The sequence below is a fragment of the Microcoleus sp. T3_A4 genome (genome assembly GCF_036700465.1).
Taxonomy (GTDB): Bacteria; Cyanobacteriota; Cyanobacteriia; order Cyanobacteriales; family Microcoleaceae; genus Microcoleus.
Window position 1 is genome coordinate 1 of record NZ_JAUBOY010000034.1, and the last position, 57,671, is coordinate 57,671.

A 57,671-nucleotide genomic window follows, 5' to 3' on the forward strand; every position below is an offset into this window, starting at 1 on the left:
AGTTAAACGGAAAAACTTTTTGACTCCAACTTTTCACAACTGATAAAAAAATTCCACACACATCTGCGGAATGTGGGTTGACAGCACGATTTGGGCCACAAATAGCCAATTGCTCCCTGCTGTTAGCCGCACAAAATTTAACAGCTATAGCTGAAACCGGGGCGGGGGGTCTCCCACCCAAAAGACTGCGAATCACTCTTTTGGGTGATGCTAGCAAATTACTCTAGCGGATATATTCTTTTAAGATGCTGTTCCGGTTGGGATGGCGCAACTTCCGCAGGGCTTTAGCCTCGATTTGGCGAATCCGCTCACGAGTGACGTTAAAGATTTGACCAATTTCCTCCAAGGTCTTCATCCGTCCGTCATCTAAGCCGTAACGCAGCCGCAGTACATCTCGTTCTCGGGGGCTGAGAGTATCCAAAACGCTTTCCAAGTCTTCCCTAAGCAAGTTTTTCGAGACTTGATCTTCTGGTGTTTCCCCGTCAGATTCAATAAAATCTCCCAGACGTGAGTCTTCCTCTTTGCCGATCGGAGTTTCTAAAGAGATAGGCAACTGTGCGGACTTAGCGATGAACCGCAACTTCTCGATCGTCATCTCCATGCGGGTAGCAATTTCTTCTTCCGTAGGCTTGCGACCCATTTCCTGAGACAGGAGTTTAGTAGTTTTCTTGATCCGCGAAATGGTTTCATAAAGGTGAACCGGCAGGCGGATAGTGCGCGATTGGTCGGCGATTGCCCGGGTGATGGCTTGACGTATCCACCAAGTTGCGTAGGTAGAAAACTTGTAACCTTTTTCGTGATCGAATTTTTCAGCAGCCCGGATCAGACCCAAAGAGCCTTCCTGAATCAAATCTTGGAAAGACAAACCGCGATTCATGTATTTTTTGGCGATCGACACCACCAAACGCAGGTTTGATTGCACCATTTTTTCCTTGGCCCGACGACCGACGTGGAGTCGGTGACGGAATGCAGGAAGTGCCATATCTACAGCATTCGCCCATTCGCTGTCTTTGGGTTCGCGGTTATACTCTTCGAGCAGTTGTTCTCGAACTCGCTCTAATTCCAGCAAATCTGCAATCTTGCGTGCTAGTTCAATCTCTTCGTCAGCTCGCAGCAGTCGAATCCGACCGATTTCTTGCAGGTAAAGACGAATAGAGTCTTCAGTATAATGCTTTTTCTTTGCCTGAGCCCGACGGCGGGCTTTGGCGCCTTTGCCAGATTTAGTGTCGTCCTCAGATTGAGAGTCTAAGAATTCTTCTCGATCGTCTTCTTCGTCGATAAAGAGTTCTAACTCGCTCTCAGGTAGAACGCTTTCGGCGCCCCGAAGCAACTCGATTGTTTCCATTTCCGGTGTAATTGTGGTTGCGAGTACGGTGTTAGCTGGGATCATGCCGTCTTCCTCATGCTCCTGAATTAAAGAATAAATAACAGTGGAATAGTGTCTGTTTGTAGTTTAGACAAGTTAGCCAGGATTGACATTCCCGCAGGAAGAAATAGTGGGATTTTTGGTCTGCTAGCTGAATTTGTTACCGAAACTGCACCTGTTTTATGAGTCACTGTTCGAGTTCTGGTTTGAAGCAGTCAGCGCATTCAATTGATCGCAGATTTTAACATCGCGACCTTAAATTGAGCTAGCGGCTTTTTCTTTCGGAGCGAGTTACCACATCATCTGCAATACCTTGCCCCCAGAAGCAAACCATGAAGTGCGATCGATCACACTTCCAAAAATACTGGCTTTTTTACTCGGTACTTCGAGCTTTTACCCGTACAAGTTTTCCCGCACGGAACCCTCTAACTTTTGTATTGGAGGTGTCGAACTTTTGATTCGCCTTGCTTTCACTCTGGTTGTCAGACATGACAGTTGCACGGCAAGTTTTCGCCACCTTGGATGCCGGTCTGCTGCCTCAAATGCAACAGCAGAGGGTTGAAGCACCAAACGGGGAGAATCGGATCTTGCAAAGACCTTCCCGATTGTAGCCTTTCTCACAAAAAATGGAAGTTGTTTTCCATTGTTGGTCAAGAACTAGGAAAACTCTGTCAGCTTAGCTTGACAATACTAACTCATGTCCGGCTCTGCTAAATCCTGAGAACGGCCCGCAAAAACTTTGGCACGATCAAACGGCCCTGTTTTCTGCGTATATCTGGGTGAACGGCTGCGGCGTAGTTGGCCAGACAGTTAGCAGACAATTTTTGAGTTGCCCAAATTGGAACCAATACAATCCGTGTAGATACACCCATCATTACCCTGTTTCCCTGAATTGAATCATACGCAATCTGCGATTGAATAAAGCTCGTAGCTTTAGTTTTAAGTCGGTAACTCTGGATTAGAGACCGACTCTGACCCCCAATGAAGCGTTGCGGGTTGAGTAATGCAACAGGGGCTTTCATTGTTAAGTTAGCTCAAATCTCAGAAATTGGGTTTAATTTTCACGTTAAATCACATTAAGTTCTTAACGTCACATTCTTATTTAAGCAGTTCGACACGAGTTTGTCGCGTCCATGGCAAAAACCACCAGGATAAATTCTACTGAGAGTTAACCCGCCGCGCAACTCTGGGCTGCGGACTTCTCTAAAATTTTTGGCTTTCGGTTCGCACTTGCGCGATCGCAGGGTCTCACAAACAATACAATTCGACATCTCCCGGAAGTATAACTTCACGATTCCTTTAAATACATTGTGACAGTGTGAAGATTCAATAAACTCCTTCCATCAATTGTAGGTAGGATTCCCGAATTGTCTTGATAATTTCAAGCAGACGGAAAAAAAGCCACAGCCGACGTTGCTGCAACTGCCTGCCGATGATAACTCCGCCAGGGAAGAAAAATTTATCCAGTTAGCGATGTGCTTGCTATGGTTAGAGAAGGCCTAAACTTCAGGATACTTAAAGCAATGGAACGGTAGGACGTTGGTGCGATGCTCAAAATTTTGTTATTATTTACAGCGTGTCCTCCGAAAGCACAGAGTCTCGCTTTATCCTCTACTCTGGTTTAAATTATGTGGCTTGACCGTTAGGGGATGAAGCTATCAAGAAAAATTTCCGCTCCCTGTCTATATTGACAACCCAACGAAGGTTTACTAGAAAGAATTAACCTTATTGAGAGAAAGATTTAGTAATTAATTAATCGGGCTGATCTTACCATCTCTTTATAGCGTGTGTTTGTAGTCAGGACTTCAGTTTTTGTTATATTGCTGAATAACCACTAAAGTCCTGACTGCGAACTTAATTTAACCCCAAGACAGATTACTGCTGATTCCGCAGGCGGGGGTTAACAAACTCGTTTAATCCTTCCCCCACCAAAGACAGTCCCACCACCATTAAAGTCATCGCCAAACCGGGAAACAAAGCCGTCCACCAAATGCCAGTAGGTAGCGCATCTAAAGCTAAACGCAAGTCGTGTCCCCATTCGGGAGTTGCTTCGGGAAGTCCTAATCCGAGAAATCCCAAACCTCCTAATGTTAAAATCGCATCGGCAGCGTTGAGCGCAAACAGCACAGGTACGCTCTGAATCACATTTAGAAACAGGTAGCGCGAAAGCACTGTCCAAGTGTCAGCACCCATTGCTCGCGCAGCTTCGACAAATAATTCGGTTTTGACGCTGACGGTGTGATTCCTGACGACGCGGTAGTATTGAGGGATGTAGGAAATGCTCAGGGCGATCGCAGCATTCAAAACTCCTTTTCCCACTACAAACGCTAGCGTCAAAGAAAGCAGCAGCCCCGGCAAAGTATAAATTGTATCCATTAAAAATAACAACACTCGATCGAGCTTACCGCCCAAATAACCGCTAACCAAACCCAGCGGCACACCGATAAACAAACTCAAAGATGTGGCTAAAATCACCACTTGCCAAGCCGCCCGAGAAGCAAACAGCGTGCGGGAAAACACATCGTAGCCGCTGCGGCTAGTACCAAACCAATAATTCGCCGACGGCGGTTCGTGGATGGGGTTAATCAAAGCCTCCGTAGGATTTTGCAGCCATCCCCAAGCTTGCATAGCTGGAGACAAGGTGGCTACCAATATAAACACGGCAGTGATTGTCAAACCTGCCCACATCATTTTCATTGACAGGCTTGACGGTGAGGCACTGTTGAGAAATCGCGGCAGTCGGAGGCGGCTTTGAGCCATAATTGATAATTCGTGCGTCAGATTTGTTTTCATCAGCATATCAATATTTACCGAAAACCATAGGAAGACTTTTTAACCGGAGATGAACGCAGATATCAGCGGTTAAAAAGTCTTCGCTAATTTGCCTTCCTACAAATTACTGGCAATTAACTCGCGGTACTGGCTTTTTGGCTTAACTCCTTTGAGTTCAGCTACCAAATCTTTGTCTTTGAAATACTGAATCGTCGGCGTACCAATCACGCCAGCATTTTCAGCAATTTCTGGATCTTCTTCGATGTCAATTTCCACGTAGTGGATTTTGCCCTCGAACTCATCTACTACTTTGTTCAAAATCGGCTTGAGGCTGTGGCAAGGCCCACAACTCGGAGAGGCATATTTGACCACAATGAGTCGATCGCTATCGTGGAACAACTTCCGCAAAGCATAACCTCCTTCGTGGCGCGTGTCTTGGATATCAAAGTTCGCGCTGGTTTTGCGTACTTTTTGAGCTTCCGGCGCTGCGGCGGGTTGCTCGGATTCCTCGGTTTGGTGGAATTCCTGAGCTAAACCATTGGACGACAGCCACCTTTCTGCCAACATCGCCCCCATACAACCGCTACCGGCGGCGGTGATGGCTTGGCGAAACTCGTGGTCTTGCACGTCGCCGACGGCGTAAACTCCCTCGACGCTGGTTTCTACCGAACCGTGTTTGGTAACGACATAACCTACTTCGTCGAGTTCTAACTGACCTTGGAACAGTTGAGTGTTGGGAGTGTGACCGATCGCATAAAACAATCCTTTCACCAGCAAATCGCTCTCGGCACCTGTCACGATATTTCTAAGTCTCACCCCGTCCATTTTGCCGCCCGCTTCGCCCAAGATATCCAGTGCTTCGGTGTTCCAGTGCACGGTAATTTTGGGATTGCTCAGCACTCTGTCTTGCATGGCTTTGCTGGCGCGCATTTGATCGCGCCGCACCAGCATATGTACGTGAGAGCCGTATTTTGTCAAATAAATAGATTCTTCCGCTGCGGTATCGCCCGCGCCGATTACAGCTAAATCTACTCCTTTAAAAATTGGGGTAGCGCCGTCGCAAATGGCACAGGCAGAAATGCCGTGACTCCAAAATACGTGTTCGCTAGGCAGCCCCAGCCTTTTCGCCGTCGCGCCTGTAGCTATTACTATCGTGTGGGTTTTGATTTCTCTGTCTTCCGATCGCACTGTAAACGGACGCTGGCTCAAATCCACCGAAATTACATCTTCTGTGTATAACTCCGCACCCCAGCGCGCTGCTTGAGCTTTCATCCGATCCATGAGTTCCGGCCCGGTGATGCCTTCGGGAAAGCCGGGGAAGTTTTCTACTTCTGTGGTGGTCATCAGTTGACCGCCGGGGACACCTCCGGCTTGGTAGCCTTCAAATACTACGGGTTTCAGGTTTGCCCTCCCGGCGTAGATGGCTGCTGTGTAGCCTGCGGGTCCGGAGCCGATAATTACTAGGTTTTCTACGGTTTCGTTGGTCATAGCTATTTACTTAAACTCATAACGACTTCGTTTTACTAATTCTAGCAGAGTTCGATCGAGTTTGGTGGGATGCCATTGGGCGATCGAGCATCTCTATCTATTTTTGAGGGTCGATCGGTCTTCGGGGCAATTCCAACTACTTTAATAAGCAAAAACAATCTAAAAGTCGATTTAGTTTTAAATGTTCGATCTATTTTGACTGCGGAAATCTTAAGAAAATCTAAAGATGAGCAAAATTATTGACTTCATTCTCAATTATTTTACCTATTTACTTGCTTTGAGGCTTGTGGTACGATTTTCAAAATCCAGGGGCATTATGACTAATTTTACTTTTTGAGGCTGTAAGCTTTTAAAATCGTAAAATTAACGAACTCACAGATGTAATAAGTACAATTGTTTATGCAAAATCCGCATTTTATGGTTTAAGAATTGTAACGGAGATTTGGGTGTATTTGACAAAATACATGATTTGTGGTATGCAAGGTGCCAGCGGGGAGAAATTAGAAGGAAATTTTTAACCGCTTTGGAAGCACAGGCGGGACGCCCGTGCCACGATAAACATAGAATTTTGTAATTGTGTCTGAATGGATAAAATCAAGATATTGTTTGTGTGCAGTCAGAATAAGTGGAGAAGTTTGACTGCGGAGAAAATATGCCAGAAGGTTAGTGGCTACAGTGTGCGATCGGCGGGAACGGAAAAAGGTGCAAGAATTAGAGTCACTGAGGGTCTTGTCGGTTGGGCGGATGTGATATTTGTGATGGAGAAGAAGCATGGCGATCGACTCCGCAGCAAATTTCCTGAAAGTCTCGAAGGCAAGAAAGTTATTTGCCTGCAAATCCCGGACAATTACGAATATATGGAACCGGAGTTAGTCGAGCTTTTGCAGGCGAAACTGAACCCCTATATGGAAATGCCCGATAACGAGATAAATTTTATGCAGCGAGTTTTGGAACCGGAAGTGATGGATTCCTTGGAAGAGGCGATCGAATACGATTCGATGGATTTTGCTGAGGTTAATGCTGCTTTTGCTCAGAGTGCTGCGGCGTTGGGGCCGGTTTTTGGAAACGTTTTGGATGCGGGGACGGGTACGGCGAGAATTCCGATCGCACTTTGTCAACTCCGGCCAGCATGGAAATTGACTTGCATTGATTTGTCGGCAAATATGCTAAAAGTCGGGGCACAAAATGTGGAAAAGGCAGGCGTGCGATCGCAAATTAGTCTCGAATTAATTGATGCTAAGACCATGCCTTACCCTGACAATTATTTTGACATGGTGATTTCTAACAGCATTATCCACCATTTGCCCGATCCGCTGCCGTTTTTGCGCGAAGTCAAGCGGGTGTTGAAGCCGCAGGGAGCAATTTTTTTGCGGGATTTGCTGCGGCCGGAAAAAGCGGAAATCAGGGATAATTTAGTCAATCTGTATGCGGGAGATTGCAACGCGCATCAGAAACAGTTATTCAGCGATTCGTTGCAAGCAGCATTTACGCTGGATGAAGTTGAGGAGATGATCCAAAATGCCGGGTTGGATGGGTTGAGGATTTATGAATCTTCAGACAGACACTGGACGGCAGAACGTGCTTGGTGCGAGTCTTTGTAGACTGGGGACGATCGCCCGATAATATTTCAAATGAGAATAGGAGCGATCGCGCCTTTCGAGCTATGCGCCTTACCGTTGGGCGATCTGTTTGTTGTTTAATTACTGTTGGCGGGTCGGAAAAATTAGTATGATTGAACCGCGAAGACGCAAAAAACGCGAAGGAAGAGTCAGGAAGAATCAGAAGTAGATAATCTTCTCCGAGGAAGGAAGTAAGGAATGAGAATTAAATAACTTCCACAAGTTTGTGGGATGGGCGTCCCGCCCGTCCAAAAAAGACGGGCGGGACGCCCATCCCACAATAACAATTAAAATTGTAAGTGATTTAATTCGCGATCCTAAGATGCTTAAGCATCTTATAGAAAAAATGTGCGATCGAAGTTATGCCGAAAAAGCCCGTTCCGCGACCAGAAGATGAAGAGTCGCATTTGAAGAAGCTCAGGGAAGAACTGGACATGAGTCAGGAAGATTTGGCGCGAGAGCTTGGCGTTTCGTCGCAAACAATCAGCCGTTGGGAGTTGGGGAAGAACGTACCCACGTTCACCGTCAAGCAGATGAAAGCTTTGGAGAAATTACTGGCTAGCATTGGCAGGTCGATCGGCGATTTGCCAGACAATCTGTGATCGAAACCATTAAACAAGCCCACGGATAAATCCGTGGATAACTTTTTCCAATCTAAAATCTAAAATCTAAAATCACTCGATCGCGACCTCGGTCTTTAGCTTGATAAAGCGAACGGTCTGCCGCTGCAAGCAGATTTTCCTGAGAAGTTTCGGGATGAGGAAACGTGCTTGCTACCCCCAAACTCAGCGTCACGAAAGAACACACCGCTGAATTAAGGTGTTCGATTTCTAGTTCTTTTACCCAAACTCGAATTTGCTCTGCAATCCAAACAGCTATTTCAGACGAAGTGCGGGGTAAAATTACCGCAAATTCTTCACCGCCGTAACGAGCCACCAGAGTCTCCCCGGAAACGGCGCCTGCGGAGTAATGTACAGCCTCAACAATAGTTTTGGCTACCTGCTGCAAGCAAGCATCTCCCGCCTGATGTCCGTAAGTATCGTTGTATCTCTTAAAAAAGTCAACATCGCATAAAATCAAAGATATTTCTGCAGCAGCTTCTCCCAATTCTTGCCATTTTTTCTCTAAGTATTCGTTAAAACAGTGGCGGTTAGCAATCTGAGTTAAGCCATCTAAGTTGGCAAGGCGATACAGTTCGGAATTAGCTGCTTTTAATTGAGAATTAGCTGCTTCTAGCTCGGATTGCGTAAGGGATAAATTGTAATAAAGTTCGCTCATAGACCAAGTAGCTTGTTGGTGAATTTGGGATAAAGCTACCCAGAGTTGGTGCACGTCTAAAAGTCGGTAAACTTGAGGTTCTAACTGCACAACAATCGGTTCGTAAAGTAGTTCCGGCGGTCGCTGCACGGAGCGCTGAGCTGCCATGACAATTAAGGCTACTCCTGGTAAAATCAAAATATCGGTTTGAGCTATTTGATACAAGGCTATAATCGGTCTGCAAGCAAATATATCTACTCCGTAAGGGCGGCTCATGCGTTCCATAAATCGCCGACGCGATATCATCCCTAAAAATTCCCCATTTACGTTTAAGATAACTCCCGGAAGCAGCGGGTTAGATTGAAACCACCGAGCTACTTCTTTGGCGAGATATGAGGAGTCAACCTGAAAATTGAAGAGAGCCAGATCCTTAAGAGTAGACTCTAAAGATAAATTTTTGGGTGAGTTTTCTGGCGAGTTGGACGGCTCAATAAATTCAACAGACACAGCGCAGATCCGAATAAATAAATAATAAAGAAGCAACAAAGCTAGTGTCAGATATTAACTTATACTAACATTTATTTATGAACAGTCACTGTATTCTTGACTACACTGTTTCTTTCAAGGGATAAGCTGCGGCGTTAGCTTATGCCTTGCCTGCATTGCATTACATTGATTTATCCTCACTCAATTAGAAAGCTATTGAATTATTATTCATTTTTTTTACGGTTGGCTTTTTGCGTCGTCAGAAGAAGATTTCAGAGCCAATCCTTAACTCATTCGCGGCGCTCACAAACTCAATAAACATGGTTTTTTTATTTAAACCGAGTCGAAGCTGTAATGAGGTTTTGCGTAAAAAAAAACGTGGTTTCTGTCGCTGTTCTCAACTCAAAACTCAAAACTCAAAACTCAACCTTCCCTCACCACCCCCACGTTCCTGACCCTCCCTTAAACGGGCCGACAATATCTTTGGTAATCCAGCCACCGTAAAAATCCCCTGGTTGAGATTGCACTAATTCCCCGTCCACATAACAGGCATCCATCTTGCTCGGATAAAAAGCCACATAATCTTTAATACCTGCAAAAACCTGATTAGGATTGGGATAAAACCAAGCAGCATTTACTACTTCTTTCGACTCTACCGTCACAGTGTAATAACCGGCTTGTCCCTTCCACTCGCACCAAGAACCCCGTAAAGTTTTGTGCAAATATTCCATTTTGATGTCATCGGGGCAGATATAGTAGGCAGGAGGGTGGCTTGTCTCCAATACCCGCTGAGGACGGCGCGTGTCGGCGATCGTCACTCCATTAAAAATTATCTGTACGTGTTTGGTCGATTCCTCAAGCCGAGGGGGACGTGGGTAATCCCAAACAGACTCTTGACCAGGGCCGGGCTCTATTCGATCGAAGTTCATTCGCACAATCTCCACTGCAAAAAAAACACTTAGCGACTTAGCATTACAATTTAATGTACCCTTAATCGAGTCGCTGCTTCAGAGCAAACCAGCTTTTCTCAACTCTTGGTAATATGAGTATTCGCGGTATAGATGTTTCCGACTACCAGCCCAATGTCAATTGGCCAGCCGTTGCGCGGGATGGTATTACCTTCAGTTTTGTCAAATCGACCGAAGGTGCAACGTTCGTTGCCCAAACTTTCGCTCGCAATTGGGCGGCGATGAAAGCGGCGGGGATTCAACGCGGTGCTTACCACTTTTTTCAACCTGCAAGCAGCATTCAAGGACAAATAGATTTGTTCTTGAAAACTGTAAAACTCGAACCGGGGGATTTGCCGCCAGTCTTGGATATGGAAACTACAGGGGGTTTGAGTGCGACTCAATTGTGCGATCGAGCCGCAATTTGGTTAGAAGCAGTCGAAAAAGCCACCTTGATGCGGCCGATTATCTACACTTACCCCGGTTTCTGGGACAACCTGGGGACAACACGGTTTGCCGATTACCCACTGTGGATTGCTCACTATACCAGTGCTGAGGAACCTTGGGTGCCCGGTGGCTGGAAAACTTGGACTTTTTGGCAATACAGCGACAGTGGCAGCGTGTCAGGCGTATCGGGCAATGTAGACACCAATATTTTTGAAAGCGTCCGAGAAGGCGCCGTAAGTTATAAAGTTGCAGACATCCAGAAGGAATTAAGAATTAAAGGTTTCTATCAAGGCGCGATGGACGGCAAATTTGGAGCTACCACCACAGCGGCGCTCATCTCGTTTCAGAAATTTCAAGGTCTCAATCCAGACGGTATTGCCAGCCTCAAAACCTGGGCCGCTTTGATGCGAAAATCTCCCAAAGTAATTGTTCCCCCTCCAGCCCCGACACCCACTCCGCAGCCGACTCCCACTCCGACTCCCCCTCCCATATCAGACGTGCGGCTGACTCAGGTATTCTCGTCTTATCAAGCTAAGGCTAGCCAAGATACTGCCTTAATTTGGCTGCAAAGTCAAGTTTCTACCTCTGTTTTAGGGGAATTTGCTCAAAAATGGCGGGCAACTACCTTACCTCAAGACAGTAATTTGCGATTGATAGATGTGGGCAAATTTTATCGCGGTTTAGCACAACAAGACCAAGCTTTAGATTGGCTGCAAAAACAACTTTCTCCGGCTATTATTAACGAGTTTGCACAAAAATGGCGATCTCAATCTATTGTCACTAATTCTCCGATTCGGCTGATAGATGCGTGCAAATTTTATCGGGCCGCACCCCAGCAAAACCAGGCTTTAGATTGGCTGGAGGGGCGAGTTTCACCGGCAATTCTATCGGAGTTTTTTAGCAGGTGGCAGAATGCCAGTCGATTATAAATTTTAGATGGGAGATTTTAGATGGGAGATTGACTCCACAGATAAATTTGGGGGTTTGATCGCTCTGTAATTGGAAAGCCGACAACTCTTGCTATTTGAGATTTGAGATTTGAGATTGACAAGCGAATTTCAAAAGTGGTACCCGCCACGTGATTTATCCGTGGAATCAATCCCAAATCGAAAATCTAAAATCCTCAAGCCTCCGAATTTATCCGTGGGGTCAATCCAAAATCTAAAATCTAAAATCGAATGACTCCCCATCAAAACTCGTCAAATCCTCTCCCTCTGTGCCCGCATCCCCGTCCAACTCTCTAACATAACAGACAATCTCTCGCTTAGCTACAGCTTACTCCCATCTTTGACGCCAAGAGAATTATCTGATAAAGTTATAGCGACTATCAAGTTTTTTTAATCTTATTGGGAAAAATCCAGGGACGTGCCGAGTTGGTAAGCTGCGCCGAAAATAGCGCCTGCACTCCAATTACCCGCGATCGAACATTTAAAACTAAGCGGGCAGCCTGTAACAATTATATCTATGGAAATCTCCTTTAACATCACCCTGTTGATGGTCATGACCGTCATCTGTGGCATCAGCGCTCAAGTTCTCGCCGCTTATTTGAAAGTTCCGGCGATCGTCTTTTTGCTGTTGTTTGGCATTTTAGCCGGCCCAGACTGCTTCGGAGTGCTGCACCCCAATCTGCTGGGCAGCGGTTTGGAAGTTATGGTATCCCTTTGCGTAGCTTTAATTCTGTTTGAAGGCGGCTTGAATTTGGAATTGCGAGATTTGGGAAAACTTTCCGGCAGCATCCGCAATTTAGTTACCGTAGGCACTTTAATTACCCTAATTGGCGGCGGAATGGCCGCACACTGGTTGGGGGAATTTCCCTGGCCGATCGCATTTTTGTATGCTTCTCTAGTAGTCGTCACCGGCCCGACAGTAATCGGCCCTTTGCTCAAACAAGTATCCGTTGACAAAAAAGTTGCCGCCTTGCTAGAAGCCGAAGGCGTTTTAATCGATCCAGTCGGAGCAATTCTGGCAGTATTGGTGCTGAATATTATTTTGAACGGCAATGCTGATTTGCTGGTTTTGTTCCGAGATTTAATCGTGCGACTATTAGTTGGCGCAGTCATCGGAGTTGCGGGAGGTTGGCTGCTGGGATTCATTCTCAAGCGATCGCAATTTCTCTCCGAAGACCTCAAAAACTTAGTAGTTTTAGCCGGTTTGTGGGGATTCTTCGGCTTAGCAGAAGAAATCCGCAGCGAATCGGGACTGATGGCAACAGTCCTATCCGGCATCGTCCTCAGAGCCGCTGCTGTGCCGGAAGAAAGGCTGCTGAGGAGGTTTAAAGGTCAACTGACAGTCCTTGCTATTTCCATGCTGTTCGTGCTGCTGGCGGCCGATTTATCCCTCGCTAGTGTGGTCGCCCTCGGTTGGGGAAGTTTGTTTACAGTTTTAGCTTTAATGTGGGTAGTGCGGCCGATCAACGTTTGGCTTTGTACTTGGAATAGCGGACTGAATTGGCGGCAGAAATTATTTGTTTGTTGGGTAGCGCCGAGGGGAATTGTCTCAGCGTCGATCGCATCTTTATTTGCAATTTTGCTCACCCAGCGGGGAATCAACGGTGGCGACTCGATTAAAGCCTTAGTTTTCCTAACAATTATTATGACAGTTTTCGTCCAGGGACTAACGGCCGGCCGGATCGCTCAACTGTTGGGCATCACCTCAAAATCGGCAACTGGTGCAGCAATTGTCGGATCAAATCCTTTGAGCAGATTAATTGCTCGCTTGTTTCAAGAACGCGGAGAATCTGTGGCAATTATCGACACAAATCCCGAAGCTTGCGAACAAGCCGAACGAGAGGGTTTGCGGGTGTTTTTGAGCAGTGCTCTAGACCACAGCGTGTTAGAAGAAGCCGGACTGGAATCGATGGGAACTTTTTTGGCAATGACTAACAATGGCGAGGTAAACTTAGTGTTAGCTCAGCGAGCAGCCGAAGAGTTTGCACCGCCGAGGGTTTTGGCAATATTCCCCAAAGAGCCGCAAGCAAATATGCCTGCAAATCCGACTAAAATCAATCAAGCTTTTGTCTCGGATTTGTCGCTGAAGGATTGGAACGAATATTTGAGCGACGGCGAAGTGAAATTGGGGGAAACTGAGTTAAAAACAGAGGGATTGCAGTTTCAGATTGCTCACTTACAAGCTTTGGTTAAAGCCGGGGAGTTGGTGCCACTGCTGCTGGAAAGGCAAGGATACTTGCAAGTAGTGTCGGCGACCCAGATTTGGCAAGCAGGCGATCGAATTATTTATTTGCTGTACGATCCGACACCGAAATTGTTGAAAAGATTGTCGGGTTCATCTCAGTCTCGCTTGACTTTGGAAAAGCATCAGGTAGTTGAAGAAGTGCCGATTCCTTCTCCGGTTTTAGAGGAGGTTTTGGAGTCAGCGGAAATAGCAAAGGATGCTAAAGTTTTGCAGCCGCCAGTTTCCCGATAGGGGCAGTATCCTCGATCGTACTCTGTAATCTGGTTGTGGCGATCGTCCTTACTCGGCCTCCCCAATCAGAGTAAATGCCGCCCAATTTCGCGGCTGGGGGTGAGTTTTCATCGTGGTTAACATTGCTTGCCGCAATGCCTGTGCTTTGTCGGGATTATTTTGCAAGTTTTGATAAAATGCCTGCATCAATTCCGATGTCGGCGCATCGGGAACCGCCCATAAAGAAACAATCACGCTGGGCACTCCTGCCGAAATCAAAGCGCGTGACAAGCCAATTACTCCATCCCCGGTAATTCTGCCTTCTCCAGTGTTACAAGCACTCAAAACGACTAAATTTGCTTGCAGTTTCATATCGAAAATCTCTTCTGCAGTCAATAAGCCGTCATCGCTACCAGAAGGAGCCAGGGCGATCGCACTTCCCAATCCGCGCACATCATCCAGCAATCCATGGGTTGCTAAGTGAATAATCGATGCTTGGGGCATTTGTTGAACGATCGCAGCTTTTGTCCCTTGTGTGCCTGTGATGGCTTGGGTTTTGAGCAGAGGGGCGATCGCTCTAGCTTCGGCTTCAGCCCCTGGTAGAGGAGACAATTGCTGTTTCGGTACTCCGGGAGAGAGAGACACGCTTGGCATGGTGGGATTGCCCAATACTAGAGCGTTACTGCTGTTGGCTGGCTTCTGTACCAACTTCTGTCGTTGTTGTCGAGTCAAATCCAATACTTGAATCGAGGGGGCGGTGAGAATCGTGTGTTTTTCGATTAAGTAAGTGCCACTGGCATCTTGCAGGGCGGGGAAAGGTACTTGGAACAGGGAAGCTTGGGGAATAAAAACGACATGGGCATTGGGGTCTTTTGGCAAAAGCGTTTCAATTGGGTCAATCAGCAGTTGATGCAGCGTCGGTAAGTTGGGTTGGGGTTGGGTGGAGCCAAGACTGCTGCGACTGCGGACGGCGAGGAATTCTTGATTGCCAATAATTAAGCTGGCTAGAGAGGCGTTGTGTTTTTGCCACAGGGGTTTGAGGTCTACTTGGCGAAACGCGATTTCGCCCGTCGGTTGAATCACCCAGATGTAGAGCGCGGATTCTCGCCCTACTTGTTTGCCCTCAATCTGAAAGTCGTCGTAGATGATCGAATACTGCACCAAAGTGGCATTCTGTCCTTTGGCGATTTGTCGGATTTGATCCTGGTTGGGAGCAGAGGCGATGACCGGATTGGCATCACCAGTTGATAAGCGCTCTGTCAGGAGATCGACAAAGGCACGAGCGCGTCCCCGTTCCGCAATTTCTAAAGCGGCGATCGGGTTATTTTGAGCCACCCGGACTCGTTGTAAAGTCCGATAGGTGCGAGCTTGTCTTTCAAAGATGGATACTTTATGCGCGTCGTTGGAGCCGAGCATTTGACGCATCGATTCCCAAACTTGAATGGCATTGACGAGCATTTTTTCAGATTCTGTTGGGTTGCCAGCTTTTAAGAACGCTTCTGCGAGCTTGTTGAGTGCCACACCTTCATCTTGGCGGTTGTTAATTTCGCGGAAGATGGTTAAACTCTGCTGTGCATACTCAATGGCTTTAGCATAGTTGCCCAGAGACAGGTAAGCACCTCCCAAATTCCCCAGTGCATTCCCTTCCCCAAGGCGGTCTTTAATTTCGCGGAAGATGGCTAAACTCTGCTGTGTGTACTCAAGGGTTTTGGTATAGTTGCCCAGAGACTGGTAAACACTTCCCAAATTCGCCAGTGCCCCACCTTCCTGTTTGCGGTCCTTAATTTCGCGGAAGATGGTTAAACTCTGCTGTGCATACTCAATGGCTTTAGCATCGTTGCCTAGCAAGCGGTAAACGATTCCCAAATTCCCCAATGCATTCCCTTCCCCTTCGCGGTTTTTAAGTTCGCGGGCGATGGCTAAACTCTGCTCTGTATACTCAATGACTTTGGCATAGTTGCCCAGAGACCGGTAAGGGTTTCCCAAATTCCCCAGTGCATTCCCTTCCCCTTCGCGGTCTTTAATTTCGCGGGCGATGGCTAAACTGAGCTCTGTATACTCAATGGCTTTGGCATAGTTGCCCAGAGAGTTGTAAGCGACTCCCAAATTCCCCAGTGCATTCCCTTCCCCTTCGCGGTCTTTAATTTCGCGGGCGATGACTAAATATTGCTGTGCATACTCAATGGCTTGAGCATAGTTGCCCAGAGAGTTGTAAGCGACTCCCAAACTCCCCAGTGCTGAACCTTCCCCTTTGCGGTCTTTAATTTCGCGGGCGATGACTAAATATTGCTGTAAATACTCAATTTCTTGAGCATAGTTGCCTAGAGACCGGTAAGCGACTCCCAAATTCCCCAGTGCGGCCTTTTCCCCTTCGCGGTTTTTAATTTCGCGGGCAATCGCTAAACTCTGCTGTGCATACTCAATGGCTTTAGTATGGTTGCCCAGAGAGTCGTAAGCGACTCCCAAATTCACCAGTGTACCCCCTTCCCCTTTGCGGTCCTGAATTTCGCGGGCGATGGCTAAACTGAGCTGTAAATACTCTATGGCTTTGGCATAGTTGCCTAGATCCCCGTAAGCGATTCCCAAACTGTTCAGTGCTGAACCTTCCTCTTGGCGGTTCTTAATTTCCCGGGCTATGGCTAACCTCTGCTGTAAATACTCTATGGCTTTAGTATGGTTGCCCAGAGAGTCGTAAGCACCTCCCAAAGTCCCCAGTGCATTCCCTTCCCCTTCGCGGTGTTTAATTTCGCGGGCAATGGCTAAACTGAGCTGTGCATACTCAATGGCTTTAGTATGATTGCCCAGAGAGTTGTAAGCGTTTCCCAAATTCGCCAGTGCTGAACCTTCCCCTTGGCGGTTCTTAAGTTCGCGGGCGATCCCTAAATATTGCTGTAAATACTCTATGGCTTTAGTATGGTTGCCCAGAGAGTCGTAAGCACCTCCCAAAGTCCCCAGTGCATTCCCTTCCCCTTCGCGATCCTTAATTTCGCGGGCGATGACTAAATATTGCTGTAAATACTCTATGGCTTTAATATGGTTGCCCAGAGAGTTGTAAGCGTTTCCCAAATTCGCCAGTGCTGAACCTTCCCCTTTGCGGTTCTGAATTTCGCGGGTGATGGCTAACCTCTGCTGTGCATACTCAATGGCTTGAGCATAGTTGCCCAGAGACAGGTAAGCGACTCCCAAAATGTCCAGTGCCCAACTCTCCCCAAAGCGGTGTTTAGTTTCGCGGGCGATGGCTAAGCTCTGCTGTGCATACTCAATGGCTTTAGTATGATTGCCCAGAGAGTTGTAAGCGACTCCCAAAATGCTCACTGCTGCCTCTTCCCCTTTTCGGTTTTTAATTTCGCGGGCGATGACTAAATATTGCTGTGCATATTCAATGGCTTTAGTATGGTTGCCCAGAGAGTTGTAAGCGAATCCCAAAATGCCCAGTGCTGCCTCTTCCCCTTTTCGGTTTTTAATTTCGCGGGCGATGACTAAATATTGCTGTAAATACTCTATGACTTTAGTAAGGTTGCCCAGAGAGCCGTAAATCTTGCCCAATTTGTCCAGTGCTGCACCCTCCATTCGGCGGTTTTTAATTTCGCGGGCGATGGCTAACCTCTGCTGTGCATACTCAATTGCTTTAGTATGGTTGCCCAGAGACTGGTAAGCGTCTCCCAAAAGGCCCAGTGCTGCACCTTCACTGAGGCGGTCTTTAAGTTCGCGGGCGATGGCTAACCTCTGCTGTGCATACTCAATTGCTTTAGTATGGTTGCCCAGAGACTGGTAAGCGAGTCCCAAAATGCCCAGTGCTGCCTCTTCCCATTCGCGGTTTTTAGTTTCGCGGGCGATGACTAAATATTGCTGTGCATACTCAATGGCTTTGGCGTTGTTGCCTAGAGCGGCGTAAATGGCTCCCAAATTGTTCAGTGCCCGACCCTCCTTAAGGCGGTTTTTGAGAGCACGATAAATTTCCAGTGCCTGTTGCCAGGAATTCAGCGCTGCTGGGAATTGCCTAGTCTGAAACTGTTGAATCCCCTGCTGAAACAGCCGATCGCCCTCTGCTTCACGAGCATCCGTAGTTTGAGCGATCGCTGGGAAGAGAGAGTCAGGAGTAGTTAATAGGGGGATAGTGGCAAGCACGAACAGGGAAATGGAAGCTAGGAAAACATGAGTGACCCTAGAGTGGGTTGATTTGAGTCGCTTAAATGGGGAATACAGCATAGGATTCTAGAGTTGGAATTTAGAGAATTAGCCCGATCGCTCTTTCTGCCGTCGTCGTGCGATCGCCTCACTCTGCCACCGGCGATCGACCTTCATAGAAGCTTACTCTGTCTCCCCAATCTCGCCGCAGGGATGGGGACTCTAATCTGAATTAGACGACTATTTTAGCGATCGCCCGATCGGTTTGAATCAAACCATTTCCCACTGGCGTAGTCAAGTCCAAAATCAAAACCTGGCGTGTTTAGATCGTCCATATCCAGAGCCGTCTGCTCTAATGCTCGATTAATATCCGCAGGACTTAAGTCGGGATTTGCAATGCTATCCTATCAACCCATTCCGATTAGAAGTTGTCGTCAAAATGTGCTCAACTTGAGCTGGAGTCAAAGTCGGATTAGCATTCAAAACTAAAGCCGCTACACCCGCTACTTGTGGCGTTGCCATAGATGTGCCAGTTAGGGTGTCATAGGTGCTATAGGGAGTTGTAGAATAGATGTCTACTCCCGGAGCAACTAAGTAATCTAAAGGTGTGGAACCCGCACGGTTCGAGGTGTCAGCCATCCTGCCGTTTATATCAATGCTGCCCACTGCAATTCCCAAGCGATCGGCATTACGAGCTGGGTAATCAGGTTGGCTAAAACCCGAATTTCCCGCTGCTATCACCACAACAGAGCCTTTGTTATTTGCATACTCAATTGCGTCATTCACCAGGTTGGAAGGGTAAAACTCATTTCCCAAACTGAGGTTAATTACATTTGCTCCATTATCAGCAGCATACCGGATTCCAGCAGCAACATTATTCAACTCGCCGTAACCAAAGGCGTCTAACACTCTGACAGGCATAATCTTAGCATTGGGCGCAACTCCTGTGATGCCAAAATCATTTCGTTCCGCCGCGATCGCACCTGCTATGTGAGTCCCGTGACCGTCGAAATCCAGATCCATTGGGTTGTTGTCGCTAGCCACAAAATCCCAACCCCGAATATCATCAATATATCCGTTGCGATCGTCATCGATGCCGTTTCCAGCAATTTCACCAGCGTTCCGCCAAATATTGTCATCCAAGTCAGGATGGGTGTAGTCAACACCACTATCCACGACAGCTACAACAATGCCATTTCCGGTAATGTTTTGATTCCAAACTTCCGGTGCGTTTATGACATCTAGCGCCCAATTATTCTCGCCCAAATCGGGAAGATCAGGGAAAGTAATTGAGCGGTTTAAGGTGTTGGAAACTGCTGCATTTGCATTCACCAAGCCGTAGCCGTAATTACTATTAAAAGTGCCGCTAGATGTGGGAATATTTAGTTCAGGAATAGAGGTGGCAGAAAGATTCAGGTTGTAATTGGTAGAGTTGTTTAAGAAGCTAGAGACTTGCACATAGTATGTTCCTGGAGCCAGATTGGGTACATTAATGACATCGGGGGCGATGCCACTCTCAAGAGAGTAGTCAATAGTTTCCCCAAAATCAACTACACCGTTGCGGTTTCTATCTTGAATTAGCTTTACGTCAGCATCTGCTCTCAAACCGTCTAGACGCAGGCTAAAATTGCTCTTAGTGTTGATATCGAATCGATAGAAATGGTTGGAAGCTCCAACTCCGACAAAATCAGTTAAGTTGATGCTACCATTTTCAACACCAACAATATTACGAGCTATCGAAAGAGAGTTACCTGGATCGGCGAAATTCAACTGGGAAGCAGATATCGTTCCTGTTAGCGGATCTGCGTTTATATTCGCCGATTGTGACTGCAGTTTGAGTTGAGAATCGGCGACATCGCCAGTAACTCGCTCGCTCGCAGAGTAACTGAAGCCAGCGCCTGCATTAGCTACAATAAAATCTGCTATCTGTTTCTGTGAGTCGAAGCTGGATGCTGTAGGATGAGTCAAGCTAGATTCAGCATTATAACCAGGAATATTCAATGGCTGGATCGCTCCATTGAGCAAGTCGCTGTTAGCCGGAAATGTGGATTGGGCGAGCTCGTTTGACTGTTGATTGAAATAAAGGCGATCGTTAGGATTAGTTGTGATGTCTAACATAATTTAAAACCTCAGATATTTAGATTCATTCTTGATTTAAATCTTACGTAGCACAGATCGAAAAATCATCCGTTCTACCCACAGACTTGATCAAGTACGGGGTGCAAAAGAGATTGCGGGAAAGTGCAATGTAGGTGAATATGTAGAGTAGATGGTTCACTTCCATCAGTGTTAAGATTATTGAGACGCGATCGCGAACAAAGATTCATTCCACAGTCCGCCAGGGAATTAATTCCCTGTCTCATAGCACAAGTCCTCTAAAAGAGGACTGAAGAATATAACTCAATAGTCCTCTTTCAGATATAAATGTCGCTTTTAGGCACTGAAGTTTTCAAGAGCCATTGATGAGGAATTTATTCCTCGCTACGAAGCTGTAAAAAGCGATCAAAATCCCGGAGCAGAGATAATACTACCTTGAAGATCTGCCACTCTTGCATTTTCCACAAAGCCTACTATCTCGCCGGAATTCCTAACTTTAATTAGAGTGCCTTGAGTCTGTACTGGTTGATCATCTAATGTACCGGGCGGGGTCAATAGGTTGAAAATTTCTGGTGCATCAAAGTCCAATAAAACTGTGATGTTTGTCACGTATTGCAAGTCTACATCAGTAGCATTCAAACCACCTGCCAATCCAATTCGATCGACGCCAACTCTGAAACCTAGAACAAAATCGGCATTATTGACATCTGTAACTCCGGGTTCTGCTTGGATGACGTACAAGTTACTGCCCCCGATTTTGATTGAATAATTATCATCCAAACCTGCTAAAATATCCTGACCCAAACCTCCCACCAGAGTGTCATTTCCGCTACCGCTGATTAACAAATCATTGCCTCTGCCGCCCAAGAGAATATCGTTTCCTGCATCACCTATTAGAAAATCTGCATCTTGACCGCCACTGAGAGAGTCATTTCCCTCTTCTCCAGTCAGGAAGTCTTTACCTTTGCCTCCGAATAAAGAATCGTTGCCCAAATCTCCGCTGATAAAATCTTCTCCTTCATTGCCATAAACCAAATCATTAGCTGTTGAGCCAGTGACTACATCGTCACCTGCAAGCATCCAAACTCCCAAAGGAAAATTAGTTGCATCTGCGATCGACAAAGTAACAACTTCGGATGTATTGTCGCCAATTAATCGTTGAAGTTCTGACGAATCGGGTTGTAAAGCCATAAAAAAAATCCTCTTAACACTTGAGTTAAATCTTAAGCAACCCCGATGGGAAAATCATTCGTTCTAGCCACAGACTTGATGAAGTAGGAGGTGCAAAATAGATTGCGGGAAAGTGCAATGTATGTGAATATGTAGAGTAAATGGTTCACTTCCATCAGTTTTGAGATTGAGATAACTCGGCGGTTGAAACCGCGTCTACACAAACAAAGTCTGCCTGCGCCGACTAAAAAATAAAGATTGTTCCCGATTGCATCGGAATTATTAGTCTCCGAAAAGGAGACGGCAGAGCCGTTTCCCTACAATGTTATTTTGGGTAGGGAAACCGCACTGCCGTCTGCTCTATTATTCAGGTTGTACCGGAATTGATATAATTTAGGAGAAAATTTAGGAGAAAAACATTGAGCCAATTCGCTATTAATAAAAACTTACTCTGCCTCCCCAATCAGAGTAAATGCCGCCCAATTTCGAGGCTGGGGATGAGTTTTCATCGTGGTTAACATTGCCTGCCGAAGTGCCTGTGCTTTGTCGGGATTATTTTGCAAGTTTTGATAAAATGCCTGCATCAATTCCGATGTCGGCGCATCGGGAACCGCCCATAAAGAAACAATCACACTCGGCACTCCTGCCGAAATCAAAGCCCGCGACAAACCAATTACTCCATCCCCGGTAATTCTGCCTTCTCCAGTGTTGCAAGCACTCAAAACAACTAAGCTTGCTTGCAGTTTCATGTCAAAAATCTCTTCTGCGGTCAATAAGCCGTCATCGCTACCAGAAGGAGCCAGGGCGATCGCACTTGCCAATCCGCGCACATTATCCAGCAATCCATGGGTTGCTAAGTGAATAATCGATGCCTGGGGCATTTTTTGGACGATCGCAGCCTTTGTCCCTTGTGCGCCTGTGATGGCTTTAGTGTTGAGTAGAGGGGCGATCGCGATCGCTTCAGCTTCGGCTCCAGGTAGAGGAGACAATTGCTGTTTAGGTTCTCCCAGAGAGAGAGACACGCTTGGCATAGTGGGATTGCCCAAGACTAGAGCGTTACTGCTGTTAGCTGGCTGATTGGCTAACTTTTGTCGTTGTTGTCGAGTCAAATCCAATACTTGAATCGAAGGGGCGGTGAGAATGGTGTGTTTTTCGATTAAGTAAGTGCCGCCAGAGTCTTGCAGGGCGGGGAAGGGCACCTGGAACAGGGAGTCTTGGGGAATGAAAATGACGCGGGCATTGGGATCTTTTGGTAAGAAGCTGGCAATGGGATCGATCAGCAGTTGATGCAGCGTCGGTAAGTTGGGTTGGGGTTGAGTGGAGCCAAAACTGCTGCGACTGCGAACAGCGAGGAATTCTTGGTTGCCAATAATTAAGCTTGTTAGGGAGGCGTTGTGTTTTTGCCACAGGGGTTTGAGATCGACTTCGCGGAAGGTGATTTCGCCTGTCGGTTGAATCACCCAAATGTAGAGGGCGGATTCTCGCCCTACTTGTTTGCCCTGAATCTCAAACTCCTCGTAGATGATGGAATACTGCACCAAACTCGCGTTCTGTGCTTTGGCGATTTGGCGGATTTGCTCGCCGTTGGGAGAAGTATTAATAACCGGATTAGCAGCATCAGATGATAAACGCTGTGTCAGGAGATCGACCAAGGCACGAGCGCGTCCCTGTTCGGAAATTTCTAAAGCGGCATTGGGGTTATTCTGAGCCACCCGGACTTGTTGTAGAAGGCGATAAGTACGAGCTTGTCTTTCAAAGATGGAGACTTTATTCGCGTCGTTGGAACCGAGCATTTGTCGCATCGATTCCCAAACTTGAATCGCATCGATCAGCATTTTCTCAGATTCTGTTGGGTTGCCAGCCTTTAAAAACGTCGCTCCAAGGTTGTGGAGCGCCATACCCTCCTGTTGGCGGTTTTTAATTTCGCGGGCGATGGCTAAACTCTGTTGTCCATACTCAATGGCTTTGGCATCGTTGCCCAAAAAGCGGTGGGCGAATCCCAAAACGCCCAGTGCCAAACCTTCCCCAGGGCGGTCTTTACTTTCGCGGGCGATGGCTAAACTTTGCTGTGCATACTCAATGGCTTTGGCATAGTTACCCAGATCTCTGTAAGCAAGTCCCAAAATGCCCAGTACCCAACCTTCACTTCGGCGGTGTTTAATTTCGCGGGCGATGGCTAACCTCTGCTGTGAATACTCAATGGCTTTGGCAAAGTTGCCCAGAGAGTTGTAAGCATTTCCCAAATTGCCCAGTGCATTCCCTTCCTGTTGGCGGTCTTTAATCTCGCGGGCGATGGCTAACTGTTGCTGTGAATACTCAATGGCTTTGGCCGAGTTGCCCACAGAGTCGTAAGCATTTCCCAAAATGCTCAGTGCCAAACCTTCACTTCGGCGGTCTTTAATTTCACGGGTGATGGCTAAACTGAGCTGTGCATACTCAATGGCTTTGGCATAGTTGCCCAGAGAGTTGTAAGTACCTCCCAAAATGCTCAGTGCCAAACCTTCACTTTGGCGGTTTTTAATTTCGCGGGCGATCGCTAAACTGAGCTGTGCATACTCAATGGCTTTGGTATAGTTGCCCAGAGAGTTGTAAGCATTTCCCAAATTGCCCAGTGCCAAACCTTCACTTTGGCGGTCTTTAATTTCACGAGCGATGGCTAACTGTTGCTGTGAATACTCAATGACTTTGGCATAGTTGCCCACAGAGTTGTAAGCATTTCCCAAATAGCTCAGTGCCCTAACTTCACTTCGGCGGTTTTTAATTTCACGGGCGATGGCTAACCTCTGCTGTGCATACTCAATGGCTTTGTCATAGTTGCCCAGAGAGGCGTAAGCAAGTCCTAAAAGGCTCACTGCCCTACCTTCCTCTTGGCGGTCTTTAATTTCACGGGCGATGGCTAAACTCTGCTGTGCATACTCAATTGCTTTGGCATAGTCGCCCAGAGAGTTGTAAGTACCTCCCAAAATGCCCAGTGCCCAACCTTCACTTCGGCGGTCTTTAATTTCACGAGCGATGGCTAAACTGAGCTGTGCATACTCAATCGCTGTGTCATAGTTGCCCAGAGATAGGTAAGCAGCTCCCAAAATGCCCAGTGCCAAACCTTCACTTCGGCGGTCTTTAATTTGACGGGCGATGGCTAAACTCTGCTGTGCATACTCAATTGCTTTAGCATTGTTGCCCAGATAGATGTAAGCAAGTCCCAAATTGCCCAGAGCCTCATATTCTACCCCGCGGTCTTTAATTTCACGAGCGATGGCTAAACTGAGCTGTGCATACTCAATGGCTTTGTCATAGTTGCCCAGAGAGGCGTAAGCAAGTCCCAAAATGCTCAGTGCCAAACCTTCACTTTGGCGGTCTTTAATTTCACGGGCGATGGCTAAACTGAGCTGTGCATACTCAATTGCTTTAGCATTGTTGCCTGCTGAGCGGTAAGCAACTCCCAAAATGCCTAGTGTTACACCTTCCTTTCGGCGGTTTTTGAGGGCGCGATAAATTTGCAGTGCCTGTTGCCAGGAATTCATCGCTCCTCTTAATTGGCCAGTCTCTTCCTGTTGTATCCCCTGCTGCAGTAGCCGATCGGCCTCTGCTTGACGGGCATCCGTAGTTTGAGCAACAACCGGGAGTTGAGAGTGCCGAGGAATATAAAAGGCAACAGACAAAAGGCAAAAAGCGAGGGGAAAGAGAAAACGCGATCGCACTTTGCAATTACTGGATTTAAGCAGTTTTAGCGAGAAAGATTTCATAGGATTTAGTCTTTGGATTGCGAAGGTTAGCGCTGTCCTTGTCGCTGTTGTTCGATCGCCCTAATTTGTCGCAATCGATCGCTCCAATCTTTCAAAGGTTCGGCTTCCGAACTAGCGAGAGAATCTAGCAATTCCAGCACAGCCGCTTGGTTTTGAGAAGTCTCAGAGGCCTTGCGCGCTTCGGCGATCGCGTCATACCACAGCCCCGCCTCCGCATACAAGTCGATCCGCTGTTGGGGAGTTTGGGCTGCTGCAAGTTGAGACTGCAACGACGCAGCAGGCTGGACTACTTGGATTTCTGCCGCCGCCACCACATTGCTCGCAGGATCATCCGGATCGCAGACCAACACCACTTGCCACTGATAGGATTGCCCGATCGACAGTTGGGGGAGATTTGAGGGCAAAGCAACCGACATTATTCCTGGCTGACTCTGCATCTCGGTTCTGTAGAGCAGTTGTCCCGTGCGAGTAAACAGCCTCAATTGCAGCGGACGAGGAGGGCTATCGGGTACAAACCAGGTAAAGGTCGGATGCCCAGAAATCGTCACTCCCACATGGCTAAACGGCACTAAGGCAGTCAATCTCGCCGATGAATTACCTTCACAACCGCCGCTGCGAGTGGTATTTGTCCCCGTTTCTTTCGGTTTAGAAGGGTTTTCAGGAGGAGTGTATTTTGCCAGCGCTACAGGAGCGACCCAGAACGAAACACTCAGCATTAAACTCGCAATGCCCGCAGAGTAAACGGTTCGACGCTTCCACTCGTGAGTCATCATCGCAATCCCCTGTGTAACTATTTCTACAGTAATCAACAATACAAAAACACAATAGAGGACTGCCCGCAAGCTTCGTTTGCGGGAAGGTGCAAAGATATTGGTGTCAGCTTAAGGGCAAACCCTCTGTCCGGCAGTCCGGCAGGGGTTTAAACCCCTGCCTCAAAGCGAAAGTCGTCTGAAGACGACTAATGAGTTCTTCAGTCCTCTTTGAGAGGACTTTCGCTATGAGACAGGGAATTCATTCCCTGGTGGACTGGCGGGTGGGCGGGAGGACTGGGTGGAGTGACAGCTTAAGTTGACACGCTTTGGGCCTTGCCGTATCCAGAGTTGCCGTGTTGTCGATCGTTATATCTGAGCTCTTGGACCATTCTCAAGAACCGGCAAGATGCCCGTTCCACAAAGAGTGAATTTCTTGTGGAACTGGCATCCTGCCCCTTCATAAACGCCTTATTGAAAAGGGTGCAATATCTCATCTCAATTAGCTCCGATATAACAAGCGTGAGCCACAGCGATCACCAGAACCACCGCCGTTTTGCTGGCCAGGTTAACTCGCACACCATCCCCTTCGGTTGATTCGGGTAGCGCCGAAATGCTCCGCCTAACTGTTTGGCTAAGTTCTTTGCAAGCTGGGTTCCTAATCCTGAAGGTTGAAGTTTAGGGTTTGGATCTTCGGTTATTTCCCTGTCTCGATCGATTGCAGCCAAGCTAAGCGTTTCTGACTGAGACTGTTTCCCCCTACCATTATCCGCCACCCGAATCACCTGCCGATCGCCCTCTTGAGTGCAAATTACGGTCAAGCGAGTGGCTTCGATCGCGTGTTTCCCCACATTGCAGAGCGCTTCTTCTAGAAAGCGGCAGAGTGCTCGCTTGTGTTCCAACCGCAGATGCGAGGTGTTCAAGGGATCGAACTGCACAATTTTGAATTTGATCGTTTTGAGGTAGGGCAATTCTTGTTCGAGCGTGTTGGAATAGACCTTGTAGAGCAATTCATGCAATGGAGCCTGCAGGGCCAATTCGATCGCACTTCCCATGCGGAGATGCGGTTCATCCGCGATCGCGTCTCGTTGCACAGAGCCGTAAACTGCCCGCAATTCTTGATTCAAGCGTTGCAACTCCGGTAGAAATGGCGACGGTGTGGCTTCTCCTTGAGCAGTTCTCAAAATTCCAACCAATGTTTGTAACGGGCCGCTATGAATTGCATTAAAGGTCTGCTCGATCGCAAACTGACGTTCTTCCAACCGCAGTCGGAGTTCCTGTTCGTGGCGATAAAATAACGCTGCCGTCAACCCAGCCCCATTCAACACGAGTACGAGCAACACAGGCACGATCGGCACCCACCATCCCAAAAGAATCAGCCAATAACAGAGCGCGATCGGGCTAATGCTGGCGACTAAGAGCCCGATCAAAATTTTCCAGGGCGATCGCAGAAATTGTCCCAAACTCATCCCCAACAGTCCCCAGACCGCAATCCAGAGCGTTTCCCAACCCTCCCCCCAAACCTGAAGCAACGGCCGCCGATCGAGCACCGCGCTAATCATCTGGCTGGTTTCGTGGGCTTGCATTTCGACTCCGTAAATCCGTCCGGGATTGATACCTGCGATCGCACCTGAACTTGCCAGATCCTTCGCGCTAAAAGACATCATCCCAATCAGCACAATTTTGCCTCGAATCCAGTTCGGATCTACTTGTCCCGCCTTGATTTGCTCCAGGGAAAGCACGCGAAATGGCATTGTCCCGCTGCGAACATTCAGTAAAATTTGGTTGCCGCCTGCATCCGCCCCCACATATCCGCCAGAGTTTGACTGCACTCTGGTAAATTCAATGCTGCCAAAGCGCATCGCCTCCCGATCGCGAATTCCATTACCTAGCTTAATTCCTCGGGTTGCTAAATAGCGCTCTGCCAGCCGGATTGCGAAGGAAAAACGGTATTCCTGCTGATGGCTACCAGCGCCCAATAAACTGCGGCGCTGGTAGCCATCAGCATCGAGAACGGCATCTGCAAAGCCAACCTGTTCGGGTGGTAGCGCGGGCGGAGGTTTGACGATAAAGCCACTGCGATCGGGCAAAGCAATCTCCACTCCGATCGCATTCTTGCTGCTGCGAAACACCGATGTTAGTTCAGCATGACCTGGTTCCACCGGAATATCGCGGACAATATCCAGCCCGATCGCGATCGGTCCATACGTTTGCAACCGTTTGAGTAAATCGGCAATATCGCGATCGGGAATCGGATAAGTTCTAGCGCGTTGAATATCTTCCTCAGTGATGCCGACAATTACAATCCGTTCATCCATTGGCTCAGGAGGACGCAAACGCAGAAATTGATCGAACGCAACCAACTCCCAAAACTGAAGCGCACCGCTCAATCTAGCCATCATCACAGCGACAATCACCATCACCCCTGGAAGCGCTCCTCGTCCCCAAGTCGTGACATCCGATTTCACTGCTTGCCATCGATCGGGCTTCACTAATCAATCAATCCTTCTTCCCTAGCTCGCACTTCCGTTTGAATCCGCAGATTCTTATCATCATCAGGATACACCTCTAGCACATCTCGAATCTTAGTCCAGTAATACTGCACAGTGCGTTCAGAAACATTCATCCGTTTGGCGATCGCAGTATCCTGTAAGCTCTCGTGAAAAGCAAATTGCAACACCTGCATCCAGGCGGGTTTGAGTTGCAGCCCATTGCGGATCTCTCGGGGTGTATAAATCCGCTCATGCAGCGCCCAATCAACCATTGCCAGCAAGTCTTTCATCGGCTGGCTCTTATCGACAACTGTGAAGCCGCCCATGTGATTGTCGATCGACGGTTTCAGCCAAACTAAAGTCCGAACATGGGCACTCTGCACCACAATATTCAGACTCGGATACTGCTCCATCAAGGTTTTGAGGAGTTGAAGCCCTGAATTCGCTTGAGCTGTTTCGCCGGTCGTCTCTGGCATCACCAAATCCACAATCACCAAATCCGGCGTCGTCTGCGCTATTTGCTGAAGGGCTGCCTGAGCCGTCGGAGCCGTCAGAATGTCTGCCTCTGGATATTCTTGCTTCAGAATGTTAAGCGTCCCACCTAACACCATCGCATGGTCATCCACAAGTAAAAATGTTCGTTTCTCCGGTTGAGGTAAAGTCTGGGGCATAATTTATTCGTTGCCACACAACATCGTCAGTTTAGGTAATCCGTCCACCCCTTTTAGATTTGGAATTTACGATTTTCGATTTGTGACCTAGTTGAAACTAGGGGCTTTAAACCGCTGAAATTCTCATTCAAAATCCCAAATCTAAAATCGTCTCGGTCATCTTCTTACAATAGAGGAATTACCTGGCTCCCGTCCTGCATCTGTCCGCCAACTGGGGTTGTGGATGTCCGCAACGAGAATTGCGCTAAAGCGCAGTTCTATTATAATCTAGGTGTCGCAGCAGGAAAAAGAATGATTTTATGGCAGCAGAAGGTTCGTATCAAGCCAGCACGTACAATCTGGAACTTGACGCAGAAATCCAGCGGTTAAAAAGTCAAGTTCTCCTCAGTTGGGAAAAGGAAGCGCGCACTTTAAAGTGGTTCGGTTTAGGCGACGGGATGAATGTTTTGGAAGCGGGTAGCGGGCCGGGATTTTTCAGTGAAAAACTGTTAGAATTGCTGCCAAACAGTTCGGTAACAGCAGTAGAAATCGACCCGGTACTGTACGAAAAAGCAGTAGCATATTTGCAGGACAAAGGAGGCGATCGAGTAAATCGCATTCAAGCATCGGTGGCGGATACTGGTTTGGAGGATAACACGTTTGACTTTGCGATCGCCCGTTTGCTGTTCGTTCACCTCCCAGAGCCCGTCGCCGCAGCTAGAGAAATATTCCGCATCTTGAAACCGGGCGGCAAACTGGTGATTATTGATAGCGACGCGGATTTGTTTTGGCTGACAAATCCACCTTTGTCAGTCGAGATTGTCAGGGAGAAATTCAAGCAGGTAATGGCATCGCGGGGCGGCAATTTATGCATCGGGCGAAATCTGTGCCGCATTCTCAAAGAAGCTGGGTTTTGTAGCGTTGATTTAGAAGCGGTTGTCAGCCACAGCGATTTAATGGGAATTGAAGCGTTTGAACCTTTGCTGGACTCCGGGCCCATTTTGCAGATGGTCAAACAAGGGCTGATTTCAGAGTCGGAAATAGCCAGCTATCTGGTTTCGCGGGATGAGTTTGTCGCTGCGGGCGATCGATCGATGATGAGTTTTTGGTTAATGGCTTGCGGGGAAAAAAGCAATAAAATTAAGACAGATATTTCACACAATATTGATGTCCCGTCGCAGCACAACCTCTAGCACTCTTGCTCAAATACCAGCTAACAAAGCAAACTTATCTAACAGTAAACCAGAAAAAATTCAGAATAAATTCTTCCCTCAACATTAGGTTCAATCTGCACGTATAGCTCTAGAATCATATCATATCCGCTAGCATCGTCGGTCGTAAAATCTAGTCAACAGCCAAAAATCACGGACGCTGCCACCGGAATTGATATAATTCATCTGCGTTTATCTGCGTTTATCTGCCCTCATCTGCGGTAAAAAAAAGAGAATGTATTAACCGCAGATGACAATGGATTGACGCAGATTAACGCCGAGGTCGAGAAAAGAGAGAGGAATAATTCCGATTCTAAAATATTTAATATAAAACCTATAAATTTTCATATTTCTGAGCTTAGTAACTTTACACCTACAAGTCTAATAAATCCTTGGAGCCGATCGCCCAAAGGTTGTTTGTGAGAGCCAATGGTTGTCTGTCACATTTTAGCTTAACCAATCAAGTCGTTAGCGAAGCCCTCGTAGGCGATCGCACTTTTGACAAACTCCTCAGCATTCAACCCACTTGGCGAACCCCCTTAAGAAACTCTGTCCTTGCCTCAATCCTTGAAGGCATTAACACGCAGCGTACCAACAATTCTAAATCCAATTCCGGCAAAAACTCACTTCTTGAAACTTGCTCGTAATCATCCTCGCGCAGCCGATAGACAGCAAGCCGATTATTTTCCCAAAACCAAACTTCAGCAATGCGAAGTCGCAGATATTTAGCTAGTTTATTGGTGCTACCGCTAGTAATCGTTACTTCCACGGCTAAATCGGGATGCTCTTTTATGGAACCTATATAATAAGACTCGTCTGGTTCAAATGATACATCTCTTGCCCGGTTTCTGCGAGTTGCACTCCCTACAGGAAAGAATTCAATTCCGAGTTCAAAAAAGTATGCTTCCAGTAATATAGCGATCGCTTTTTTAAAGCTTTCATGTGCTTCGCCCACTGTCATAAACTCGATCCACCCATCAAGATAAGTTATCCGTAAACCCGGAGAGTCGGCCATCAAAGATTCGATCGCCTCAAATTGCTCCCAAGTATAATAACCGGGGAGAATCAATCGCTGTTCCGCAAGCGTACCTATTTCTTCTAAAATTTTTGCTGTCATAGGTATCACAATCCTATTTTAAATATTACTAGCCCCTACCCAGCACAAACCAGGCAGGGGCATTCACTCACATTCTAACTTAATGAACTAGCTCGATCGCCCTTTTAGTCAACGCCTCAGCAGTCAACCCATTAAACGCCATCAACTGACCAGCACTAGCAGTAGTTTCCCCCCGCTTCCAAGCGAAAGTATCCCGCTTGCAATTGCTGCGGAGCATCACAGGTTCTAACATCCCAGAAGCACCGCCTGTCACGCCAATTAAGGCATCTCCGCCAAACAATTCGGCAAATTTCTCATCGCTCAAAAAGCCGCCGTCAGCTTCCGAACAAGTATCCCAAGCAACATCGCTAGCACGATACAAACGCCGAGGATTCACAACAGAAACAATCCGCACTCCAATCCCTTCTGTTTCCAAAAATGCCGCTGCTTCAAACACTGGCATTAAAGTCATGTCGCCGACAACTGCAAACACAACTTTCTTGCTCCCCCCTTGATTCTGGGAAGCTTGCGGGGAATCGACTTCGTGCAGCACTATTGCACCGTCTTGCAAACCCTGGCGACTCTGTTCAAAAGTAGTGCGAATTGGCAGCGGTGACTTGCTCGCAGTAATCACAACTCCCTTATTTTTAGCAGTCAAAGCCCACTCGTAACAAGCTTGAATGCTGTTAGCATCCGGTGGAAACAAAGGAAACACATTTCCGTTCCGCATCATCGCCGCAAAATAAGCCTCAATTTCCGGTCGCTGGTGCGTCCAACCGTTGCGGCCTTGTTCCAATGCACCCGCTGTAAATAAGGTGACAGTTGCCGGAGTTGGACGGCGCAATTCTGCCATTGCTTGGGTTACAGTTTGCCAAATTGGTAAACCGTTAATGGCAAAAGATTCGTAGGAACACCACAAACTCCGCGCTCCAAATAGCGATAAACCTACGGCTAAACCAGCGCAAGCATCTTCACTCAAAGGTTCATAAACTTGACCGTTTGGCGATTGATTGTACAGGTCATCTGTCGTCGGGTGAATAATCTTGAGAGCTTGGTTGATATTAGCAATTGCCGATGCTTCATTGCCGTCAGCATTAGTGACAAGAAAAGTACGATCGCGCTCGCCAACTTTCCCTACCAAACGTCCCATTGCTGTCGTCGAAATCTTCGGTTCTCCCCCAACGGCAAATTCTTCTAAAGGCAATTCGCCTAGATCGGGCAGCGGCAATGTAAACTCAGTAACAACTGTTTTCGCCGCCGGCCCGCCGCCCGCACGCTCGCAATTTTTCCGCACCAGATCCCAAGCGGCCGCAGTCAAAGCGCGCTCTTTTAAAGCACTGATAATGTGCGGTGCATCCAGCGTATCTTTCGGATAAAGGTTGTGAGATTTTGCTCCGCGCGCGTGGACGCCGGCACCTTTCAACTGTTTGATAATAAACGCAGTTAATTTGCCGCCGAGAGCAGATTTTGCCGCTTTGTCAACTCCTTGTAAAACAGCTTTGGTAAATGCCATCCGCTGTTCGAGCGAAAAAGCAGTGCTGTCAACATAATCTTCCGGTTGATTTTTATCATCAAATTCCTTAGCATCAACTAAGATAACTTCTTCAAAACCGTTGCCTTGCCAATAAGCAATCATTTCAGCATTAGTTTTAGTCGAAACCATGCTGTGATGTTCCTGAGAATATCCGTTCCAAACCAATACAGGCAAAAAGTTAGTAGCTTTGGGATAAGCAGTGTGGAAATGCGCCATGCTGCTCATCGGATAGGGTTCGCCCATGCCGCCGTCGCCCATTGTGAAAGCAAACAGTTTGTCGGGGTGCAAAAGCGCTCCAGCCATTGCGAAATGCTGCCCTTGTCCGAGGGGGCCTGCAGGCGCTAAAAGGCCGGGAATGAAACCGGAAAGATGTCCTAACAAACCGTCTTTTTCTCGGAATTTATCGCGCACTTGCTGCACGTTGAAAATTCCCATATCCTCCAAAGATCGATCGAGAAACATGGCACTGTAAAAGCCGGGGGCGTGATGGCCGACTTCGGTGACAATGTTCTTGTGTCCCAGCATCACCAAAGCGGCATAAGCCTCAGCTTGGCTAGCAAAACCCCCTGGATGTCCCGATGCCTTGCTGGCGGTGACTTGCAGTGTCAGGTAGCGCAGCGCGTCTGCTCCCAGCATCGTTTGAAAGACGGCGACGGGATCGGCAGGATCGGCGATCGACTTGCTCCCCTCGGCGATCGCAGGTGCTTTCCCATAAGTATCAAAACCAGGGACTGTTTCAGAAAAATATTGAATGCCTTCGCAAAAAGCGGGCGTTGTTGACGTTGCCTGCGGGGTAGTTGCTGTCATGCTTGATACCGGAAAAATTTGAATTGGATTAATGTAAGAGTAATTTTATAGCTTCTGTGTTCCAAAAAATCATTAGTTCTATTATGTGAATGATAAATAAGTAAAATATCTCAATTTTTAAGCTAATAAATAAGTAGTTGTTTGAGAACCCCGACTTATGCAAAAAGTCGCGGTTCTGTGTTTACCCATTACTAATCCATCACAAATATCAAATCCCCGATCTAAAATTGTTCCAGCCGTTCCCGGACATCGATATAAAGCACAGTACCGCTTTCAGAAAGAGAAGGCACAGCCTTTTGATTCCCCAGCCAAACAAAAAAACTGCTAAGTGCAGGAGTCGGATCTTGATCGCGGCGCAGCGTGTAGATCAAACCTTCGCAAGGCCCATTAACACGGCTAGTCGTGCAAATCGCTTTCTGGTTATTTACAATACCCACAGTCACATAATTTAGCTGTTTATTGCGGTTATAATTCTCAAGGCGCTGAGTCACTTGTTGGCAGCGAGTTAGAGGATCGTAGCCCGAACTAGAAAAGAAATTAGAATTCCAGCGAATCCAAGGCTCCCTAAACCCTTGTGGGTTTTGATACACAGTAACTGGTTCCCCGGTCGAGGTATCGCACACAAATCCTCCATAACCCCGATTCGGTTGGTTTTTATCGAAGGCGTTGCTGAGAGAAAGATTGCTGAGAATATCAAAGCTGTTTCGCTTATTTTGTGATAGCAACTCCCTAAAAGCATCGATCGGGATTGCTGCATTCAACCCCGTTTTAATCTCCTCAATCTGACCGTTCCACTGACTCCTAATTGTGCCAACAGTATCCCCCTGGCCGTGAATTCCTACCACCCTGCCATCCGCATCAAATACAGGCCCGCCGCTCATCCCGCGCCTGGTTACAGCTTGGTAGCGCAGACGATACCCTGATGAGGCGCGGCCCAAGCGAGAAGAGATGATACCAGCAGTAAACTCAAGTTTTCGTTCAAATCCCGAAATGGGCAGCGGATAGCCAGAAACGTAAATAGCAGAACCCACAACAGCACGTTCTGACTCGCCCATTGGTGCTACTGGATACTGTTCTCGGCTCTGAAACTGTATCAAAGCCAAGTCTATATCCGTGTCATTTTTCGGTAGGCGCTGTATTCTAATCGCAGCATAATCCTTTTCCAAATGAGTGCGAATGCTGTATTTTTGAGCGAGGCTTGCCACCACATGATTAGCTGTCAGAACAGTGTAAATATTACCCTGTTTGGCAATAATTACTCCCGATCCACTAGCAAAAAAACCCAGCGTATTGTTGACTTCCACAGTTGTCAACGTCGCTAGCTGGGCAATTTCTTCGGCTGTTTTGGCACAGGCAGCATATTGTTGGCTGACAACCGCCGTCACTGTTAATGCACCTGTCAAGATGATTGTCAGCGCGTCAAACCGCAAACTCCACACATTCATCGATAACTCCCTAGATGAAACGAGGCGAACTGCAAATATATACTAATCGGAATTCCCCAACTGGATTTAACCATTTTTTCCAATAATTCCGCTGTTGGTTCACTTCCATCTTCATTCTTCATAGACGCCAAAATTAGGATCTCGATACTTGCCCCTACCGTTAATCCCAATCAAGAAACCTTTGGCATTAAAAATCGGGTCGCGACTCATACCGATTTTAACCTCATTTGTATAGCCCAACCTATAACCTTGAGGCAAAGATTTGGGTAGCAGCACCGAAACGAAGCCGTGTCACCGCCAAACCCCCAACCTCAGCACCCGCAGGAAAGCCCACTGGCAGCATTGCCTCAGATATTGATCTTGCCTCTAGGCTTAATGGTGCTATTTTATACTCGATCGCGCTGCGAAACAAAACGATCGCCTGATCGATATCGCCCAGCAGCCTCAGAACTCCTAGCAGTGGGTAGAGGAGGCCGTCGTCGGTGACAAGTCCGATCGCCACAACCTGCCAGTTAGTCAGCACTCTATAGGTGTGGCCCTGCTGCCGGACGATCGTCCCGGAACCAGGAGATATTCCCGTCGGGATGCGTACCGCTGTTTGACGCGCCAAATTTTCCACCTCAATCCTTGGAATTGGTGATGGGATGGAAAATTTGCCAATCTTTAAGGCTGTCCGAACGGTGGGGAAAAGGGGGTAGTTGCGCCTCATCATCCATGTTTTCCCCTAGCTTTTCGCTGACATCAATGTAAGGAATTTTACTGGTTTCATCAAAAGACGGCATCCCGACATATCCTTGGCGCCAAGCCAACAAATTATACAAAGAGCCGATCGGGTCTTGGCCGGGTCTGAGGGTATAAATCAAATTTTGACACCGCCCATTGACTTGATTCGCCGTGCAGATGACGTTCTGGCCGTTCATTTGGCCCGCAGTAATGTACTTAAGCATTCGTTGGCGGCGATAGATTTCGAGGCGTTGACTCACTAATTGACACCGAGTTACCGGATCGTAGCCAGAACCGGAGAAATAATCGGAAGTCCACTCAATCCAAGGCTCTACAGCACCGTGAGCGTTTTGGTACACCGTCACCGGCGCACCAGTCGAGGTACTGCACCAAAATCCACTTTCCCCCGGTGCTCGCCGACCATAACTCGGTTGAGACGCAACCGTTATGCCGCTGAGGGCGCAAGCTGTTGCCACCAAAACTTTTTTCAATAATTGCTGTTTCATGATTTTTTCACTGTGTTTTATGAGATTCGGCACAAAAATCACCGAATGCTGCGATAACACCCTTGACACGCCTGTTCGTTACAGATCCGCTGACTGAGGAATTATGTGATTCGCGACTTGACCAGAAACCAGTTTTTTTTACGAAAACACTTCGTTGCAGCCGTTATGCCTGGTTAAAAAACCCGGTTTTTTTGCTCTTGATGCGTAAGTTTTGATATTGTTCGCGACTTGTACGTTCCCTCTAACCGCGATTTCGGCGCTGTTAAAAAAGTGCTCCGAAGCCGAGCTTAAAATGCGCGCACCAGTCTGAATTCTGTCCTCATTACTACTAATCAAACTCAGGCTTTTACCAACCGGAAAGAGGCTGTTCACCTCAGACCTTGGAAAGGATCGAGTTGCAACGGTACATCACACCACTGACAAGGTATTTGATATCACTTACGAGCTGGGTCGCGAGCTTGATCTGCTGAGACAGGTACACTGCTGGGTCATACCAGCGAGGGGTAAAACCCCTTTTACCTGATCTAACACTAAAATCCACGTATTAACAAGAACTCTTAACTTGTTTTCATCTCCGTACTGCGGGAAATACTTCTAAGTGAGTGTAATCAGGGTCTAAGTGCTTTCTACCACCAAAATTCACCCTCCATACACTGACGTTTAGTAGAGTATTAAAACTATGAACCGTATCTGCAAACAGTTAGGATATTTAGGCGTTTCGTTAATTTTGATAGGCGGTAGCAGTTGTTCTAGCTCAGATGCAGCTACCTCAACCGAAAACCAGAGGCAACTCTCAGCAAGCGCCCCTCAGTTCCAAAACCTACAGCTAACGCGAAATCAAATTGAGGCTCGTTCGAGTCAATTAACGCAGCCTTCTAACTCTGTTGCCTCAGTTTTAGGCAGTGCTGCCCTCTCAGAAAATACTGCCACCGTTACGGTTTATAAGGTAGATAATTTGTGTCAAACTCTGAAGCCGGAAACAGTTACAGGCCCAGAGAACCAGTTAATGTCATCGGCGGTTAATGAAGTGTTAAAGCAGCAGATTTTCGATAGTCTTGGTTTGGCTGGTTATCGCCTCAAGATCGATCGCGACCTCGGAATAGCTACCGTGGATCTGCGAGCCTCCGGAAATTCGCGGCAGAAATTGCAAAATCTGTCCAGTTGTCAAATGTTAGGTTTGTTCGGGGGCGTGCGCCAAACTTTAACCAGTTATGCTCCTTGGCAAATCAAAACTGTTCGTTTTACAGAGCTTGGAGAGGATATTTTGAGCACCGTTCGAGAATAAGCTATTAAAATTATTGGATATGGGACTTACGCAATTCTCCCCTTAAAAACAAGGGTTGGGAGCGATTGAATAAACCTTCAAACCCTTTGAGATTTGTTGATACTGCTAAGTCCTGTGACCCAAACCCCGGTAATTCCTATGACACTACCTAACGGCCCCACAGCTCCACCCTTTGTGCAGCTAATTCAATGGATCGGCGATCCCCTGACATTCATGGATAAATGTGCCAAACAATACGGCGACATTTTCACAGCTCAAGTGAACAACGGGAAACCATTGGTGATGATCCACCACCCGCAAGCTGTCCAGGAGATGCTCAACAGCAACGCGTTTCACGCTCCAGGCCGCCTGAACAGCATCCTAAAACCCTTGATGGGAGAACAATCCATGATTATGCTCTCGGGAGAAAGGCACAAACGCCAGCGCCAATTATTGATGCCACCATTTCACGGGGAACGGATGCGGAATTACGGCCAACTAATTTGCGATATCGCTCAAGATGTTGCCAGCAAATGGTCGGTCGATCGACCTTTTGTTGCCCGCAGCGCGATGCAGGAAGTCACCATGCGGGTAATCCTGCAAGCTGTCTTCGGCATGGATGACGGGCCGCGATTGGAAGAGATCAGGCCCCTACTTGCCTCAGTCCTCGATATGACGAGCTCTCCCTTGCGATCGAGCATACTGTTTTTCGGCTGGATGCAGCAAGATTGGGGCTCTTGGAGTCCTTGGGGACGCATGAAACAGCGGCAGCAGAAAATTGACGCACTCATCGACGCGGAAATTGAAGAACGCAGACTCCAACCAGACGCCAACCGCACCGACATTCTCAGCTTAATGATGGCCGCGCGCGACGAAAACGGCCAACCAATGACCGATGAAGAATTGCGCGACGAGTTGATGACGCTGCTGTTTGCCGGTCACGAAACCACAGCAACGGCCCTAGCTTGGGCGTTTTACTGGATTCACCACTTGCCCTCGGTGCGCCAGAAGTTGCTACAAGAATTGGACAGTTTGGGGGAAAATCCCGACCCGATGGAGATTTTCCGCTTACCTTACCTGAGTGCAGTTTGTCAGGAGACGCTGCGAATTTACCCCGTGGGAATGCTGACGTTTGCGCGAGAAGTGCTCACGCCCGTGGAACTGATGGGACATCAACTCGAACCGGGAACGGTTGTCATCGGGTCGATTTATTTGACCCACAGACGGGAGGATTTGTATCCAGAACCCCTGCAATTTAAACCGGAACGGTTTTTGGAGAGGCAATTCTCGCCTTATGAGTATTTGCCCTTTGGAGGCGGCAGCCGCCGCTGTATCGGCTTGGCGCTGGCGCAGTTGGAGATGAAACTCGTGCTGGCAACAATTTTGCGGGATTTCGACCTAGTATTGGCCGAGAAAAAGCCCGTACAGGCCAAACGCCGAGGGGTGACTTTAGGGCCGGCTGGCGGCGTGCGGATGGCACTGCTGGGGCGGCGGATGTCGCAGCAGAAGCGTGAACCTGTTGCTAGTGGGGTTTAAAGTCGCAGCTTTTGCAGCGGGCGATCGAACTTTCAGCTTTGAGTGCAAACAATTTAGCGAGAATGTGCGATCGTCCGCCAATACCACCATTTTTTGTAGCACCTGCTACAGATAAACAGCTAGAATCCTTAACCTGTAAGCCTCCCCCTCTCAATTTTCAAATTCTCAGTCTAAAATAATAGGAGCCTTGCAAACACAGCCTGAAAGCAAAAGTGGGTGATTGCAATAGTCCTCTTGATATCTCAAAAGCCTCCCTGCCATACTTTAAAAACATATGCATACCCTGTTATTCAGCAAGGTCGGAAGCGTGTTGGCATTGCCCGCAATCTTCCGGCCTCTTTATTTTTTGGGCTACTTCAGGCATTGGGTACAAGATGCAGAAGGCAAGGCAAAAATATAAATTCTCCCCCTGTCCCCATCTGCCCCTCTCCCCAATCTAGAGCTTCTGCCTCTAATTCCAATAGAATCCGACAGCAAGTTTAAGGAATCACTAAGGAATAATTAATAACTTGTTAAATCAGCTCCTTTTGCCCTTCTCTCAATCTTCAGTTTTCAGAAATTCCGATACCGAGACAGACTTCGGGAGACTCTCCAGATCTTGAATTTCGCTTTCGTGGGCAAAAAACTCGACTTCTTTGTCGTCAATCTGGATCTGATAGCTAGCGGTAGCTGTCACAACCCGTCGCTTTTTTTTATCTTCTATTAAAACCCAACACACGACAGGTCTTACCCATCTCTCAACGTGTTGGCTTTGCTTCGTACTCCCAAAGGCATACCAGCCTTTAGCTTCAATAATTTGAAGCACTTTAAAATCGTTACTTGCCATATATTTCTATCGCGTTAACTTCAGTATTCTTCTTAGATAGAACGGCTAGCTTGCTAGGCATGGCAAAGGTTTGACCATCCCCAGCCGCACTTGACAACCTGATTTTTGGTCAGGAAGCGGGTTGGTAGGGCCTTGTCTGCGTTGTTGCCTGCTAAATTTAGTGCGAGCTTTTTGTACTCTCCCACAATTACCGTAAAGTATCTATACAGCATCCTCAAAAATTATTCTCGCATTAGCCTCAACAGCAGCCAACTAGACCTTAGCTAGCTGCATCTAAGTGGATGCTAACTGCTTCTAACGCCTGGTTGGTGAGAGCGATCGGCATACAATCCTGTTAAGACTTTTTGCGGCAATCAACTATCATCTTTACCCGATGGGGTAAAACTTAACTAGAGGTTGCCGCTTTCAATTCTAAGCCTCGGCGCGCCTAATTCCTAATTAATTGTATGGTGTAGTTGATAATTGCCAAACCGTCGATCGCACTCAACAGCCGTGTCTAACTCTTCGATTACCATCACCGTTAAACTGTTCGCCGCCTTCGGTGAAGCCTACGGCGTTTCGGAACTTACATTAGAACTTCCTCCCGAAACCCCAGTGTCTCAAGTGCTCGAAAGCTCGATCGCCCAATATCCTCAATTAGAACAATGGCGCGATCGCACCCGCTTCGGCCTCAACCTGGAATTCGTCTCCCCCGACACCATCCTCCAAGACGGCGACGAAGTTGTACTCATTCCTCCCGTCAGCGGCGGGTAGGTTAAGTTGGTTAATCTGAAATGTTGCACCATTCTCAATAAGCTTTTTAGGAACAGGCAAGATGCCTGTTCCACAAGAAAATTCATCTCTTGTGGAACAGGCATCTTGCCTGTTCTTGAGAATGGTGCAACATCTCTGTTAATCAAAAATTCGAGGTTTTGTAGTTGTGTTCGATCGCACCACTGCCCAATTGCGAGCCCAAAAAAGATTTATTAAGTTTTGTAACAATTTCGTCGGCAAATTATCCTTGAACTCGATCGGGCTCGCGTGCGGGTCTGACAATCTGGAGGTCCAGCCATATCCTTAAAACAAGTCAAATCCTTGTGGAGTGGGCGTCCCGCTCGCCCAAATATCAAAGTTAAATACACCACTGTTTACCTCAAAAGTAACTAAAAAATCAATCCCGACTAAAAAAATCGGGTATGGTTGACGGGGTAAATTGACCGTGTTAATCTTGCACAAGACTAAGAAAACATCGCAAAACTAGAGAGTTGAGCTATGACCCAGGCCACCAGAACACAATCCACAGCAGCAACCTTCACAGCCCTCAAATGTAAAGAATGCGGCGAAGAGTACGAACTCCAAGCCAAGCACGTCTGCGATTGCTGTTTTGGCCCGCTTGAAGTCAAGTACGACTACGACGCCATCCGCCGCACCGTCACTCGCCAAACCATCGAAGCCGGCCCCAACTCGATCTGGCGCTACCGCGCATTTTTACCAGTCGCTACAGATAACGTCATCGATGTCGGCACTGGGATGACTCCTCTATTAAAATCCCACCGCTTGGCGCGCCGCCTCGGTCTAAAAAATCTTTATATTAAAAACGATGCCGTCAATATGCCCACTCTCAGCTTTAAAGACAGAGTGGTGTCAGTCGCCCTCAGCAGAGCGAGAGAATTGGGTTTCACAACGGTATCCTGTGCCAGCACCGGCAATTTAGCTAACTCTACGGCTGCGATCGCCGCCCACGCCGGACTCGACTGCGTAGTGTTCATCCCCTCCGACTTAGAAGCAGGCAAAGTCCTCGGCACTCTGATTTACAATCCAACTGTCATGGCAGTTCACGGCAACTACGACCAAGTTAACCGCCTGTGTTGCGAAGTCGCCAATACACATGGCTGGGGATTTGTCAATATCAACTTGCGTCCCTACTATTCCGAAGGCTCAAAAACCCTTGGTTACGAAGTTGCCGAACAGCTAGGCTGGCAATTGCCGGATCACATCGTCGCTCCCCTCGCCTCCGGCTCTTTGTTCACAAAGATTTACAAAGGCTTTAATGAATTCATCGAAGTCGGTTTAGTGGATGAAAAGAAAGTCAGATTCAGCGGTGCCCAAGCTGACGGCTGTTCCCCCATCGCCCAAGCATTCCGCGAAGGTCGCGATTTCGTCAAACCGGTGAAACCGAATACAATTGCTAAGTCGATCGCAATCGGCAATCCAGCCGACGGTATGTACGCCTTGGAAATCGCCCGCAAAACCAACGGCAACATTGAATCCGTCAGCGACACCGAAATCATCGAAGGCATGAAACTGCTAGCAGAAACCGAAGGCATCTTCACAGAAACTGCCGGTGGCACGACAATCGCAGTCTTGAAGAAACTTGTAGAAGCAGGTAAAATCAATCCCGATGAAACCACAGTCGCTTACATCACCGGTAACGGTTTGAAAACGCAAGAAGCAGTTCAAGGCTACATCGGCGAACCCATCACCCTCGAACCGAAACTAGAAGCGTTCGAACGCGCCCTAGAACGCGCCCGCACCCTCGAACGCTTAGAATGGCAACAAGTTTCGGTTTAATAAATAGTCATTAGTCATCAGTCATTAGTCATTAGTTATTAGTTATTAAGCTGTTGACTACTGACTGAGGACTAATGATTAATAGTCAGCAGTCATTAGTCATTAGTTATTAGTTATTAAGCTGCTGACTACTGACTAAGGACTACTGACTACTGACTAAGGACTACTGACTACTGACTAAGGACTACTGACTACTGACTACTGACTACTGACTACTGACTACTGACTAAGGACTAAAAAAATGACCGTCAAAGTTTTAATTCCCACTCCCCTGCAAAAATTTACCAACAATCAAGCCACCATCGAATGCGCCGGCGATAACATTTCCGAACTAATTGAATCGCTGGAAACAAATTGTCCCGGCATCAAAAAAAGCCTGTGCGACGAAAAGGGAGAACCCCGCCGATTTCTCAACTTCTACGTCAACAGCGAAGACATCCGCTTTTTGGATGGCTCAAACACAGCCCTCCAAGATGGCGATGAAGTTAGCATTGTTCCAGCAGTTGCTGGTGGCTGATTTTGCAACCGCAGATGGTGGCAGATAAACACAGATGAACGCAGATAGAATTAACTACTATCTGCGTTCATTTGCGTTTATCTGCGGTTAAAAACTATTCCCTCACTTAGGAATGAGAATTAAATAACTTCCACAAGTTTGTGGGATGGGCGTCCCGCCCGTCTTTTTTGGACGGGCGGGACGCCCATCCCACAATAACAATTAAAATTGTAAGTTATTTAATTCGCAATCCTAAGTGAGGAAATCATATTTATGAAATCAAATCTAGGCTTGTAGTTGCGCTTGGGCATCCAAGCGCAACTACAAACCTAAAACTCCTTTCTTGGTTCGCAGTGCGTCCGAGAATTATCGCCCTAAGAAGCTGCCCTTGCAGCAGTCCGGGGACGGCGCCGGCCCGTCACCTGATTGGCAGGAGATGGCAAGGAGGGGGATGATGGCGATGATTGCGATGCCGATGATGGCGAGGATAATAGCTTAGGTGCTTCCAGGGAACCGGGAGATACTGCTACCTTTTCCGATCGCACTGCTTCTTCAGGAATTTGCATCAGGAATACCAGCAGCGGATTGCTTTGCAGTTCCCGGCGCATTACCCGCTGAATTGCTTTTTCTATTTGGGTTTGCACTCCTACCCAGTCAATGTCAACTTGTGAGTCAGCAGTGGCGGGTTTGACAAATTCTGACCAGCGATCGCTCAAAACTGTTTCAATGGTTTGAGTGATTAATTTGATCACCTCCGCGCGATCGGCTGATGTCACTACACCTTTCAAGTGGACTTCTGGTTTAGCAACTAATTTGCCTTCCCAATTCAAAGCCGCCGCTACAGTTACAACGCCATCTCCGGCCAACTGCTGACGTTCCTTGAGGACGCTAGCTTTGACAACGCCCGATCGAGAAGCATCTACCAATTCAATTCCTGAAGGCACTTGACCAGCGACTCGCATTGAATTTTCAGTTAATTCTACGACATCGCCGTTATCAATAACCACCATATTGCTAGCGGGAATGCCCATGCTTTGAGCCGTCTTGGAGTGCTGGATCAGCATCCGGTGTTCCCCGTGTACTGGCAAGAAGAACTTGGGACGAGTCATGTTAATCATTAACTTTTGGTCTTCTTGACAACCGTGACCCGAAACGTGAATGCCTTTGTCGCGGCCGTAAACCACGTGTGCTCCCAGCATCATCAGTTTATCGATCGTGTTTACCACTGCGATCGTATTTCCGGGAATCGGATTAGCTGAGAAAATGACAGTATCGCCCTTTCTGATTTTCAGTTCGTGATGTTCGCCGTTAGCAATGCGAGTCATCGCCGCCATCGGTTCGCCTTGGGAACCGGTAGTTAAAATCAGTACCTTGTCTTCAGCCAAATTGCGGATTTCTTTCAGCGGTTTGAAAATACTATCTTCGCATTTGATGTAGCCGAGATTGCGGCAGTGAGCGATGACGTTAAGCATCGACCGGCCAACCACTCCGACATACCGATTGTTTTTCTTAGCCAAGTCCAAAACAATTTGCAATCGGTGTACCGACGAAGCAAAAGTCGTCAGCATCACTCGTCCCGGTGCTTGAGCGATAATTCTGTCTAAATTCGGCGCCACAGAACTTTCCGAGGCGGTAAAACCGGGAACTTCCGAGTTAGTAGAATCGCTGATCAAGCACAGGACGCCTTTCTCGCCGTACTCGGCCAGCTTTTGCAAATCAAAATGCTCGCCGTCTACAGGAGTGTGGTCAATTTTAAAGTCTCCGGTGTGGATCACAATTCCCACAGGAGTGTGAATTGCCACAGTAAAACTGTCGGCCATCGAGTGAGTGTTGCGGATGTATTCGACTAAGAAATTCTTGCCAATTCTGACAGTATCCCTGGGTCGAACCGTTCTCAATTCAGTGCGGTGAGACACTCCCGCTTCTTCGAGTTTTCCGGCTAGCAAAGCCATCGCCAAACGGGGGCCGTAGATGACCGGAATTTCAAATTGTTTGAGGTGGTAAGGAATACCGCCTATGTGGTCTTCGTGACCGTGAGTCACGATCATACCTTTAATTTTGTGGCTGTTTTCCCGCAGGTAAGTCATGTCGGGAAGGACAATATTTACCCCGTGCATTCCATCTGTCGGGAACGCTAAACCGGCATCTAAAAGAATGATTTCGTCGCCGTACTCGAACACACAAGTGTTTTTACCGATTTCGTGCAGCCCGCCGAGGGGAATAACTTTTAGAGCAGATGCAGTTGTATTTTTGATCATGCGTATCCTTTGTTAGTTATTTTTGTTATTGGTCTGTGGTCTGTGGTCTGTGGTCTTTCGTCTTTCGTCTACTGTTCGTTGGTAGGGCGATATTTTTCCAAATATTTATGGAAAAATCCCTGGCGGGTTTTACTATCCCGTACAGTCAGTTGTCTTGGGTCTTCATTCTTCTATCTTCAGTCTTTAATCCTTGACTGTTAGCTAGTTACTAACACTTAATTACTAATGACTGATGACTCAGAACTAATGACTGATAACAACCAATATTCAGTTGTCTGAAAACTCGTTCTCGCTCGTCTTGCTAGCTGATAATGCGGCTAGCTGATTCAGTACGTCCTTTAACTTTTGAGTTACCTCAACGGGCGGATCGCACAGGGGCGGACGGGTGGAGCCTACATCCCAGCCTTGAAGTTTGAGAGCTGTCTTGACGGGAATGGGATTTGTGGTGAGAAAAAGAGCTTTAAACAGGTCAAAAAGTTGCAAGTGAATCTGGGTAGCGACTTGAACTTGACCGGCCTCGAAAGCTTTGATCATCTGTTGCAGTTGCTCTCCTACCAGATGGCTGGCTACGCTAACTACACCAGATCCTCCTACCGCCAGCATTGGCAAAGTTAGGGAATCATCTCCAGAATAGATGGCAAATTCAGGGGATGTCAAGCACCGAATTTGACTTGCTTGATCCAAGTTGCCACTTGCTTCTTTTACGGCCACAATGTTGGGGATTTCTGCCAATCGAGCCACCGTCTCCGGCAACATATTCTGACCAGTGCGACCGGGGATGTTATATAACATTATAGGCAATTCGGGAGCAGATTGCGCGATCGCCCGAAAATGATTATATAAACCTTCTTGCGGGGGTTTGTTGTAATAAGGAACCACCTGCAAACAACCATCTAACCCTAGTTTAGCTGCTTTTTTCGTAGCTGCGACTGCTTCTGAAGTAGAATTAGAGCCGGCTCCTGCGATTACCAACGCCTTACCGGCCACCGCCTTTTGTACCACCTGAAATAATTCGTACTCTTCATCCCAGGTCATAGTGGGAGACTCGCCAGTAGTGCCGCACACTACCAAGCTATCTGTACCGCGATCGGCTAAATGAACTGCCAATTGTTCTGCTACCGCATAGTTAACGCTGCCGTCTTCCTTAAACGGCGTAATCATTGCAGTCAGAACCCGTCCAAACTTTACCACACTTTCTCCGATTTTAGACTGTTGATTTTTGATTTTAAATTTTTGATTTCAGATGAAAGGTTTATCTAAAATCCCCAATTTCAATTTCCAAATTGCCAGGGTTTCCCTAATTAGAAGCCGCCGCCACTTGGGTTCGCAACAAATTTTTTTCTACCAGCAACTCAGCTATCTGCACCGCATTTAAAGCCGCCCCTTTGCGAATTTGATCGCCCGACAGCCACATCTCCAACCCGCAGGGGTGAGAAATATCTTGGCGAATCCTGCCAACTAACACCTCATCCTTACCGCTGGCTTCTGCGGGCATCGGGAAATAATTAGCTTGCCAGTCTTCTACCAGCTTAACCCCGCTTGCCTGCTTTAAGATTTCCCTGGCCTCGCTCGCGCTAAACGGCTCTGCAAACTCTAGATTAATCGCTTCCGAATGAGCCCGCAGTACGGGAACCCGCACACAAGTTGCCGTAATTTTAATCTCGTCCGTACCAAATATCTTCCGAGTTTCGTTTACCATTTTCATCTCTTCTTCACAATACCCCAAATCGTTAATCGGGGTGTTGTGCGGAAACAAATTAAATGCTAAGGGGTAGGGAAATATATCTGTTTTGGGCGTTTCCCCCTGCAAAATTGCTCTTGCTTGAGCTTTCATTTCCTCCATTGCCCTTGCCCCCGCCCCGCTGGCAGACTGGTAAGTCGCTACAACGATGCGCTGTATCGGCCTAACTTTGTGAAGTGGCCAAACAGCAACTGCCATCAAAATAGTCGTGCAGTTGGGATTAGCAATTATACCTCGGTGAGCTGCTGCTGCTTGGGGATTGACTTCGGGAACCACTAGCGGTACCGTCGCATCCATGCGGAAAGCGCTAGAATTGTCAATTACCACTGCTCCGGCTGCTACCGCTTGCGGAGCCCATAATTTAGAAGTAGAGCCGCCGGCAGAGGCGAGCACCAGATCTACATTATCAAACGATCGCGCCGAAACTGCTTCGACCGGCAGCATCTCGCCGCCAAAAGGCAAAGTTGTGCCTGCTGAACGCTCCGAAGCCAGCAGCTTCAAGTTAGAAATTGGAAAACTCCGGCTGTGCAATAGTTCTAGCAACTCGGCACCGACTGCGCCGGTAGCTCCTAAAATGGCAACTCGATAGGATTGAGACAAATTAGTTTCCTCCACAAATTAAAGTCTAAACGATCGAAATCAAAAATTTAAATAACTGCAATTCTCAATATCAAACTTAATTAATGTTATGCGACATCAGGAGCATGAGAGGATGGCAATGGTGCAGTTAACCTAAAAGGGCGATCGAACTTCCCGATTGATCCGGGCGATCGTACCCAATGCCAGTTTAGCATCTTTTGCCGCTCGCCCACGCCCAATCCGCATCCGGTTAAGTTTTGCGATATATCTGCATTTTCGCAGGCGCATCCATTGACTTTGACTGGCCGCAGAGGCCGGCAAGATTGACATCACAGGGCGATATGTGCTATGGTGCATCGGCAATTAGTGGACTTAACCTCCACATTCCTAGCAGCAAAAGCTAGTATCCTCAAACCAAAACTATTTGGCAAGAGCCAAAAAAGTAGCCGGCAATGACTTACAGTCTCATCCGGTAAAGGTGTTGTAGTTGTCCCATTACGAGTCAAAGCGTAACAAAATTAAAATGCAGGCAAAGTCAGATTTGTATGTATTTTATCAAGGAAATTGGGTCTAAAACCCTGTCCTTCTAGGACGGCTTTAATTTCTTAAATCCCTTCCTAAAAGTCAGGAAATTTCTAGTATACTACAGTAGTCAAGGTTAAACTCCTGCGCCATAGTGCATAAAAACAGTTAACGACACACTTTAGCGCGTAAACCGGGGGACAAAGAGCGGCGAAAACTCTATAAACAGCTAGGGGCTTAACACAGTTCCTTTAACCAGAGAAACAAACTATTTAGTCTTGTTAAGTAGGGTAGGGCATACCCGAACTCTAGGTAAATATCCTAGTACGCTTTTGGAGATAGACCCTCTGGGATGACTGCGAATCAGGCTCGTTAATTGGTAGGATTTCTACGGTTAAAAAGTTTGAGGATTGCCGCAAGGACGCAACATTTTAAGGTCAGTCGCTGAATTAAGAATCCCTGTCCTTTAGGTCAGGGAGTGTCAATACACTATTGTTAAATATCAAAAAAGCCGATGAAAGTAACCCAGGAAAAACTTCCAGCTAGCCAAATTGGTCTGGAAATCGAAGTACCGTCAGAAAAGTCAAAACAAGCTTACGAGCAAGTAATTAAACAATTTGCTCGCGAGGTTAATATTCCTGGGTTCCGCAAAGGCAAAGTTCCCCGTCAAGTTTTGCTACAGCGCCTAGGCCAGACTCGCTTGAAGGCGACGGCTTTGGAAAATTTGATTAATGATTCCCTGCAAAAAGCCCTCGAACAAGAAAAAATTGCCGCAATTGGCAGTTTTGAACTTCGCACCGAGTTTGAAGAATTACTAGAGAAGTTCGATCCAGAACAGCCTCTGATTTTTTCGGCGAAGGTTGATGTACAACCAGAAGTGAAAATGGGTCAGTACACTGGTTTGCAGCTTCAAGCAGAAGAAGCTAAGTATGATGAGGCTCAGGTAGATGAGGTATTGGCAAAATATCGCTCGGACAAAGCTACTTTAATCCCCGTAGAAGGCCGGCCGGCTCAGTTGGGAGACGTGGCTTTGGTTGATTTCTCCGGTAAATTTGCGGAAGCAGCCGAAGGCGAAACTCCCGCAGAAATTCCTGGTGGCGAAGCAGAAGACTTCCAAGTAGAATTATCGGAAAATCAGTTTGTACCGGGCTTTATCCAAGGCATGATCGGGATGAATCCGGGAGAAACTAGAGAAGTTTCCGTGCAGTTCCCAGATGAGTATAGCAGTGAAGAATTAGCCGGAAAACCCGCAGTCTTTACGATTACCCTCAAAGAACTTAAGGAAAAAGAATTGCCGGAGTTGGACGACGACTTCGCCCAAGAAGTCAGTGAGTTTGAAACTTTAGCAGAACTGCGCGAATCGCTCGAAACTCGGTTTAAAGCAGACCAAGAAAACAAGACATCAGCTAATAAGGAAAAAGCTATATCAGCAGCCCTCGTGCAGCTAATAGACGTGGAAATTCCCGAAACAATGGTCGATCGCGAAATCGATTATTTGTTGAATCAACAAGCCGTCCAATTGAAAAATTACGGCATAGATATCAACCAACTGTTTACCGAAGAAAATATGGGCCCGATGCGGGAACGCTCGCGCCCGGAAGCAATCGAGCGCCTCAAGCAGAATTTAGCTCTGGCAGAAGTAGCCAAGCTGGAATCCTTATCTGTTGAACCAGCAGAAGTAGCAGCCGAAGTAGCAAAAATCAGAAAGCAGTTTCCCAAAGGAGATTTTGACCCCCAAAGGTTGCAGGAATTTGTAGCCGAAGACTTGCTCAAACAAAAAACCCTGAAATGGTTGGAAGAAAAAGGAACAATCGAACTCGTACCTGAAGGCTCTCTGACTCCCGCAGCAGAAGAATCAGAAGAATCGGACGCTGAAGATTCAGCAGAAGCAGCCACGAGCGTTGAAGTGGAAGTCGTAGGCGAAGAATAGAACTTAATTTGTTCAAATGTCCTAATTGGGGGCATGAAATCAACCGCGATTTTAACGGCGCACCCGATCCTTAACTACAAGCTCCGGGTGCGCCCGATCCTTACTAAAACCTCGGGGCGTCCACTAGAAGCAGCTATGATTGACAAGTGAGTGTTTTAACTCATTCACCCCGCGAACCTTGCGATTCACGCCCGCGTTGCGCCGAACACAGAAAGCAATCTCACAGACTCAAAACTCCGCATTCCCCCGATATCTGTTCAGAAGAGGCATAATAGTTAAAAGCTGGCGGCTTAATTTAAAGCTTTCATCAGCAGCAGCAAATTGTCTAGAATCCTTGACTGGTGTCTTATGGTTGTATCTCAATCTTCCAATTACCTAATTACAAGCTATAACGATTTTGATGTCAGTTCCAGCCCCAGCAATGTAGTGCCGATGGTACTAGAACAGTCGGGGATGGGCGAGCGGGCTTTTGACATTTACTCGCGCTTGCTGCGGGAGCGAATTGTGTTTTTAGGAACTCCCGTAACCGACGAAGTTGCTGACTCGATAGTGGCTCAGCTATTGTATCTAGATGCCGAAGACCCAGAAAAAGATGTCCAAATGTACATTAATTCCCCCGGCGGCTCGGTGACGGCCGGCATGGCAATTTATGACACAATGCAACAAATCCGCCCGGATGTGGTGACGATTTGTTACGGTTTGGCAGCGAGTATGGGCGCATTTCTGCTGACAGCAGGAGCCCACGGTAAGCGGATGTCTCTTCCGAGTTCCCGGATTATGATTCACCAGCCGCTTGGAGGCGCTCAAGGTCAAGCAGTTGATATTGAGATTCAAGCCAAAGAAATCCTTTATCATAAGCGTAAGCTGAATCAACTGCTAGCGCACCACACAGGTCAACCGATCGACAAATTAGAGGCTGATACAGAGCGCGACTTTTTTATGTCAGCCGAGGAAGCCAAAAATTACGGTTTGGTCGATCGAGTTATCGCTAAAGAAAACCTTCCGGCGGCGGGAGAGAATGTCACTGCACTGAATTAAGAGGCTGTTATGTCTAAGTACGACTCCCATCTAAAATGTTCGTTTTGTGGCAAGTCTCAAGAGCAAGTACGCAAGTTGATCGCAGGGCCCGGGGTGTATATCTGCGACGAATGCGTAGACTTGTGCAATGAAATTTTAGATGAGGAGTTGTTTGATTCGAGTGCAGTGCCTGCTGCGGCGGTGGCACCGAAGCAGGAAACGACGCCAAAGCGCCGCGCTTCCTCGGGCAAAAGTATGTCGATGAGCCAAATTCCCAAGCCCAGGGAAATTAAAAATTACCTCGACGAAAATGCGATCGGGCAAGATGAGGCGAAAAAGGTGCTCTCGGTGGCTGTTTACAACCACTACAAGCGCCTCAGCTTTATCCATGCCAAAAATAGCGGCAAGCACCCACCGGAAGAAGTAGAACTACAAAAATCGAATATTTTGTTAATCGGGCCGACGGGCTGCGGAAAAACGCTGCTGGCTCAGACGTTGGCGGATATGCTAGACGTGCCGTTTGCGGTGGCTGACGCGACGACGCTGACGGAAGCGGGCTATGTCGGGGAAGATGTGGAAAATATTTTGCTGCGGCTGCTGCAAGTGGCAGATATGGACGTGGAAGAGGCGCAGCGCGGAATTATTTATATTGATGAAATTGACAAAATAGCCCGCAAGAGCGAAAATCCTTCGATTACGCGGGATGTGTCGGGTGAAGGCGTGCAGCAGGCGCTGCTGAAAATGCTTGAGGGGACGATCGCGAATGTACCTCCCCAAGGTGGCCGCAAGCATCCCTACCAAGACTGCATCCAAATTGATACTAGCAATATCATGTTTATCTGCGGTGGTGCTTTTGTCGGTCTGGAAAAAGTCATAGAGCAGAGAACTGGCAAAAAGTCAATGGGTTTTATTCAGCCCGGAGAAGCTCAACCGAAGGAAAAGCGGGCTGCTGATGTACTCAAGCAACTGGAACCGGATGATTTGGTGAAGTTTGGGATGATTCCTGAGTTTATTGGGCGGGTGCCGGTGGCGGCGGTGTTGGAACCGCTGGATGAGGAAACGCTGATGGCGATTTTGACGGAACCGCGCAATGCTTTGGTTAAGCAGTATCAAAAGCTGCTGAAGATGGATAATGTGCAGTTGGACTTTAAGCCAGAGGCGATTCGGGCGATCGCCCAGGAAGCATACCGCCGCAAAACTGGAGCACGGGCGCTGCGGGGAATTGTCGAAGAATTGATGTTGGATGTGATGTACGAGTTGCCGTCGCGCAAGGATGTTGCCCGATGTACGATTACGAAGGAAATGGTCGAGAAGCGATCGACCGCCGAGTTGTTGGTACTTCCGTCTTCCCTGCCCAAGCCAGAGTCAGCTTAAAAGTAGATATTCACAATCACTAGGTGACTTTAATTAAACATAAAACTTTTAGGGTATTAAGAAACCTGGAAGGGCGGCCACTCTGTTAGCAGCGCCCTACTAAAAAAACCGAGAAACCCGGTTTTTTTAGTGATCTACATTACCAATCTATAAAATCATCCTCACCTAACTCAGAAGATAACTCGGAAAAATCCGGTTCAGATTCCAATCTAAAAGTTTCCGACTCCCAAATCTCCAAGTCATCGGACAAATCGACTACTTCCCCATCAAACATATCAGCCAATTTCCTAGCCGTATTCGCGACATATTGAGCGTCATCACGCACCGCTATAGCCTGAGCGTTAAAGTCATTTTGAGAGGCTGTAGAACGGTTTGTGGGCGATCGTGATTCGGAAATTAGGGGCACATTAACGGCGGTATTTTCAGGCGCTGGCGGGTGTTTTTGTTCTTCTCCCCTATTCCCCAAAAAATCATCTGTAATCTCCGAACTCGCCGAGTTCTGCACCTGTTGGCCGACATCATCCGCAGGATGAGAATTCCTGGGATTTTCGCCAACACGTCCGTTAGAACTTGGCAAATCCTTAGCGCGGGAATTATTAGTTTCAGCGGGATTTGTCAATCCCACTTTTACTGTTACTCGACGGTTAAAAATTTGCAAAAAAGCTTCTTCAATATTAGCTACTTTGTCTTTAACCATATTCAGCAACGGCTGGGAACTAATCTTAACATGAGCAGTATTATTGCTAAAAATTACTAGCTGTCCATGTTGGCGAAGCAGCGATTGAGTTCCATGCGGCCGCACGCGGTCAAGTACCTGTTCCCACACTCGATTTAAATCGATTTCATCGGCTGAATTAGTCGGTGAATAATTTGTTTGATTCGTTTCAGCAGTTGGTACAGGTGCGGGAATCGCTGCAGGAGGTGGGCTTTCTGTTCGATTAGCCACAGGCTGCGACTGAGGCGGAGGATTTTGCGAATTGGGAACTGAAGATTGTTCAATATTAGATATCTGACTCCCCCCCGATTGTAGGGGCGGTGCCCCCGTGCCCGCCCTGGGTTGGGGGGGGTGATTTTGTGGTGGTTGAGTAATATTTTTAGCTGGTTCCGCTGTTGGTTGCTGCTGAGTTCTAATTGCTGAGGGCAACAATCCCAATAGCGTTACTTCCAGCCACAAACGCGGCTGAGTAGTGTTTTTAATTTGCACTTCGTGGGTTTGCAAATGTTTCTGACCTGCCAAAATCAACTCCGCATCCCAATGGCGGCCAAAATCCCCCAGTTTTTCCCAAGTTGCCGATGTTAAAGCTACTAAATCTGACCGTTTTGGTGCAGCTTTAGCTATTAGCAAATCTCGGTAAAAGCTGGCGAAACTTTGCAGCACGATTAGCGGTTCCCGACCGCGATCCATGAGGTGGCGGGTCATGTCTATTAGTGCTGTAGGGTTATCTGTATCAATAGCTTGCAGCAAATCCATTAAGTCATTTTCGGGTACTGCACCGACTAAATCCCAAACCTTTTCGACTGTTACTTCACCCTGAAATAAGCTTAGTTGGTCGAGCAAACTTTCGGCATCTCGCAGACCACCTTGGGCGATTTGAGCAACCATTTGTACTGCATCGCTGGCAATATTGATATTTTCTAATTGGGCAATTTTGTGCAAGTGAGCAATCATTGCATCGAGGGGGATGCGGCGGAAGTCGAACTTTTGGCAACGAGAAATAATAGTTGGTAATACTCTTTGTGGGTCGGTTGTTGCGAGGACGAATACAACGCGATCGGGCGGCTCTTCTAATGTTTTTAATAAGGCATTAAATGCCTGGGTACTGAGCATATGAACTTCGTCGATTACATATACTTTATAGCGGCATTGTACGGGGGCAAATTGAGCTCGTTCGATCAAATCCCGAATGTTATCTACTCCGGTGTTGCTGGCTGCGTCAATTTCGATGACATCTAGTGTCGAACCTCGGGCAATTTCTTGGCAAACGTTGCATTTGCCACAGGGTGTCGGGGTAGGGGCAACCGTAGAAATACAGTTGAGAGATTTGGCGAAAATTCTGGCACTAGAGGTTTTACCGGTGCCTCTGGGGCCGGTGAATAGATATGCTGGTGCTATGCGCTCTTGTAGGATGGCGCTGGTGAGCGTTTGGGCGATCGCCTCTTGACCGACTAATTCGGCAAATGTCTGAGGGCGATATTTGTGATGCAGGGGTTCGTAGGTCACGATCGAATATTGGTGGTATTAGCTGTAATCTTAGCTAAGGAGACGTTGTTCGATCGCACCACAGCTCGACTTTCACAGCAAGCCGCCCGGTGGGCTTGCACGGCGGGAGTTAGCCAACAGTAGGAATTAGCACTCTCCCAACGTCCGCCCCTCGATCGTCCGGGCGATCGGCTGTTCTGCTTGATGTTTTCCGCTGCTGGCTCCCAGAGTTACTATTAATTTATGTGTATTTCTTTTTATTTTTCTAGAAAAGGAGACCCTCGAACAAACATTTTTTTTAGCTGTATTGGTATAATATATTACAGACAATTCACCATTTCAATTGGTCAGTACCAGCACGCGATTTTCCGATATTTCGGAAACTGGCTTGCAGTTAAAGATAAAGTATTAATTAGAGGGTGCGTGCTCCAGTTGCAGAAATCCAGTTGTACCAAGATGATGGTGGAATGATGTCAATGTGGGTTGATCCAGTTGCACTACCAGCTCTACTCTGGAGTCCTGTATAAATATAGCGTCAAATTTTACCCTTTAAAAGCCCATGTCAACCCAAATAATCCTTGTAGAACCAAGGTTGGCAGTAGCCTCTCCCAAACCTAAACAGGCTAAACCCGGAGATCCGTCCTCAGACCAACTCTTCATGGGAGCGTCGGGATTACTGTTGTTATTGCTTATCGGTTTAGCGGTGTTTACCAAGCTAAAACTCGACGATTTGAGTAAAAAGCTCAAATTTGAGGAGTTTAGAAATCGAGAACTCCAGAAAAAATACAAAATGGCTCTGGAAACCATGTTAAAGATGGAAAAGAATCCCGACCTTATCCACTCGCGAGACTTTAATTTAGACTACCTGAGAATGCGAATGGCGGAAGAAGTATTTCACTTTGCCATTGTGAACCAGATTAAGGTAAAAGTCAAAGAAAAAATTAGTATTGCTCTGCGTCCGACTCAGGGGGCAGTGGGAGATAAAAACGGGAATGCGGGCAGTGGCAGGCAAGTGGATTCGATGTTTGATATCGAATACGAAACTGGCGATCCGGCGGTAAAAATAGAAAAACGAGTGCTGTTTCGGATTCAAATTAAGCTGATGAAACTGCCGACTCAGGCAACATCAGCGACAATTAATCAAATTATTGACTGTTTGGAAACTTATCTGAGTCCTTCAGACGACCACGACAGTTGGCAGCCGACAATTCAAGGTCGCATCGTTCATATTGAGTGGGATCAAAAAGCCAAGCCGACGCCGATGTTGGTGTTGGAACAGTCGAATGAAGGGGTGAATGTTACCTTTAGGACTACGAGAACGCCTGCGGGCCGACCTACAAATGCCAATGATAGCCAATTGATAGGAGCTAAGGGTCAAAAAAGTGGCAAAAGTAGTTCTAAAACTCCAGCCAAAGGTGCAACGAAAAGTCCTGCCAAGGTAGGAGCAAAGCGTCCTGGTTCTCGGAAATAAGTTGAGGTGGGTTAATATTATTTTCCCGAAAGAACGCCTGTGGCAGCCGCTGTTGATGTATCTTGTGCGAGGTAGCCGTCTTCCATGTGAATAATGCGATCGGCTATGTCTAAAATGCGGTTGTCATGGGTGACAAGCAAAATAGTGCAGTGCTGTTCTTTGGCCAAACCTCGCATAATTTCTACCACATCTCGACCTGATTTACTGTCTAGGGCTGCTGTGGGTTCGTCTGCTAATACTAATTTCGGCTGGCTGACTAATGCGCGGGCGATCGCAACTCTTTGTTTCTGGCCACCAGAAAGACTGTCGGGGTAATAATCTATTCTTTCTCCCAAGCCTACAGCTTGCAGCATTCCCTCTATTTTATCATTAGTTTCTTGGGGAGAAAGATGGTTGTGCAGGTCGAGGGACATTTGCACATTTTGCCTAGCTGTCAAGCATTTAAGCAAATTATGAGCTTGGAAGATATAACCGATGTCGCGACGGACTTTAACTAATTTATTTTTCGCGGTTCCCCGCAATTCTTGGTCGAGAATTTTCAGACTACCTTCTTGGATCGATCGCAAAGCTCCAATCAAGGTTAACAATGTTGTTTTACCAGACCCTGAAGGCCCAGTCATCAGCACGATTTCGCCCGGATAAATTTCGAGGTTGATATCAAATAAGGTCTGTTTGCGAAGTTGTCCTTCACCGAAAGAATGATTGAGATTTTTAATTGAGACAACTGGTAAAGTGTTCATGGTGATCAGCTATTAGGTCTTAATTATGAATTATTAGTGGTTTTTTATTTCATAATTCCTCCTTATTCAATCCGTGTATCCGTATCAAAATCCGTGTCGTGCCTTCCTTAAAATATATCTGCCGGATCGGCAGACTGCAATTTCCTCACCGCGATCGCCCCCGACACAGAACACATGATCACTGTCATTACAAAAACAGTTATAACTTTTGTCAAAGTCATATACATCGGCAAACTCGTAGCACTTCTCCCTAAATTGTACAGCACCACAGAAACCCCCAACCCCGGCAAATAACCAAGAATTGCCAGAATCATAGCCTCTTGAAACACCACACCCAAAAAGTAAATGTCCTGATATCCCATCGCCTTCAGCGTAGCGTATTCCGGCAAGTGATCGGTAACATCAGTATAAAGAATTTGATAAACAATCACTATCCCGACGATAAATCCCATTGCCGCGCCGAGAGTGAAAACAAATCCGATCGCCCCATAATTAAACGGAAGTTCCCCGGCGCGCTCTTACAGCGGATTGCAAGTGAGTAGAGAAACATCCGCTGCGGCTACCCAACCGATAAAAAGCCATCTTTTACCGGGAATTGGGTAATATTAGCTGCGGCTACTTGGTGGGCAACATAGTCCATCACCACCGGCTGCATGAAGAAAAGTTCCGCCTTTTTTTCAATTAAAGAGCGCTCTTGGAGAGATTCCAACACCCCTAGCAGTTTTTGCGGTGATAGTGAGCGGAGGAGGTGCGATCGCATTTCTGCAAATGAAGCCGGTTTGCCATTAATCGCTAGCCATTCTATCGCTTCTTTTTCTTCCTCTGATAAACATTTAAGCTGCTGTTCAAAAACCTGGCTAATTTTGCCAAAAATTGCGATATTTTGATTCACAAATTCCAGAATGCCCCCATCAAATAAATTGCAAATGCTTGCAGAGACGAGATTTAATAACAATGGATTGCCACCGTAGTAATTAGTTAATCTGCTACATAGCGGTAGTGATTCACAGCGGCTGCACTCGACGGGTGATC

42 protein-coding genes and 1 pseudogene (1 of these 43 running past the window's edge) are annotated in these 57,671 nt (G+C 47.3%); 16 read left to right on the forward strand and 27 right to left on the reverse strand.

What is annotated here, in order from left to right:
- Positions 1-223: 223 nt before the first annotated feature.
- The 3 genes from rpoD to trxB form a co-directional block, all read right to left on the reverse strand.
- Positions 224-1,390: an RNA polymerase sigma factor RpoD gene (gene rpoD, locus QUA07_RS19555; RefSeq protein ID WP_333328093.1), complete on the reverse strand. Its 1,167-nt coding sequence runs from the start codon at positions 1,388-1,390 to the stop codon at positions 224-226.
- 1,851 nt (positions 1,391-3,241) lie between these two features.
- The gene (locus QUA07_RS19560) at positions 3,242-4,126 is read right to left on the reverse strand and encodes an ABC transporter permease (protein WP_006632901.1); all 885 of its coding nucleotides are present in this window, start codon (positions 4,124-4,126) and stop codon (positions 3,242-3,244) included.
- A gap of 129 nt (positions 4,127-4,255) precedes the next feature.
- Positions 4,256-5,626: a thioredoxin-disulfide reductase gene (trxB, locus tag QUA07_RS19565; RefSeq protein WP_333328096.1), complete on the reverse strand. Its 1,371-nt coding sequence runs from the start codon at positions 5,624-5,626 to the stop codon at positions 4,256-4,258.
- Positions 5,627-6,210: 584 nt separating this feature from the next.
- On the opposite strand from trxB, the gene QUA07_RS19570 reads away from it, so the two are divergent.
- Positions 6,211-7,227, forward strand: a complete 1,017-nt coding sequence (locus QUA07_RS19570; RefSeq protein WP_333328099.1) for a methyltransferase domain-containing protein — start codon at positions 6,211-6,213, stop codon at positions 7,225-7,227.
- Between the two features lie 380 nt (positions 7,228-7,607).
- Positions 7,608-7,847, forward strand: a complete 240-nt coding sequence (locus QUA07_RS19575) for a helix-turn-helix transcriptional regulator (protein ID WP_333328101.1) — start codon at positions 7,608-7,610, stop codon at positions 7,845-7,847.
- 52 nt (positions 7,848-7,899) lie between these two features.
- On the opposite strand, the gene QUA07_RS19580 is transcribed toward QUA07_RS19575, so the two are convergent.
- Positions 7,900-9,009 carry a diguanylate cyclase domain-containing protein gene (locus QUA07_RS19580; RefSeq protein WP_333328104.1) on the reverse strand — a complete coding sequence of 370 codons (1,110 nt, stop codon included), beginning with the start codon at positions 9,007-9,009 and terminating at the stop codon, positions 7,900-7,902.
- 413 nt (positions 9,010-9,422) lie between these two features.
- Positions 9,423-9,917, reverse strand: a complete 495-nt coding sequence (locus tag QUA07_RS19585) for a DUF427 domain-containing protein (protein ID WP_333328107.1) — start codon at positions 9,915-9,917, stop codon at positions 9,423-9,425.
- A 113-nt stretch (positions 9,918-10,030) separates the two neighbouring features.
- Here QUA07_RS19585 and QUA07_RS19590 point away from each other — a divergent pair, with 113 nt between their 5' ends.
- Together QUA07_RS19590 and QUA07_RS19595 are read left to right on the forward strand one after the other, a co-directional pair.
- A complete protein-coding gene (locus QUA07_RS19590; protein ID WP_333328110.1) occupies positions 10,031-11,311 on the forward strand; it encodes a GH25 family lysozyme in 1,281 nt (426 codons plus the stop codon).
- Between the two features lie 535 nt (positions 11,312-11,846).
- Entirely contained in the window at positions 11,847-13,805 is a 1,959-nt protein-coding gene (locus QUA07_RS19595; RefSeq protein WP_333328113.1) for a cation:proton antiporter domain-containing protein, read from the forward strand.
- Between the two features lie 48 nt (positions 13,806-13,853).
- On the opposite strand, the gene QUA07_RS19600 is transcribed toward QUA07_RS19595, so the two are convergent.
- On the reverse strand, positions 13,854-17,993 hold the full coding sequence (locus tag QUA07_RS19600; protein ID WP_333328117.1) for a tetratricopeptide repeat protein: 4,140 nt from the start codon (positions 17,991-17,993) through the stop codon (positions 13,854-13,856).
- Positions 17,994-18,005: 12 nt separating this feature from the next.
- Between QUA07_RS19600 and QUA07_RS19605 the strand changes: the two genes are divergently transcribed.
- On the forward strand, positions 18,006-18,143 hold the full coding sequence (locus QUA07_RS19605; RefSeq protein ID WP_333328120.1) for a hypothetical protein: 138 nt from the start codon (positions 18,006-18,008) through the stop codon (positions 18,141-18,143).
- A 168-nt stretch (positions 18,144-18,311) separates the two neighbouring features.
- On the opposite strand, the gene QUA07_RS19610 is transcribed toward QUA07_RS19605, so the two are convergent.
- The 6 genes from QUA07_RS19610 to QUA07_RS19635 all read right to left on the reverse strand — a co-directional run bounded on the left by QUA07_RS19610 (position 18,312) and on the right by QUA07_RS19635 (position 28,834).
- Positions 18,312-20,030 (reverse strand): S8 family serine peptidase, encoded by a 1,719-nt coding sequence (locus QUA07_RS19610; RefSeq protein ID WP_333328123.1) that lies wholly within the window; start codon positions 20,028-20,030, stop codon positions 18,312-18,314.
- Positions 20,031-20,414: 384 nt separating this feature from the next.
- Positions 20,415-21,200 (reverse strand): calcium-binding protein, encoded by a 786-nt coding sequence (locus QUA07_RS19615; RefSeq protein WP_333328127.1) that lies wholly within the window; start codon positions 21,198-21,200, stop codon positions 20,415-20,417.
- A gap of 425 nt (positions 21,201-21,625) precedes the next feature.
- Positions 21,626-24,922 (reverse strand): tetratricopeptide repeat protein, encoded by a 3,297-nt coding sequence (locus QUA07_RS19620; RefSeq protein WP_333328130.1) that lies wholly within the window; start codon positions 24,920-24,922, stop codon positions 21,626-21,628.
- Between the two features lie 26 nt (positions 24,923-24,948).
- Positions 24,949-25,695 carry a DUF928 domain-containing protein gene (locus QUA07_RS19625; protein ID WP_333328132.1) on the reverse strand — a complete coding sequence of 249 codons (747 nt, stop codon included), beginning with the start codon at positions 25,693-25,695 and terminating at the stop codon, positions 24,949-24,951.
- Positions 25,696-26,207: 512 nt separating this feature from the next.
- Complete coding sequence (locus QUA07_RS19630; protein WP_333328135.1) at positions 26,208-28,163, reverse strand: CHASE2 domain-containing protein; 1,956 nt, start codon at positions 28,161-28,163, stop codon at positions 26,208-26,210.
- Positions 28,163-28,834, reverse strand: coding sequence for a response regulator transcription factor (locus QUA07_RS19635; protein ID WP_333328139.1), 672 nt, complete (start codon positions 28,832-28,834; stop codon positions 28,163-28,165). Before QUA07_RS19635 ends, QUA07_RS19630 begins: the two co-directional genes overlap by 1 nt.
- 299 nt (positions 28,835-29,133) lie before the next feature.
- Here QUA07_RS19635 and QUA07_RS19640 point away from each other — a divergent pair, with 299 nt between their 5' ends.
- The gene (locus QUA07_RS19640; RefSeq protein ID WP_333328142.1) at positions 29,134-30,006 is read left to right on the forward strand and encodes a methyltransferase domain-containing protein; all 873 of its coding nucleotides are present in this window, start codon (positions 29,134-29,136) and stop codon (positions 30,004-30,006) included.
- 535 nt (positions 30,007-30,541) lie between these two features.
- Here QUA07_RS19640 and QUA07_RS19645 read toward each other — a convergent pair.
- The 5 genes from QUA07_RS19645 to QUA07_RS19665 form a co-directional block, all read right to left on the reverse strand.
- The gene (locus tag QUA07_RS19645) at positions 30,542-31,141 is read right to left on the reverse strand and encodes a Uma2 family endonuclease (protein ID WP_333328145.1); all 600 of its coding nucleotides are present in this window, start codon (positions 31,139-31,141) and stop codon (positions 30,542-30,544) included.
- A 79-nt stretch (positions 31,142-31,220) separates the two neighbouring features.
- A complete protein-coding gene (locus tag QUA07_RS19650) occupies positions 31,221-33,461 on the reverse strand; it encodes a phosphoketolase (protein ID WP_333328148.1) in 2,241 nt (746 codons plus the stop codon).
- 221 nt (positions 33,462-33,682) lie between these two features.
- Positions 33,683-34,906: a COP23 domain-containing protein gene (locus QUA07_RS19655; protein WP_333169396.1), complete on the reverse strand. Its 1,224-nt coding sequence runs from the start codon at positions 34,904-34,906 to the stop codon at positions 33,683-33,685.
- Positions 34,907-35,147: 241 nt separating this feature from the next.
- On the reverse strand, positions 35,148-35,516 hold the full coding sequence (locus QUA07_RS19660; protein ID WP_333328151.1) for a hypothetical protein: 369 nt from the start codon (positions 35,514-35,516) through the stop codon (positions 35,148-35,150).
- Positions 35,517-35,526: 10 nt separating this feature from the next.
- Positions 35,527-36,135, reverse strand: coding sequence for a COP23 domain-containing protein (locus QUA07_RS19665; RefSeq protein ID WP_333296522.1), 609 nt, complete (start codon positions 36,133-36,135; stop codon positions 35,527-35,529).
- 679 nt (positions 36,136-36,814) lie between these two features.
- On the opposite strand from QUA07_RS19665, the gene QUA07_RS19670 reads away from it, so the two are divergent.
- Entirely contained in the window at positions 36,815-37,420 is a 606-nt protein-coding gene (locus QUA07_RS19670; RefSeq protein WP_333296523.1) for a hypothetical protein, read from the forward strand.
- Positions 37,421-37,558: 138 nt separating this feature from the next.
- Positions 37,559-38,935 (forward strand): cytochrome P450, encoded by a 1,377-nt coding sequence (locus tag QUA07_RS19675; protein WP_333328155.1) that lies wholly within the window; start codon positions 37,559-37,561, stop codon positions 38,933-38,935.
- Here the strand turns inward: QUA07_RS19675 and QUA07_RS19680 are convergent.
- Together QUA07_RS19680 and QUA07_RS19685 are read right to left on the reverse strand one after the other, a co-directional pair.
- Positions 38,922-39,089: a hypothetical protein gene (locus QUA07_RS19680; RefSeq protein ID WP_333328158.1), complete on the reverse strand. Its 168-nt coding sequence runs from the start codon at positions 39,087-39,089 to the stop codon at positions 38,922-38,924. The two genes, QUA07_RS19675 and QUA07_RS19680, sit on opposite strands and share 14 nt — an antisense overlap.
- A 384-nt stretch (positions 39,090-39,473) precedes the next feature.
- Positions 39,474-39,761: a hypothetical protein gene (locus QUA07_RS19685; RefSeq protein ID WP_333163203.1), complete on the reverse strand. Its 288-nt coding sequence runs from the start codon at positions 39,759-39,761 to the stop codon at positions 39,474-39,476.
- Positions 39,762-40,253: 492 nt separating this feature from the next.
- Here QUA07_RS19685 and QUA07_RS19690 point away from each other — a divergent pair, with 492 nt between their 5' ends.
- From QUA07_RS19690 to QUA07_RS19700, 3 genes are all read left to right on the forward strand, one after another.
- Positions 40,254-40,514 carry a MoaD/ThiS family protein gene (locus QUA07_RS19690; protein ID WP_015179186.1) on the forward strand — a complete coding sequence of 87 codons (261 nt, stop codon included), beginning with the start codon at positions 40,254-40,256 and terminating at the stop codon, positions 40,512-40,514.
- A gap of 498 nt (positions 40,515-41,012) precedes the next feature.
- Complete coding sequence (gene thrC, locus QUA07_RS19695; protein WP_333041631.1) at positions 41,013-42,311, forward strand: threonine synthase; 1,299 nt, start codon at positions 41,013-41,015, stop codon at positions 42,309-42,311.
- A 241-nt stretch (positions 42,312-42,552) separates the two neighbouring features.
- Positions 42,553-42,828 carry a MoaD/ThiS family protein gene (locus tag QUA07_RS19700; RefSeq protein WP_333054763.1) on the forward strand — a complete coding sequence of 92 codons (276 nt, stop codon included), beginning with the start codon at positions 42,553-42,555 and terminating at the stop codon, positions 42,826-42,828.
- A gap of 353 nt (positions 42,829-43,181) precedes the next feature.
- On the opposite strand, the gene QUA07_RS19705 is transcribed toward QUA07_RS19700, so the two are convergent.
- The 4 genes from QUA07_RS19705 to QUA07_RS19720 form a co-directional block, all read right to left on the reverse strand.
- Positions 43,182-45,065, reverse strand: coding sequence for a ribonuclease J (locus QUA07_RS19705; protein WP_333328161.1), 1,884 nt, complete (start codon positions 45,063-45,065; stop codon positions 43,182-43,184).
- A gap of 267 nt (positions 45,066-45,332) precedes the next feature.
- On the reverse strand, positions 45,333-46,256 hold the full coding sequence (dapA, locus tag QUA07_RS19710) for a 4-hydroxy-tetrahydrodipicolinate synthase (RefSeq protein WP_333328164.1): 924 nt from the start codon (positions 46,254-46,256) through the stop codon (positions 45,333-45,335).
- Positions 46,257-46,362: 106 nt separating this feature from the next.
- Entirely contained in the window at positions 46,363-47,406 is a 1,044-nt protein-coding gene (locus QUA07_RS19715) for an aspartate-semialdehyde dehydrogenase (RefSeq protein WP_333287125.1), read from the reverse strand.
- A 132-nt stretch (positions 47,407-47,538) separates the two neighbouring features.
- Entirely contained in the window at positions 47,539-47,742 is a 204-nt protein-coding gene (locus QUA07_RS19720) for a hypothetical protein (RefSeq protein ID WP_333328168.1), read from the reverse strand.
- Between the two features lie 679 nt (positions 47,743-48,421).
- On the opposite strand from QUA07_RS19720, the gene tig reads away from it, so the two are divergent.
- The 3 genes from tig to clpX all read left to right on the forward strand — a co-directional run bounded on the left by tig (position 48,422) and on the right by clpX (position 52,228).
- Positions 48,422-49,837, forward strand: coding sequence for a trigger factor (gene tig, locus QUA07_RS19725; protein WP_333328171.1), 1,416 nt, complete (start codon positions 48,422-48,424; stop codon positions 49,835-49,837).
- Between the two features lie 348 nt (positions 49,838-50,185).
- The gene (gene clpP / locus QUA07_RS19730) at positions 50,186-50,875 is read left to right on the forward strand and encodes an ATP-dependent Clp endopeptidase proteolytic subunit ClpP (RefSeq protein ID WP_333075055.1); all 690 of its coding nucleotides are present in this window, start codon (positions 50,186-50,188) and stop codon (positions 50,873-50,875) included.
- Positions 50,876-50,884: 9 nt separating this feature from the next.
- Complete coding sequence (gene clpX / locus QUA07_RS19735) at positions 50,885-52,228, forward strand: ATP-dependent protease ATP-binding subunit ClpX (protein ID WP_333328174.1); 1,344 nt, start codon at positions 50,885-50,887, stop codon at positions 52,226-52,228.
- Positions 52,229-52,367: 139 nt separating this feature from the next.
- Here the strand turns inward: clpX and QUA07_RS19740 are convergent, their stop codons facing one another.
- A complete protein-coding gene (locus QUA07_RS19740) occupies positions 52,368-54,449 on the reverse strand; it encodes a DNA polymerase III subunit gamma/tau (protein ID WP_333328177.1) in 2,082 nt (693 codons plus the stop codon).
- Here QUA07_RS19740 and QUA07_RS19745 point away from each other — a divergent pair.
- Positions 54,429-54,572, forward strand: a complete 144-nt coding sequence (locus QUA07_RS19745; RefSeq protein ID WP_333328180.1) for a hypothetical protein — start codon at positions 54,429-54,431, stop codon at positions 54,570-54,572. The genes QUA07_RS19740 and QUA07_RS19745 overlap by 21 nt on opposite strands.
- Positions 54,573-54,987: 415 nt before the next feature.
- On the forward strand, positions 54,988-55,899 hold the full coding sequence (locus QUA07_RS19750) for a hypothetical protein (protein WP_333328182.1): 912 nt from the start codon (positions 54,988-54,990) through the stop codon (positions 55,897-55,899).
- 17 nt (positions 55,900-55,916) lie between these two features.
- Here the strand turns inward: QUA07_RS19750 and QUA07_RS19755 are convergent, their stop codons facing one another.
- From QUA07_RS19755 to QUA07_RS19765, 3 genes and pseudogenes are all read right to left on the reverse strand, one after another.
- Positions 55,917-56,639: a DevA family ABC transporter ATP-binding protein gene (locus QUA07_RS19755; protein WP_333328185.1), complete on the reverse strand. Its 723-nt coding sequence runs from the start codon at positions 56,637-56,639 to the stop codon at positions 55,917-55,919.
- 107 nt (positions 56,640-56,746) lie between these two features.
- Positions 56,747-57,124: pseudogene (locus QUA07_RS19760) on the reverse strand (FtsX-like permease family protein); the annotation flags it as partial.
- Between the two features lie 74 nt (positions 57,125-57,198).
- Positions 57,199-57,671: the final stretch of an NB-ARC domain-containing protein gene (locus QUA07_RS19765; RefSeq protein ID WP_333328188.1), read on the reverse strand. The gene runs 964 nt beyond the window's last position; 473 of the gene's 1,437 nt are visible here — the last part of the coding sequence; its start codon lies off the right edge, out of view; its stop codon occupies positions 57,199-57,201.

Coding starts and splice junctions, on each gene's coding strand:
- rpoD (WP_333328093.1), bottom strand. CDS start 1,390: ATGATCCCAGCTAACACCGTACTCGCAACCACAATTACACCGGAAATG.
- QUA07_RS19560 (WP_006632901.1), bottom strand. CDS start 4,126: ATGGCTCAAAGCCGCCTCCGACTGCCGCGATTTCTCAACAGTGCCTCA.
- trxB (WP_333328096.1), bottom strand. CDS start 5,626: ATGACCAACGAAACCGTAGAAAACCTAGTAATTATCGGCTCCGGACCC.
- QUA07_RS19570 (WP_333328099.1), top strand. CDS start 6,211: ATGGATAAAATCAAGATATTGTTTGTGTGCAGTCAGAATAAGTGGAGA.
- QUA07_RS19575 (WP_333328101.1), top strand. CDS start 7,608: ATGCCGAAAAAGCCCGTTCCGCGACCAGAAGATGAAGAGTCGCATTTG.
- QUA07_RS19585 (WP_333328107.1), bottom strand. CDS start 9,917: ATGAACTTCGATCGAATAGAGCCCGGCCCTGGTCAAGAGTCTGTTTGG.
- QUA07_RS19590 (WP_333328110.1), top strand. CDS start 10,031: ATGAGTATTCGCGGTATAGATGTTTCCGACTACCAGCCCAATGTCAAT.
- QUA07_RS19595 (WP_333328113.1), top strand. CDS start 11,847: ATGGAAATCTCCTTTAACATCACCCTGTTGATGGTCATGACCGTCATC.
- QUA07_RS19600 (WP_333328117.1), bottom strand. CDS start 17,993: ATGCTGTATTCCCCATTTAAGCGACTCAAATCAACCCACTCTAGGGTC.
- QUA07_RS19610 (WP_333328123.1), bottom strand. CDS start 20,030: ATGTTAGACATCACAACTAATCCTAACGATCGCCTTTATTTCAATCAA.
- QUA07_RS19615 (WP_333328127.1), bottom strand. CDS start 21,200: ATGGCTTTACAACCCGATTCGTCAGAACTTCAACGATTAATTGGCGAC.
- QUA07_RS19620 (WP_333328130.1), bottom strand. CDS start 24,922: ATGAAATCTTTCTCGCTAAAACTGCTTAAATCCAGTAATTGCAAAGTG.
- QUA07_RS19625 (WP_333328132.1), bottom strand. CDS start 25,695: ATGATGACTCACGAGTGGAAGCGTCGAACCGTTTACTCTGCGGGCATT.
- QUA07_RS19635 (WP_333328139.1), bottom strand. CDS start 28,834: ATGCCCCAGACTTTACCTCAACCGGAGAAACGAACATTTTTACTTGTG.
- QUA07_RS19640 (WP_333328142.1), top strand. CDS start 29,134: ATGGCAGCAGAAGGTTCGTATCAAGCCAGCACGTACAATCTGGAACTT.
- QUA07_RS19645 (WP_333328145.1), bottom strand. CDS start 31,141: ATGACAGCAAAAATTTTAGAAGAAATAGGTACGCTTGCGGAACAGCGA.
- QUA07_RS19650 (WP_333328148.1), bottom strand. CDS start 33,461: ATGACAGCAACTACCCCGCAGGCAACGTCAACAACGCCCGCTTTTTGC.
- QUA07_RS19655 (WP_333169396.1), bottom strand. CDS start 34,906: ATGAATGTGTGGAGTTTGCGGTTTGACGCGCTGACAATCATCTTGACA.
- QUA07_RS19665 (WP_333296522.1), bottom strand. CDS start 36,135: ATGAAACAGCAATTATTGAAAAAAGTTTTGGTGGCAACAGCTTGCGCC.
- QUA07_RS19670 (WP_333296523.1), top strand. CDS start 36,815: ATGAACCGTATCTGCAAACAGTTAGGATATTTAGGCGTTTCGTTAATT.
- QUA07_RS19675 (WP_333328155.1), top strand. CDS start 37,559: ATGACACTACCTAACGGCCCCACAGCTCCACCCTTTGTGCAGCTAATT.
- QUA07_RS19685 (WP_333163203.1), bottom strand. CDS start 39,761: ATGGCAAGTAACGATTTTAAAGTGCTTCAAATTATTGAAGCTAAAGGC.
- thrC (WP_333041631.1), top strand. CDS start 41,013: ATGACCCAGGCCACCAGAACACAATCCACAGCAGCAACCTTCACAGCC.
- QUA07_RS19700 (WP_333054763.1), top strand. CDS start 42,553: ATGACCGTCAAAGTTTTAATTCCCACTCCCCTGCAAAAATTTACCAAC.
- QUA07_RS19705 (WP_333328161.1), bottom strand. CDS start 45,065: ATGATCAAAAATACAACTGCATCTGCTCTAAAAGTTATTCCCCTCGGC.
- QUA07_RS19720 (WP_333328168.1), bottom strand. CDS start 47,742: ATGCACCATAGCACATATCGCCCTGTGATGTCAATCTTGCCGGCCTCT.
- tig (WP_333328171.1), top strand. CDS start 48,422: ATGAAAGTAACCCAGGAAAAACTTCCAGCTAGCCAAATTGGTCTGGAA.
- clpP (WP_333075055.1), top strand. CDS start 50,186: ATGGTTGTATCTCAATCTTCCAATTACCTAATTACAAGCTATAACGAT.
- clpX (WP_333328174.1), top strand. CDS start 50,885: ATGTCTAAGTACGACTCCCATCTAAAATGTTCGTTTTGTGGCAAGTCT.
- QUA07_RS19745 (WP_333328180.1), top strand. CDS start 54,429: ATGCAGGGGTTCGTAGGTCACGATCGAATATTGGTGGTATTAGCTGTA.
- QUA07_RS19750 (WP_333328182.1), top strand. CDS start 54,988: ATGTCAACCCAAATAATCCTTGTAGAACCAAGGTTGGCAGTAGCCTCT.
- QUA07_RS19755 (WP_333328185.1), bottom strand. CDS start 56,639: ATGAACACTTTACCAGTTGTCTCAATTAAAAATCTCAATCATTCTTTC.